This is a genomic window from Massilia sp. TWR1-2-2, assembly GCF_049897565.1.
Lineage (GTDB): Bacteria > Pseudomonadota > Gammaproteobacteria > Burkholderiales > Burkholderiaceae_D > JAFCUW01.
Window position 1 is genome coordinate 1 of record NZ_JAFCWM010000026.1, and the last position, 54,954, is coordinate 54,954.

Genomic DNA, 54,954 nt, shown 5'->3' on the forward strand with positions numbered 1-54,954 from the left:
GGGGTAGAATTCATATCGGGCAAGGTGGTGTTCGTGTTGTAAATTGTGTTTCTCGATAACTCACATTTTATCAATCACTTACGGCATTCTTGCCCTTTTTTATGCAAAATTCAGGCTAGGACTACTGCTCGTTCTTCATAATCCCCCTGACATTCGCCGCCAACAACGCCACCTGCAACGCAATCAGCGCATACGCCTCATCATGCCACCCCCAAAAAATCCACAGCAAATTACTGAGGATGAACATGCAGAAACCGAAGATCCGCCGATCCGGCCGCTTCGACCCAATCAGGTACGCCGCATACAGGGTCACCGCCATTGCCGGCCACTGCAACAGGTCGATCCAGTCCCCCATAACGCTCAGGCCGCCGACTTCCGCCGCGCCGGCGCATGCGTCTTGGCGGGCGCAGCAGCAGTTGACTTCGCCGCCGCGGCCTTCTTCGGCTTTGCCGCGGTAGCAGAAGCCGAAGCCGCAATCTTCTCAGTACCCTTGGCAGCCGCCTTGCGCGGTTTCGCAGCAGCCGGCGCTTCCTGCTCGTCGTTGGCCGCAGGCTTGCGCACCTTGCGTGGCGGTGGCGGCTCGTCATCATCCTCCGCTGCAACCTCAGCATCGTCCTCAGAAGACTCCGCCGCCGCCTTCCCCTTGCCCGACTTCTTCCCGCCAATACTCTGCTGCAGCAGCGCCACCAGGTCCACCACATTGCTCGACGATGGCCGCGCCGCTTCCTTGCCCGGCATGGTGATGGTCTTGGTTTCCTTCGCCTTGACCTTCTGCTCCACCAGCGCCAGCACGTCTTCGCGATAAGTGTCGTGATACTGCTCCGGCTTCCATTCCTCGCTCATGCCCTCGACTAGCGCCATCGCCATCTTCAGCTCCTTGTCGGATACTGCGGCGGTCTTCGAACTGGCGGTCGGAATTTTCAGCTCATCGGTCGTGCGGATCTCGTCGGCAAAGCGCAGCGTATTGAGCACGATAGTGTCGCCCACGCACACTAGCGCCGCCAAGTGCTGCTTGACGCGGATGACAACTGTCGCGATGCCGATCTTGCCGGCCGAGCGCAACGTCTCGCGCAGCAGCGCGTACACCTTGTCGCCGCCCTTGCCGGGCGCGAGATAGTACGGCTGCTCGTAGTACAGCAATGGAACGTCCTCGGCATCGACGAAGGCGAGAATGTCGATCGTGCCGGTCGCCTCTGGATTGGCGCGCCTCAGATCCTCGTCCGACAACACGACGTACTCGCCGGAGGTGTACTCGTAGCCCTTGACGATATCGTCCCACGTCACTTCCTTGTCGTTGCCCTTGTTGTAACGCTTGAAGCCTACGGGCGAAAAATCGCGGCGATCCAGCATGGTCAGGTCAAGTCCATGAGTTTGTACTGCCGGGTACATCTCGACCGGGATGTGGACCAGTCCAAAACTGATCGCCCCTTTCCACATGCTGCGTGCCATACCGATTCCCCTCGATGAATGAAGCCTACTCGCCAACCGTGCCGGTCACCGGCAACACAATCCCGGTGATGTAGCTCGAGCAGACCGATGAAGCCAGAAACACATACGCCGGCGACAGCTCTTCGGGCTGCGCCGGCCGGTGATAATCGGTGTCGGCGCCAAACTGCGCAATTTCCGACGCCGGCTTGTCGGCCGGATTGAGCGGCGTCCACACCGGCCCCGGCGCGATCGCATTGACCCGGATGCCCTTGTCGATCAGGTTCGCCGCCAGCGACATTGTGAACGCGTGAATGGCGCCCTTGGTGGTCGAATAGTCGAGCAGCATCTTGCTGCCCTTCAGTCCCGTCACCGACCCGGTATTGATGATCGATGCGCCGCGCTTCAGATACGGCAGCACCGCCTTCGCCATATGAAAGTAGCCATACACGTTGGTGCGCATCGTCTCGTCGAAGCGCTCTTCGGTCAGGTCGAGCAGCGACTCCGCATGCTCCTGGAACGCCGCGTTGTTGACCAGCACGTCGAGCCGCCCCCACCGCGCCACCACCTTGTCGACCGCCTCCTGGCAGAACGCCATGTCCTTGACGTCGCCGGCCACCGTCACGCAGCGCTGGCCCTCGGCTTCCACGCAGCGCTGGGTTTCGGCTGCATCCTCATGCTCGTTGAGGTACAGGATGGCGACGTCGGCGCCTTCGCGCGCGAACAGTACCGCCACCGCGCGCCCGATGCCCGAGTCGCCGCCGGTGACGATCGCTACCTGGCCCTGCAGCTTGCCGCTGCCCTTGTAGTGCTCGGCCATGAACTGGGGCCGTTGCGCCATTTCGGCCTCGATGCCCGGTTTGCTCAGGTGCTGCGACGCCATCGGCGGACCGGGATGAATCACCGGGCCGGTCTGCACCGCCTCCTTGCTTTCCTCGCCACGCTGCTGCGACGCATCCTTCTGGTCCTGCCGGCTCTGGATCGCCTTCTGCTTGTCAGCTACATCGTCCTGATTCGCCATGATGTTTCCTTCTCGTCATTTGTCACGTCCAGTATCTGGCGGCGCCCCCGCATCGCACCGTGCGCTCTCGCACACAGGGCGCCAATTCGCCTTTGTCTTTGCGGCCCATGTGCTTTATGGCAAACTACGGGCGGACACCGCGCCCGTCCGGGCCGAGCAATTACGAGGAGTACGTATGTCGCAGCAGGCTGATGCCAGCACCCAGCAGGTTGGACTGTTTCTGAACCCGGTCGCCCAGCGGCGCGTCGACTTTCAGGCCGCCAGCGGCGAACAGTTCGGCCGCCTGTTCCTTGCCGAAGATGCCGAACAGGCCGCACACATTCTTTCTCAGCAGCAGCAAATTGATCTGCTCGTCATCGACCTCGAGCATTTCGACCGCAGCCTTGACAAGGGCACCGTCGGCGCCCTCGTTAGACAGCGAAATGGCGCGCCGGTGCTGCTGGTGTGCGCATTTTCCACCGCCGGCTGGCTGGCCGAACTGATGTCCTGCGGTCCGCTCGACTATGTCATCGGCCCGGTCCCCGCCGATGAACTCAATCAGCACCTCGCTTCCCGGGCGCCGGTTGGCGCGTCCGGCGCCGACCAACTGCGCCGGCTGCTGGCGATGCGCTCGCACGTGCAGCAGGCAGTGCAGGGTGGCGACGACCAGCGCGCTCTCGCCGTCAGGATCTGCGCCGCGCTGTGCGCCTGGCCAGGCGTGGTGCACGCGGCAATGTTCGAAGCGAGCGCCGGCGAGCTCGCGCTCAGCGCCGAGCATTCGCCGTCCGGCCTCGACCTCGAACGCATCCTCGCCACGACCGACTCGCTGTCGCAGTCTCCGGTGCGCCACGTCTTCCCGGGCCTGCTGGCCGCCTTCACCGGCGAACTGGCGCTGCTCGACGCGCCCGAAAAGGCCGGCGACCCGCAACTGGCGCAGGCCCTGCTCGGCATCGGCGCCGGCATGGCGATCGGCGTGCCGATCCTGGCGACCGGTCCCGGCGCACCGCTCGGCGCCATCAGCCTGCTGTTTGCGCGCGCCCACGTGTTCACGTCCGACGAACTGGCCACGTTGTCGGACCTGGCGCAGCTGGCCGCCTTCGGCCTGCGCATGGACGAGATGAGCCGCGACGCCGAACAGCTCGTTGCTCGCCTGACGGGTCTGGCCACCAACGACGCGCTGACCGGCGTGGCCAACCGCCGCCGTGGCGAGGAGCTGCTCGAGCAGGAAGTCAAGCGCGCGCGCCGCTACCGCGCGCCGCTCGCATTGATCGCCTACGACATCGACCACTTCAAGGACATCAACGACCGCTACGGCCACCCGTGCGGCGACGCCGCGCTGCGCATCGTCGGCGAAACGACCCAGGCGGCACTGCGCGCGAGCGACCTGCTGGCGCGTTCCGGCGGCGACCAGTTCCAGATCGTCGCGGCGCACACCAACGCGATCGACGCCCTCAAGTTGGCCGAGAAAATCCGCGTTGCCATCGCCGGCACCGCCTTCCCGGGCTGCGACCGCCTCACCATCAGCCTCGCGGTGGCGCAACTCAATGACCAGGAAAGCGCCGACTCGCTGATGCTGCGGGTGAACGCGGCACTGGCGCGCGCCAAGCGCGCCGGACGCAACTGCGTGGAACTGGCGATGCGGTGAGCGGCATGCTGGGCTGGTTGAGGCAGTACCGGCGCGGCCTGCTCGCCGGCGACATCAGCGCCGGCATCGTCGTGGCGATGATGATGATCCCGCAGGCGATGGCGTACGCCATGGTGGCCGGCCTGCCGCCGGTCTTCGGCCTGTACGCCAGCATCCTGCCGCCGCTGCTGTACGCGCTGTTCGGCTCGAGCATGGCGCAGTCGGTCGGGCCGATGGCGATCATCTCGCTGATGACGGCGGCCGCGCTGGCGCCGCTGGCGGCGGCCGGCTCCGGCCTCTACATCGTGCTGGCCGCGCAGCTGGCGCTGTTGTCGGGCGTCGTGCTGCTCGTGTGCGGCCTGCTGCGTATCGGCTTTCTAGCCAATTTCTTCTCGCGTCCCGTCATGAGCGGCTTTACCATCGGCTCGGCCCTGGTGATCGCGTACGGCCAACTTCCTGCGCTGACCGGTGCCGACCTGCCCGCGCTGCACCCGCCAAGCGCGCTGCTCGGCATCGGCTCGCTGCTGCTGTTGCTGGCCGCGCGCAGCTGGCTGGCGCCATTGCTGCGTCGCCTCGGCATGCGTCCCGCCGCCGCCGATGTTGGCGCGCGCCTGGCGCCGATGGCAGTGGTGATCGGCGCCACTGTGCTGGTCGCCTCGCTCGGCCTCGACGTACGCACCACCGGCGCGGTGCCCACCGGCTTGCCGAGCCTGAACCTGGCGCTGTCGCACGCCCACTGGCGTTCCTTGCTGCAGCCGGCGCTGCTGATCGGCTTCATGATCTTCTTGATCAGCATGTCCGCGGCCCAGGCGCTCGCCCTGAAGCGCCAGGAAAAAGTACACAGCAACATGGAGCTGATCGGCCTGGGCGCAGCCAACATCGGCAGCGCGCTGACGGGCGGCTTTCCGGTCACCGGCAGCATGTCGCGCTCCGCTGTCAATTTCGCCGCCGGCGCCAACACGCCGCTGGCCAGCATCATCACCGCGCTGCTGCTCGCGCTCGCGCTGATCGCACCCACCGGCTGGCTGGCGCTGATCCCGCTGCCGGCGCTGGCCGCCACCATCATCGTCGCCGTCCTCACCATGCTCGAACTGTCGACGCTGCGCGTGGCGATGCGCTACGACCGCGGCGACGCGCTCGCGCTGGTGGCCACAGCCGCCGGCGTGCTGGCGTTGGGCGTGGAGGCGGGCGTCGTCATCGGCGTGGTGCTGTCGATGGGCACCCTGATCTGGCGCGCCAGCCGCCCCCACATCGCGGTGTTGGGCCGCATCGCCGGCACCGAACACTTTCGCAATATCGAGCGCTACCCGGCAGGCACCGCACCCGACGTCCTCATGCTGCGCATCGACGCCGGTCTTTTCTTCGGCAACGTCGAAGCCGTCAACTCCCGCGTCGAGGACGAACTGGCGCAGCGGCCGTCCACGCGGCACCTGGTGCTGGTGCTGTCGGCCGTGAATGCGATCGACACGTCCGCGCTGTTTGGCCTGGCCGAACTTAATCAGATGCTGCGCGGGCGCGGCATCGGATTACACCTGGCCGAGGTCAAAGGCCCGGTGATGGACCGCCTGAAGGCGAGCGACCTGCTGTCGACCCTCAACGGCAAGGTGTACTTAAGTACCGTCATGGCCTGGGACGAGCTGACCGGAAAAGCGTGACTTCGTGACGCTGACACCAGCACTTCAGTGCACCGCCACGGTGCGCGCGGCAGTGCATGGCCGCACTCCAGGAACTTGGTAGCTGGGGGTTCGCTCATCGCTGCGCCAGGCCGGTGCGGGCCGCTTGGCACGCATCCTGCTAACCCTTGGGTCATGCCAGACTGCCCACGCTCCGACCATCCCACCACCGCCTGGCGCGCCAGCTTGCTGCTGCGCTTCGCCAACGATGCCGGCGTCACCCGCCTGATCGAACGCGCGCACAGCGGACCGCTGCGCGTGCAAAAGCCGTTGTATCCGGAAGGCTCGCGCATCTGCCACGCCATCGTCATCCATCCGCCCGGCGGCGTGGTCGGCGGCGATTGCCTCGAACTCGCTGCCGACGCCGGCGCCGGCAGTCACGCCTTCCTCACCACGCCGGTCGCGTCGAAGTGGTATCGCGCCAACGGCCGCGTGTCGCGCCAGGACGTGCGCATTCGCGCCTGCGCCGGCGTCGCCTTCGAGTGGATGCCGCAGGAGACCATATTTTTCGACGACGCGAACGTGGTGCTCGATCACGATGTCCAACTGGAGGAAGGCGCGCGCTACATCGGCGGCGAGATCCTGTGCTTCGGTCGGCGCGCATCGGGTGAGTCGTTCCGCCGCGGCGTGATCCGCCAGCGCACCCAGGTTCGCAGCGCCGGTAAGCTGGTGTGGTGGGAGCAGGGCGCGATCGACGCCGGCGGCATCAACAGCCGTTTCGGGCTGCACGGCGCCTCGGTCTGCGCAACCCTCATCGCCGTCGGCCCGCCGATGCCCGCGCCCCTGTTGGCCAGCATGCGCGCCATCGACCCGGCTCTGGCGCTTAGCCAGGTCAAGTCGGTGTGCGTGGCGCGCTACCTGGGCGACGACAGCGAAGCGGCGCGCGGCGCCATTTTCAAAGTATGGCAGGCGCTGCGTCCGCACCTGCTTGGCTGCGATGCGCCGCTGCCGCGCATCTGGAACACATAAAAGGACTGGCATATGGACCTGACTCCACCCGAAAAAGACAAGCTGCTGATCTTTACCGCGGGCCTGCTGGCCGAACGGCGCCTGGCGCGCGGCCTCAAACTCAATTATCCCGAAGCGGTGGCTCTCATCAGCGCCGCCATCCTTGAGGGCGCGCGCGACGTCAAGACGGTCGCCCAGCTGATGTCCGAGGGCGCCACGATCCTGACGCGCGGCGATGTCATGGACGGCATCGCCGAAATGATCCCCGACATCCAGGTCGAGGCCACCTTCCCGGATGGCAGCAAGCTCGTTACCGTCCACAACCCGATTCCCTGAGGGCGCCATGATCCCCGGCCAATACCTGCTTGAATCCGACGACATCGAGATCAACGTCGGCCGCCGCACGGTCACGCTGGTGGTGGCCAACAACGGCGACCGGCCGATCCAGGTCGGCTCGCACTTCCATTTTTTCGAGGTCAACACGGCCCTGCTGTTCGACCGCGCCGATGCGCGCGGCATGCGCCTCAATATCGCCGCCGGCACCGCGGTGCGCTTCGAGCCGGGCCAGCAGCGCACCGTCGAACTGGTCGACCTGGCCGGCGCGCGCCACGTCTACGGCTTCAATGGCCTGGTGATGGGGGCGCTCGAATGACTACCATCACACGCCAGGCCTACGCCGAAATGTACGGACCCACCACGGGCGAGCGCATCCGTCTTGCCGACACCGACCTGTTCATCGAGATCGAACAGGACTTCGCTCTATATGGCGAGGAGGTCAAGTTCGGCGGCGGCAAAGTGATCCGCGACGGCATGGGCCAGTCGCAGCGCAGTCATGCCGACGTGATGGACACCGTCATCACGAATGCCGTCATCGTCGACCACTGGGGCATCGTCAAGGCCGACATCGGCATCAAGAACGGCTTGATCGCCGCCATCGGCCGCGCCGGCAATCCGGACATCCAGCCGAACGTGACGATGGCGATCGGCGCGGCCACCGAGATCATCGCCGGCGAAGGCTCCATCGTCACCGCCGGCGGCGTCGACACCCACATCCACTTTATCTGCCCGCAGCAGATCGAGGAAGCGCTGATGAGCGCGGTGACGACGATGATTGGCGGCGGCACCGGCCCGGCCACCGGCACCGCCGCCACCACCTGCACGCCGGGACCGTGGCACCTGCACGCCATGCTGGGCGCCGCCGATGCGTTTCCGATGAACCTGGGCTTTCTCGGCAAAGGCAACGTCAGCCTGCCGGTGCCGCTCGAAGAACAGGTGCGCGCCGGCGCCATCGGACTTAAACTCCACGAGGACTGGGGCAGCACGCCGGCTGCGATCGACAACTGCCTGGCGGTGGCCGACCGCATGGACGTGCAGGTGGCGCTGCATTCCGACACGCTCAACGAGGCCGGCTTCCTCGAGTCCACGCTGGCCGCGTTCAAGGACCGCACCATCCACACCTTCCACACCGAAGGCGCCGGCGGTGGCCACGCGCCCGACATCATCGCCGCGGTCGGCCAGTCCAACGTGCTGCCGTCGTCGACCAACCCGACCCGACCTTTCACCGTCAATACGCTCGACGAGCACCTCGACATGCTGATGGTGTGCCACCACCTCGACCCGGCCATCGCCGAGGACGTCGCGTTCGCCGAGTCGCGCATCCGCCGCGAAACCATCGCCGCCGAGGACATCCTGCACGACATCGGCGCCATTTCCATGATGTCCTCGGACTCGCAGGCGATGGGCAGGGTCGGCGAAACGATCATGCGCACATGGCAGACCGCGCACAAGATGAAGCAGCAGCGCGGCGCGCTGGCGCCCGACAGCGCCCGCAACGACAACTTTCGCGTCAAGCGCTACATCGCCAAGTACACCATCAACCCGGCCATCACGCACGGCGTGTCGCACATCGTCGGCTCGCTCGAAGTGGGCAAGATCGCCGACATCTTGCTGTGGAAGCCGGCCTTCTTCGGCGTCAAGCCTTCCTTGATCGTCAAGGGCGGCATGATCGCCGCCGCCCGGATGGGCGACCCGAACGCATCGATCCCGACGCCGCAGCCGGTGCACTACCGGATGATGTTCGGCGCCTTCGGTGGCGGCCTGAAAAAATCGTTCACGTTTGTCTCGCAGGCCGCGTTCGACGCCGACATCGGCCGCCAGCTCGGACTGCAAAAGACGCTGATTCCCGTGCGCGCCATGCGCCATCTGCGCAAGGCCCACATGGTCCACAACGGCGCCACGCCGCACATGGAAGTCGATCCCGAAACCTACGAAGTGCGCGCCGACGGCCAGCTGCGGGTGTGCGAAGCTGCCGCCGTGCTGCCGATGGCGCAGCGCTATTTCCTGTTCTGAGAGAGCGAACCATGCTGACCCTGCACACCAAAGTCACCAGCGCCGCCAACCTGTGCGGCCGGCTCGTGCTGCTGTACGACCAGCGCGAAAAGTGCCGACTGCGCGCGCGCCTCGACTCCGGCGAGGATGTGGCCATCTTCACCGTGCGCGGCACCGTGCTGCGCGGCGGCGACCTGCTGACCGGCGCCGACGACCGCAGGGTCGAAGTCGTCGCCGCGCTCGAGCCGACCTACGCGGTGCGCTGCGACAGCGCATTCGTGCTGGCGCGCTGCGCCTTCCACCTCGGGAACCGCCATACCCAGGTGCAGATCGGCGAGGGCATGCTGACCATCCGCGCCGACCCGGTGCTGCGCGAAATGGTCGAAGGGCTCGGCGCCAGCGTCGAGGAGCAGGTCGCCGCCTTCGAGCCGGAGCAGGGCGCCTACGCCGGCTCCGGTCACCGTCACGACGACCATTTTCTGGCGCCCGTACCCGCGCGCCAGAAGATCCATCGGCCGGGCGACCAGGCGCTCGCATGAACGCCGGCGCCTTGTTGCACCTGCTGCAGTTTGCCAGCCCGGCGCTGCCGAACGGCGGCTACAGCTACTCGCAAGGGCTGGAAACGGCAATCGACGGGGGCACGGTAACCGATGCCGCCTCGGCGCGCGACTGGATCGCCGGCTGCCTGCTCGGCGTCATCGCCACGTGGGATGCGCCGCTGCTGTGGCGCCTGTTGAAAGCCGTCGACGCCGGCGACGACGCCGAAGTGGCCCTGTGGAGCGAGCGCTTCATCGCCTCGCGCGACAGCCCCGAGTTCCGCGCCGAGACTATCCAGATGGGCTATTCGCTGACCAGGCTGGTGGCCGAACTTGGCTTGGCCGACGTCTCGAAGCTGGGCGCTGAAGTTAGCCGGCCCACCGCGTTTGCCTGCGCCGTGTCGGCGCTTGGCATTCCGCACCGCGAGGCGCTGCTGGCGATGCTGTTCTCGTGGGCCGAGAACCAGGTGCTGGTGTGCGTAAAGTCCGTGCCGCTGGGGCAGATGGCCGGCCAGCGCCTGCTGCTGTCGCTGGCCCCCGATCTTGAAGAGGCGGCGCAGCGCGCCTGTACGCTGACCGATGGTGAGATGCCGAACTGGGCGCCTGGCTACTCCATGCTGTCGATGCGGCACGAAGTGCAGCATGGACGGCTTTACCGCTCATGAAAAGAAGAGGAACACGATGAGTTCAAATCCACTGCGGGTCGGCATCGGCGGGCCGGTCGGCTCCGGCAAGACGGCGCTGTGCGAGATGCTGTGCAATGGCATGCGCGACGACTACGACATGGCCGTCATCACCGACGACATCTACACGCGCGAGGATATGGACATCCTGGTGCGCGCCAACGCGCTGGCGCCCGAGCGCCTGATGGGAGTGGAAACCGGCGGCTGCCCGCATACCGCAATTCGCGAGGATGCCTCGATCAATCTCGAAGCGATCGCCCGCATGCAGGCCGATTTTCCGGACCTGGACCTGATCCTGATCGAGTCAGGCGGCGACAACCTGGCGGCCACCTTCAGCCCCGAACTGTCTGACCTGACCTTGTACGTGATCGACGTCGCCGGCGGCGAGAAGATCCCGCGCAAGGGTGGGCCAGGCATCACCCGTTCCGACCTCCTGATCATCAACAAGACCGACCTGGCGCCGCATGTCGGCGCCGACCTGGCCGTAATGGCGCGCGCCGCCGCGGCGCAACGTGGCGCGCGGCCGTTCGTGTTCACCAATTTACGCAGCGGCGAAGGCGTCGACAAGGTGATGGCGTTCATCCGCGAACAGGGTCTGTTCGACGCGGTGTATTAGCGGACCGTGTCGGCGCTGACGCGCGGCGGCGCCAGCACGATCGGCGCTTCCAGTTCCGGATGCAGGCCATGGTGGCCCTGGTAGACGGCGGCGATGGCGGCCATGTCGCGTGGCTGGTCGCCGGTCAGCTCCAGTGTGTCGACCACCGACAGCACCTTGTTCGGGTAGTCGATGTAGACCAGCAGCAGCGGCACGCCGGCGGTGAGCGCCAGGTGATAAAAGCCGCTGCGCCAGTGCGGGCGGTGGCCGCGCGTGCCTTCGGGCGCGAGGGCGATCCAGCACCATGGCGCCGCTTTCATCGTCGCCGCCAGGCGCTGGGTGGCGCCGGTGGAGGCGCCGCGTTCGACCGGCATGCCGCCCCAGGCGCGCATCGGCACGCCGAGAATCCCCTTGAACAGCGACTCCTTGCCGAGCCAGCGAAACGGCAGTCCGACCGCCCATTTGGCCAGCAGGCCGACCGGAAAATCCCAGTTCGACGTGTGCGGATACACGACGACGACGCCGTGCGGACCCGGCAGCGGCTTGTAGCGCACGTTCCAGCCGATCAGCTGCAGCAGGCGCAGCGACACGCGCTGCCCCCTGGTGGGAAGTGCTGCCGGACGCAGCGCGTATTGGTCCATCGTGCCTCCATCGGCCTGCTGAACAGACTCTCTTGTGTATTGCTAGCGCGCGAAAAAAGATTCCGCGTGGCATTTTATAGCGCCCGCCGAGACGCCGCAAGTAGCCGCGCGGGTCTGGGGTCTGACCCTGTGCGGTCAGACCCCGGTGTAGCGGCCAGCAACGGGTTAATAGTATGATTCGCTGACCAAACCGACAGGACCTGTATGGACATCACGATTTACCACAATGCCCGCTGCGGCACGTCGCGCAACACGCTGGCGCTGATCCGCAACACCGGCATCGAGCCGACCGTCATCGATTACCTGGCCAAGCCGCCGTCGCACGCGCTGCTCAAGGCGATGATCGCTGCCGCCGGCCTCACCGTGCGTGGTGCCATTCGCCGCAAGGAAGCCGCCTACGCCGAACGTGGCCTGGACAACCCGGCGCTCGATGACGACGCCCTGATCGACGCCATGCTGGCGCACCCTATCGTGATCGAGCGCCCGTTCGTCGTCACCACGCAAGGCGTGCGCCTGTGCCGGCCGTCCGAGCTGGTGCTCGACATCCTGCCGCTGCCGCAGCGCGGCGCCTTCAGCAAGGAAGACGGCGAGGCGCTCATCGACGCCAGCGGTCAGCGCATCGCCCGATAAGAGCGCCGCTGGCCGCGCCACAGCCGCCAGAGCATCCAGCCGATGGTGGCGATGCCGAACGCCGACGGCAGCAGCTGCGACCATGGCTGGCCGAAGCGGATCAGGTTTCCGCTGGCCGCCGACAGCATGCCGAACAGCGAGGCGACCGTCTTGTAGACGTGCTCGTAGCGCCACAGCGTCGCATGCCAGTGGGCCGGGAACCACCAGCGGCAGGTGTCGTAGGCGATCACCATCGCCAGCGCGCCCAGCGACGAATACACCACCGCGCTCGAGCCATCGGCCCTGGCGGCGACAATGACGATGGGCGCCAGCGCGAACGCGAGGGTGGCGGCGCACGCCGTCATTGCGGCGTCGACCAGCGCCGGGCCGCGCTCCTTGGTGTGCACCGCGCGCCAGCCGCCGACGAACTGGTAAAGCACCAGCACGGTCAGGATGGCGAACACGGGGATGAAGCGAAACAGCAGGTTGCCGGCTACCGCCGAGCCGCACAGGCCGAGCGTGAGCCAGGCGAAGCGACGGCCCAGCTGGCGGTGCCGCATCGTTCCTTTGGCGCCGGCCAGAATGATAAAGCCGACCGCCATCGCGGCGATGCCGCAGCCGACGTGGATGAATACATTGAGCAGGTGCGTGGGTTGCATTGATGTTCCTTGGGTTCGACAGGTGCAGCCGATTGTAGGGACGCGAACCTTTGGCTTACCCAAAGGTTGAAACCGATATACTCGCCAGATGCACATACTGATCATCGAAGACGACCTGGATCTCGGCGCCGCGCTGCAGCAGGCGCTCAAGACTGAAGGCATCAGCAGCGAATGGCTGCGCCGCTTGGCCGACGCGCCGCACGCGTTCGCCGACGACGACTACGACTGCGCGCTGCTCGACGTGTCGCTGCCCGACGGCAGTGGCCTCGACCTACTGGCGCGCTGGCGCCGTGCCGGTGTCGCGCTGCCGGTCATGATAATCACCGCACGCTCGGGCCTGGACGACCGCCTGGCGGGACTCGACGGCGGCGCCGACGACTTCATCATCAAGCCGTTCGCCACCGCCGAACTGGTGGCGCGCCTGCGCGCCGTGCTGCGCCGCTACGCGCGCCAGGCCGGCGAATGCTGGAGCATCGGCGCGCTCGAAATCGAGCCGCGTCGCTACCTGGCCCGCCTCGACGGCCGCGAACTGGATCTGTCGCCGCGCGAATTTCACCTGATGCTTGAACTGGCGCGCGTGCCCGGCACGGTGGTGCCGAAAGGCGTGCTGGCGCAGCGGCTCGAGCCGCTGGGCGACGCCGTCGACTTCAGCGCGCTGGAAGTACACGTGTCGAATTTGCGCCGCAAGATCGGCGCGGAGCGCATCCGCACCGTGCGCGGCATCGGCTACATGCTGGCCGCATGAGGGCGCAACCGACCCTGGTGCGGCGCGTGGTGCTGGCCCTGATGCTGGCGTTCGGACTGATTTTCGCGCTCAATCTGGCCGTCATCTACCGGCAGGTGACCGATCTGGGCCGCCTCGACGCCCGCCTGCGCGCGCGCGCCGAGCGCCTGCTGGTGTCGCTCGACGGCGCCAGCTCGGCCGGCGAGGCGCGCATGCTGGCCGCTGCGGCAAGCGGCATGCTGAACCAGTCCGCGGGTGACGCGCCCGCACTGGCGAACCCGCGCGCCCAGCGTTCGGCCAGTGTGCTGATGGTGCTGTCGGACGCCGCCGGCACGCCGCTGTATCGCTCCGCCGGCCCATCGTGGACGCCGCCGATTGCCGGCCGGGCCGCCGACGTCGCCGCCGATGGCCGCAGCTGGCGTGCCTACCGCGCCGCTTCGCCACGCTGGTCGGTGGCGCTGGCCGAGGAAAAATTCGCTCCCGCCGCGCTGCTGCTGCGGATCAGCCGGGACATGGGCTTTTACCTGCTGGTGTCGTTCGTGCTCGTCCTGGGCGCGATATGGCTGGCAGTGTCGAGCGGATTGCGGCCGCTGCGTCAGTTATCCCAGACGATCGCCGCGCGTGGCGCCGACGACCTGCAGCCGCTTGGCGTGAGCGCCGTACATGCCGAGCTGACGCCGCTCACCTCGAGCATCGACCGCCTGCTGGCGCAACTGCGCAGCAAGATGGAAACCGAGCGCGGTTTCGTGCAGGACGCCGCGCACGAACTGCGCACGCCGCTGGCGGTGATTTCCGCGCAGGCGCACGTGCTGGCAACAGCGCCGGCCGGCGAGCAGCGCGCCTGCGCCGAGCGCGCCATGGATCGCGCGATCGGCCGCGCTTCGCGCCTGATCCGCCAGTTGCTGGCACTGGCGCAAGCCGACAGCGCGCCGGCCGCAGCGGCGGCCGCGACCGACGTAGCCCAGCTGGTGCGCCAGGAGCTGGCCTCGCTGGCGCCGGCGGCGATGCGCCGCGGCGTCGACCTGTCGCTCGAATCGCCCGACACGCTGCTCCATCAGCTCGACGCGCACGCGCTGCAGTCCATTTTGCACAACCTGGTGTCGAACGCGATCGAGTACGTCGGCAGCGGCGGCCAGGTGCTGGTCGAACTGCGCGAGTGGGAAGGGGCGCTGAGGTTAAGCGTGTCCGACGACGGTCCCGGCATCGCGCCGGAGGAACAGCTGCACATATTCGAGCGCTTCCGCCGCGGCGCGGGGCAGCAGTCGGTGGGCTCGGGCCTTGGCCTGGCCATCGTGCGGCAGGCCGCCGCGCGCATGAACGGCACCGTGCGTCTCGGGCCTGGCCTGGGCGGCAAGGGCTGCGGTTTCGTTGCCGACTTGCCGTCGGCAGAAAGGAGTTAGCATGCAACGCATTCAGATCAATCCACCCAGCGGGCCGATCGAACTTGAAGTGGGCCTCATCGGCGCCGCACGCCCGATCAGCTGGACGAACTGCAACGCCAGGCGCCGCACGCCGAACTGCTGGTGCTCGAGGAGTGCCGCCACATCCCCATGAAGAACGGCCCGACGAAGTGCGGGCCGCTGTGGTCGACTTTATGTCAAACGGGGTCAGACCTGGGTCTGACCCCGGTGTTGCGGGCGATTAACCCTTCGACACCGTCAGCGCCTTTTTCATCATCAGGCAGCGCTGGTCTTCCTGGTGCGTCGTCAGCAGCGAGCGCCGGGTCGACGCCGACAGGTCCTTGTACTGCGCCACGGCCGTGTCGAGCCGCTTCACGCTGGCCGGCGTGCAGCTGGCCGGGATCATCGTCGCGTAGCTGCGCATGTAGACCGGGCCCGCTGCCTTGTCGATGGCCGGCAGCCGCGCCAGGCGCGTGGCGGCACTCGCTTCGCTCAGCGCAGTCTGCTCGACCGGGTACAGGCTGCCCATCGCCACGCGCACCTTGGAAAACGGCAGCGTGGTCTTCAGGTCCTCGATCTTGGCCAGCCATTCGGCCTTGATTTGCGGATCGGGACGGATCACGGTCGCGGCAAGCGCGGCGGCCTCGCCGCTGTCGGACTTGTCGCGCGCCTGCTCGGCGACGATCAGCTCGGCGCTGCCCGGATAGGCGAAGCGGTTGAGCCGGCCGATGATGTTCCAGCGCACGTCCTGGCTGATGTTCAGGCCTTCGACCGTCAGCGTGCCGTCAAGCAGCGCGGCGAGGCGGTCGAGCGCGTTCTTGCTGCTGGCCACGCCAACGTAATGGCCAAACCAGCTGCGCTGGAAGTTGCTGTCGCCCTTGTTCGCCTGCACCGCGGCCCACGCCTGTTCTTCCATCGCGTCACCGGTCGTGCGCACGTACGCCGGGTCGGCCTGCATCATCTCGATGTAGCGGCGCGACTGCGACATCATGCCGAGCACATTGGCCAGCAAGGTGTAATCCTTTTCCGTCGACGCATTCGCCAGCGCGGTCTTGATGAACTCGTTGAGCGGCAGGTGACCGTCGCGCACGCCATCCCACAGGCTCTGCCACAACATCGAGCGCAGCAGCGGCTCTTCCACCGACGCCAGGCTGGCCTGCGCGGTGGCGAACGAACGCTTGTCGAGCTGCACCTTGGCGAAACCCCAGTCCTGGTAGTTCGGATACACCAGGTCAGGGCAGGCGCTGCCGACCAGCCCAGGCACCTTGGTGCTGACGCCGGTGTAGGTGACCGGCACGTTCTTGCCGAGCACCATCTTGCCGCCTTCGACCTTGAAGGTGGCAACCTGGACGCGCTGCTGGCGCAAGGTCGGCAGGGCCGCGCTCGGCGCGCTTTGCTGCAAGGTGAAGCTGTTGATGTTGCCGTTCGCGCAGCTGTACCTGGCGGCGATCGTGTTGACGCCGGCGTTGTACAGCCACTGCTGGGTCCACTTGCCGAGGTCGCGCCCGGCCGCTTCGCCGAGGCTGCCGATGAAGTCGTCCAGCGTCGCATTCTTGAATGCGTACTTGACCAGGTAGTTATGCACGCCCTTGCGGAACACGTCTTCGCCGAGCAGGTGGCGCAGCTGCATCAAGGTCGAGGCGCCCTTGGCGTAGGTGATCGAGTCGATGTTGTCGAACGCGTTCGCGGTCGACGCCACCGGCACCTCGATCGGGTGGGTCGAGAACGACTGGTCGGTGAAGTAGGCGCCTTGCTTGGCGCCCGAGTAAAAACTCTGCCACGCGTTGTTGAATTCGGTCGACTCGGCCAGGCCCAGCGTGCCCATGAAGGACGCGAAGCTCTCGTTCAACCACAGGCCGTTCCACCATTTCATCGTCACCAGGTCGCCGAACCACTGGTGCGCCATCTCGTGCATGATGGTCGAGGCCAGGCCCTGGCGCTCGGCCGCCGTCATCTCGGCCTTGTGCAGGAAGCCGCGCTCGCCGAAGGTAACGGCGCCGGCGTTTTCCATCGCGCCGTACAGGAAGTCGGGCACCAGCAGCTGGTCGTATTTTTCAAACTGGTAAGCGATGCCGAAGTACTCGTCGAAGAACGCCAGGCCCTGCTTGGTGTAGCGGAACCAGTCGGCCGGCGTGACCTGCGCGGCCACCGACTGGCGCGCAAACAGGCGCATCGGATACTTGGCGCTGTTGTCTTCCCATACCTTGTACGGGCCGGCGTGCAGCGAGAAGTTGTACGCGCTCAGTTTCTTCGATGCCGGGAACGTCCAGCGCTTGCCGGCGGGATCCGCTTTGACCGCGCTCTCGCGCGTGGTGGAAACGACCACCCAGTCGGCCGGCGCCGTGACGTTGACCTGGAACGTCGCCTTCAGGTCCGGCTGGTCGAACAGCGCGAACATCTGGTGCGCGGCGGCCGGCTCGAAATGCGAATACGTGTAGACCTTGCCGTCGACCGGATCGACCATGCGGTGCAGGCCTTCGCCGTTGGTGCTGTGCAGCCGCTGGTACGTCACCGACACGGTGTTGCGGCCCTTGACCAGGTCCTGCGGCTGCAAGGTGATGAAGAACTGGTTGTATTGCGGCGTCATCGTCTTGCCGTTGACCACCAGCGCGCTGATCGTCGCCTTGTCCAGGTCGATGGTGAGCGGTGTCGACGTGTCGCTCAGGTCGAAACTGATCTTGCTGGTGCCGCTGAAGGTTTCCTTGCCCGTCAGCGCGAAGTCGAGCACGTAATCGACATTGGACACGCGGGCCGATCGGGCCGCCGCTTCCGCCTGGGTCAGGTAGGTGTTGTCGGCGCGGGGCGGCAAGTTGGCGGCAACGGCGCAGCCGCTGACGATGGCGGCGATGGCGACGGCGAGCAGGCGCGGAGCGAATGGTTTCACGAAGTATCCTAGAGAGGGGTGCAGCCCGGCAGAATAGCACGGCAATACTGGAAAGAAAATCTTGACTTGATATGTATATCAGCGTACTTTACCATTTGGTTAAATAAGCGTATTGACATGGACAGCGACCAACTCAGCATCACGTTCGCGGCGCTGGCCGACCCGACCCGGCGCGCCATCCTTGCGCGGCTGGCGCAGGGCGAGGTGTCGGTCACCGAACTGGCGGCGCCGTTTGCCATCAGCTTGCCGGCGGTCACCAAGCATCTGCACGTGCTGGAACGGGCCGGGCTGGTGTCGCGCAGCCGCCAGGCACAGTGGCGCCCATGCAAGCTGGAAGCGGCGCCGCTGCGCGAAGCGTGCGGCTGGATCGACGACTACCGCGAACACTGGCAAGCCGGCCTTGACCGGCGCGACACGTATCTTCAACAACTACAACAGGAGCCTGCAGATGATCAATCCTGACACCGATGTGGATTTCCATATCACCCGCACCTTCAACGCACCGCGCGAACTGGTCTTCAAGACCATGACCGAGACCGCGCACCTGCAGCACTGGTGGGGGCCGAAGGGCTGCCGCATCGCCGTGGCCAGGAACGAGCCGCAGCCAGGCGGGATCTTCCACTACTGCATGCAGTTCCCGGGCGGGATGACTATGTGGGGGCGCTTCGTCTACCGCGAGGTTGTCGCCCCGGAGCGGCTGGTCTACGTCAACGGCTTTGCTGACGCCGACGGCAACGCCGCGCCAAACCCGATGAGCCCGGATTGGCCGATGGAAATGCTGATCATGGTGACCTTGACGGAGCAGGGTGGCAAGACGGTGCTGAAGCTGGTGTCGACGCCCATCAATGCGACCGAGCTGGAGCGCGCCAACTTGCTGGCCGCGCATGCGTCGATGCAGGGCGGCTTTGGCGGCATGTACGACCAGTACGAGGAGTACCTGGCCAAGGTGGCGTGATCGCATAGGGGTACCCGCGCAGACGGGTACCCCTGCCACGTTCGCTCAGTGAGAACGATTTACGCAGCCAGCGCCGGATAGTCCGTATAGCCCTCGGGCCCGTCGCCATAAAACAGCTGCGGCCGCACTTCGTTGAACCCGGCGTTGTCCTTCAAGCGCCGCGGCAGGTCCGGATTGGCAATGAACAGCTGCCCAAACGCCACGGCATCGGCCTTGCCCGAACTCATCAGCTGCTCGGCACTCTCGCGCGTCATCTTTTCGTTCGCGATATACACGCCGCCGAATTCCTTCTTCAGCAGCGGGCCGATGCTGTCGTCGCCGATCGCTTCGCGCGCGCAGATGAACGCGATGCCGCGCCGCTTCAGTTCGCGCGCCACGTAGCCGAACGTTTCGGCCGGGCTCGAATCGCCCATGTCATGCGCGTCGGCGCGTGGCGCCAGGTGCATGCCGACCCGGTTCGCGCCCCACACGGCGATGCATGCATCGGTCACTTCGAGCATCAGGCGGGCGCGGTTCTCGACCGGGCCGCCATAGCTGTCGGTGCGCTGGTTGGTGCTGTCTTGCAGGAACTGGTCGAGCAGGTAACCGTTGGCGCCGTGGATCTCGACGCCGTCAAAGCCGGCCAGCTTGGCGTTCTCGGCACCGTTGCGGAAAGCGGCAACGACGCCGGCGATTTCCTCGGTTGCCAGCGCGCGGGGCACCGGATAGCCGCGCATCGGGCGCAGCAGGCTGACGTGGCCGTCGGCGGCGATCGCGCTCGGCGCAACCGGTGCATCGCCGCCCAGCAGCTCAGGATCGGAAATGCGGCCAACGTGCCACAGCTGCAAAAAGATCCGACCGCCAGCCTGGTGCACCGCATCGGTAACGATCTTCCAGCCCTCGACCTGCTCGTCCGACCAGATGCCTGGCGTGTCGGCGTAGCCGACGCCTTGCGCCGTGACCGAGGTCGCTTCGGACAGGATCAGGCCGGCGCTGGCGCGCTGCACGTAGTACTGCGCCATCAGCGCGTTCGGCACGCGGGCGCCGCCAATGGCGCGGGCGCGCGTCAGCGGCGCCATGATGATGCGGTTCGGCAGTTGCAGGTCGCCAATGGTGATCGGGTCAAATAATGTCGTCATGTAATGCTCCTAGAGTCCGTGTTGCATATGGTCGAGGAAAGCCTGGATGGTTTCCTCGTTGCGTTTATAAAAAATCCACTGGCCGACGCGGCGCGGTGTGACCAGCCCGGCGCGCTGCAGCGCGCCGAGGTGGGCCGACACGGTCGATTGCGACAGCCCGGTGCGCGCGTCGATCAGGCCGGCGCAGACGCCGATGTCGAGCGGGTGATCCTGGTGCGCGAAGTGCTTGTGCGGATATTTCAGCCAGCACAAAATCTGCCGCCGCACCGGGTTCGCCAGCGCCTTGTGAATTGCATCGATGTCCAGCTGCGTCTCCTTGTATCGGGTTTCTGCGAACCTAATATCGCCATATTACGATATATTCGGAAACTCTGCCGGATCTGACCCTCTGGGGTCAGATCCGGGTTTTGTTCGCGCACATCAGGCGAGAAAAAGCAAGGCCAGCGCAATCACCGCCGGCAGCGCTTGCATACACGGCGAACGCGCGCCCCACCGCCGCGTCCGGATGCAGCAGCCCCAGCACCAGCGCCGCCACCAGCAAGCCGTTGTAGCAACCCTGGTTCGACATCGCCGGCGCCATGATTTCGGCCTTCTCCGCGCTGAGTCCGAACACGCGCCGCCCGCGTGTCTTGAACAGTACCGTCTCGAGCGACACGAAATACACATGCAGCAGCGCGATCAGCGCAATCAGTACCTGGGCGGCAATGGCCAGCTTGCCTAGTAGCGGGCCGCGGTCGCCATCGCCCACAGCCGGGCGCCGAACTGATTCAGCGCCAGGCCGCCGAGCACCAGCATGCCGGCCGCCACTTTCCACCACTGCAGCGATTCGTCCAGCAGCAGCGTCGCGCTGAGCATGCCGACAATCGGCACCAGCAAGGTGAACGGCGCAATCGTCGCGGTCGCATATTTGCGCATCAGCATCGACCAGATGCCGAAGCCGAGGAGCGTGTTGGGGTAGGCCTGGAACAGCAGCGTCATCAATGTCTTGCCGCTGAACCGGTCGGCCGCCAGTTGCCAGGCGGCGCCGCCTTCGACGATCCACGACAGCGCCAGCAACGGCGGCGTGGCCAGCAGCGATGCCCACACCACCAGCGACAGTGCGCTGACCTGGCCCATCTTTTTGGTGGCAATGTTGGCTACCGCCCAGCAAACACCGGCCGTCACCACGCACGCAAAGCCGATCAGCGTGGCCTTGCCCTCGAGATGCACCGCCACCAGCGCCATGCCGCAAAACGCCACCAGTGCGCCCATCAGCTGCACCGCCTTCGGCCGCTCGCCGAGCAGCAACACCGCCAGTCCCATCGTGAAGAACGCCTGCAACTGGACCACCAGCGACGCCAGCCCGGCCGGCATGCCGAGCTTGAGGCCGGTGAATAACAATGAGAACTGGAAGGCAAACTGGAACATGCCGTAGATCGCCAGCAGCCGCCACGGCAGCTGCGGCCGCTTGACGAAGAACACCAGCGGCAACGCCGAAAACAGGAAGCGCAGCGCGGAGAAAAGAATCGGCGGCAAGTCTTGCAGGCCGACCTTCATCACCACGAAATTGACGCCCCAGATGATGACCACGCCGAGCGCGATGAAGATGTCGGTAACGGTCATCGTGTGCTTCATGCAGCATTCCTTGGCGGGCAACGTCGGGGTCGGGTTGTCGATTATGGACCACATCGGCCGTCGCTGCAGGCGGGCGCGGCGGTCAGGTTGACCGCCGCGCGCCGCCCATGCTAAGTTGACGTTCTTTTTTTCACCCCGGCACGGACGATGCTGCCAACATCGAGGAGTTCGCCATGAGCTGGTTCATTCTGTTTTTAGCCGGCCTGCTGGAGGTGGCCTGGGCCGTTGGCCTGAAGCAGAGCGCCGGCTTCACCCGGCTGTGGCCGTCGGTATTTACCGTCGTCGCGATGAGCGGCAGCGTGCTGCTGCTGGGACTGGCCTTGCGCCATTTGCCGCTCGGTACCGCCTACGCGGTCTGGACCGGCATCGGCACCGTCGGCACCGCGATCGTCGGCATGGCGGTGCTGGGCGAGCCGGCCGGCGCCTTGCGCCTGCTGTCGATCGCGCTGATCGTCGCAGGCATCGCCGGCCTGAAGCTCCTCACCCCTGGCTGAGCCGGCCTAGCGCGGCCGCGACCAGCGCTCGTAGATGCGCGCCAGTTCGCCATTTGCCTTCAGCCGGGCCAGCGCGCGCTCGATGACCGGCGCCAGCGCCGGATCGGCCTTGCGGCTGACCCAGAAATAGACGGGCTCTTGATTGAAGACCGCCGGCAGGATCCGCAACTTGTCCTCGAGTCGTCCGGCCTGGATGAAGTAGCGCAGGCTCAGTTCGTTCATATAGGTGTAACGGCCATGCCCGTGCAAGATCTTGCGCAGGTTGACGATGCTGTCGCCGGTGCTGTCGTCGACGGCGATGCCGAGCGCTTTGAGCTGCAGGATATAGGCCGAGCCGCGCGCGGTGTTGACGAGCGGCTTGAGGCGCACGAGGTCGTCAAAATTGTTGACCACCTGCAGGTCGTCGGCCGCCGCGGCGAGCTTGTGCTTGACGTCGTATAGCGGCACGCGCAAGCGGATCGCCACACTCTGTCGGCGCGGCGAGTCGAGCAGCCCGCAAGCTGCTGAGACACGCCCCGTTTGCAGGGCGTTCTCGATCACCAGCAACGAACGGCCGCGGTCGAATCCGCTAAATTTCAATTGCGGTTCGAGCCGTTCGATCGCCTCCAGGATCTCGGGGCACAGTCCGTGCGGCGGGCCGCCCTCGATCAGCCACTTCGGCGGAATGCTCTCTTGCGCCATGATCTGCACGGTCATCTGATCACGCGCGGCCGCATTGCTCGCCACCAGCAGGGCAAAGGCCAGCCATCGGGCGAGGCGCCCACGCTTGATGTCTCCGCTCATTTTTTCATTTTTAGTCGATGGTTGGATAACACAATTAGCGGATTGTCGCACGAAACATATATACAGAGTAACGTTTCTTATCGCCTCTGATTAAGTGAGGGCGGGAGGCAACCAGGGTCGCATCGGAGCCGCGGCCGGGTCGGGCGCGGCAGCCGCAACCGCACTTGAGCCATATCTGCGTTCGTTTGACGTGGATCGCCTGTGCCCATCGGCGCACGGCGAACATGAGGTATCCGCCTGCGAAGGCACGCCCGTCCTCCTGTACTGGAATAGCAATGAACGACTCCGCCGGCGCCGCTGCCTTTCACCAGCGCGGCGCGCGCCCCAGCCACCGCTTGTCGCTGGTGGTGCCGCTGTTTAACGAGGAAGAGAACCTCGCGGCGCTGGTCAGCCAGGTGGTCGCGGCGCTGGCCAGGTTCGCGTGGCCGTGGCAACTGATCCTGGTCGACGACGGCAGCAGCGACCGCACCGCCGAGCGCATCCGCGCCGCGGTAGCGGCCCATCCGGGCCGGGTTGCCGCGGTGATCCTGCGGCGCCGCTTCGGCCAGACCGCCGCCATGCAGGCCGGCATCGACATCGCCGACGGCAGCATCATCGCCACCATGGACGGCGACTTGCAGAACAATCCGGCCGACATTGGCCGCATGGTGCGCCGCCTGCTCGACGAAGACCTCGACCTGCTGGTCGGCTGGCGCCGCGCGCGCCAGGACAAGCTGTGGCTGCGCCGCATTCCGTCATGGTGCGCGAACCGCCTGATCGTCGCCGTCACCGGGGTCCGGCTGCACGACTATGGCTGCTCGCTCAAAATCTTCCGCGCCAGCGTCATCCGCCAGGTACGCCTGTACGGCGAAATGCACCGCTTCATCCCTACCTGGGTGTCGACCATCACCTCGCCGGCGCGCATCAAGGAAGAGCCGGTCAGCCATTTTCCACGCATGCACGGACACTCCAAGTACGGCCTGTCGCGTACCTTCAACGTCATCCTCGACTTGCTGTCGGTGTACTTCTTCACCCGCTTTCGCGCCAGTCCCGGCCATTTTTTCGGCCGCATCGGCCTGCTGTGCGCCGGCGCCGGCGGCGCCGCGCTGGCCCTGCTGGCGTGGCAAAAGCTGTGGGACGGCGAGGCGATCGCAAACCGCCCGCTGCTGATGCTGGCGGTGCTGTTGGCGGTAATCGGGGTGCAGTTCATCTGCACCGGCATCGTCACCGAGATGCTGGCGCGCACCTATTTCGAGTCCGGCCCCAACAAGACGTACGCGGTGCGCGAAGTGCTCGGCATGCCCGACGGGCCGGGCGGCTCCCGTCACCAGGGCGAGCCGGCCCGCCGCTCGATGGACCGGCGGTGAGAAAAGTGACCGCACTCGTTGGCACGCGCGCCGCGCGCGCCACCCGGCCGGCGGCCCGCAGCGCGCCGGTATCGCTCGCGCTGCCGGCGCTGCTGGTGCTGGCGGCCTGGCTGGCGTTCTTCAACCAGCTCAATGGCTTTCCGCTGTTCGACGTCGACGAGGGCGCCTTCGGCGAAGCGACCCGCGAGATGCTCGCGCGCGGCGATTACATCACGACTTACCTCAATGGCCAGCCGCGCTTCGACAAGCCGATCCTCGCATACTGGCTGCAGGCTTGGTCGGTGTTGCTGCTCGGTCCGCGCGAGTTCGCCTTCCGGCTGCCGTCGGTCCTGGCCGCCGTCGGATGGATGGTCGCCATCCTGTTTTTCACGCGCCAGCAGTCGGATCGCCGCACTGCCTATGTCGCCGCGCTGATCGCCACCACCAGCGTGGGCGTGGGCGTCATCGGCCGCGCCGCCACCGCCGACGCCTTGCTCAATCTGTTCCTTGCACTGGCGATGTTCGACATCTACCGCTACATGGAGCAGCCGCTCAGGCGCTACCGCCGCCGCGCGGTTCTATGGATTGCGCTTGGCGTGCTGACCAAGGGTCCGGTGGCGCTGCTCATTGCGTTCGGCGTCAGCGCCATTGCGTTCGCGCTGCACGGCAAGTTGCGCGACTGGCAGCAGGCCGTGCTCGACCCGGCCTGCTGGGGCATCCTGGTGGCGGTGGCCGCGCCCTGGTATGTGATCGAATACGTGCGCCAGGGCGACGCTTTCATCGCCGGCTTCTTCATGCGCCATAACGTCGAGCGCTTCATGGCGCCGCTGCAGGGCCACCGCGGCAATGCCTTGTACTACCTGCCGGCCGCGCTGCTGCTGCTGTTGCCGTACAGTGGCCTGTTCCTGCGCATCTTGCCCACCGTGCGCCAGCTGCGCGCCAGGCCGCTCGACACGTTCCTGTGGTGCTGGTTCCTGTTCGTGCTGGTGTTCTTTTCGCTGGCAGCGACCAAGCTGCCACATTCCCTGCTGTATGGCGTGACGCCCCTGTTCGTGCTGATGGCGATGCGGCGCGGCTTTCTGCAGTCGAGGTTGCTGGCGTTCGCCCCGCCGATCCTGCTGCTGGCCGCCGTGGTGGTGCTGCCGGCGGCGCTGCACCATGTCGGTGCCGGCATGCGCGACCCCTACCTGCGCGAAGCACTGACGCGCCGCGAGGCGTTCGGCGTCGTGTACCGGATGGCGACGCCGACATTGCTGCTCGCGTGCGTGGCGCTCGCTGTCGTGCCACGCTACCAGGTGTGGCAAAAGCTGTTGGCCAGCGGCGTGCTGTGCGCGGCCACGGTCAGCGGCCTGTTGCTGCCTGCACTGGGCGAACTGCAGCAGGGGCCGGTGAAGGAAGCGGCGCTGTTCGCGCGCGACGCCGGGCTGCTGGTGCGCACCTTGCACTTCAATGTGCCCAGTTCCAGCGTCTACCGCGGCAAGATTACCGAAAGTGCCACAACGCCGCGACCGGGCGAGGTATTGCTCACCCGTAGCAGCAATCTTGCCGAGCTGGGCGCGGTCGAAGTGCTGTACCGCAAGGGCGGCGTGCTGCTGGTCAGGCTTGCACCTTGACGCTGCCATGGGTCCGGATCTGCGCTCACCGTGGACGTGGCTGCCGCCGTCGCTGGCCTTGTTGCTGGTCATCGTGCTGGCCGCCAGCACCGCCAACAAGGCGGTGTTCGTGCTGCTCAACCATGCCGGCCATGCGCTGGGCGACCGGCTGTGGCTGCACCTGACGATGCTCGGCGACGGCGACGGCGCCGTCGCGCTGGCGCTGGTGGTGCCGGCGATCCGCCGCTCGCCGCGCATATTCTGGGCCGCGCTGATTGCCGCCGTGTTCGCCGCGCTGTGGGTGCAGGTGCTCAAGCAGGTCGTCAGCGTGCCGCGCCCGCTGGCCGTGCTGCCGCCGCAACTGTGCTTCCAGAGCGGGCCGGGGTTTCGCGCAGTGTCGTTCCCGTCCGGGCACGCCGCCGCCAGCTTCGCCATTGCCGGCATCTGGATCATGGCCTCGCCCGGCGCGGCGGCGCGGCGGGCGGCGCTGTTCGCGCTGGCCGTGCTGGTCAGCCTGTCGCGCGTGATGGTGGGGGTGCACTGGCCGCTCGACATCTTGTGGGGCATGCTCGGCGGCTGGCTGGGCGCCTGCTGCGGCCTGTCCTTGTACGCGCGCTACCAGTGGACAACGGTGGGGGCATCCGGCTTTCTGGCCGGCGCGCTGCTGCTGATGGTGGCCGCGGCGCTGCTGTTTAGCAACCACATGCGCATCCCCGAAGTGTTGCCGCTGCAGCGCGCCCTCGGCGCCATCTGCTTCGGCTGGGGCGCGCTCGAGATGTTTCTAATGCTGCCGCGCATCGAGCTGCGGCGGCAAACGAAAGGAGAACTCGATGGACCCTGAACTGATGTGGCTGGCCGTCGGCTTCGGCGGCCAGGGCCTGTTCATGCTGCGCCTCGTCATCCAGTGGCTGCACAGCGAACGCCAGCACAGAAGCGTGATCCCGGTGTCGTTCTGGTATTTCAGCCTCGCCGGCGCGGTCGTGTTGCTGGTCTATTCGGTGCACCGGGGCGACCCGGTGTTCATCGCCGGCCAGCTGCTCGGCGTGGCGATCTACCTGCGCAACCTGGTACTGATCCGCGCCGAGCAGGCCGCGCGCGACGCCGCGGCGTGAGCGGCGCGACCGGTTCGGTCAATCGCGCGCGAAGTGCGGATTGGGCTCGGTCAGGTAGTACCACTCCTGGTTGGCGCCTGCGTTGACGTCCGGGAACAGGATGCGTCCGTCCAGCTCGGACAACACCGGTGTGCCGTCGGCGCGCACGCCGATCTGCTCGCCTTTGCTGACCGGATCGAAGCTCGACCAGGTGCGCACGAACGCGTCGGCCGGATCGGCCTTGTCGTGCACCACCACCATCGACAGCGCTTCGACCTGGGCGGCCGGCACCGGCGCCGGCGCCGGCGCATCGATCACGTTCAGGAATGCCAGCGTGTTCATGATGGCGCGGTACGCCACGTCGGGCGCGGCCGGATCGTTGTGCTGGCCGCACTCGAGCGTGAGCGCATAGCCGCCGGTGGTGCGCATGTATTCGGTGGTGCCGACGCCATAGCGCAGCACCGTTTCCAGCTGCGACGCGTCGCTCATGCGGCGCTGCACGCCGTCGCCGTAGGTGCCGAGCCAGCCGTCGACGAAGCGGCGCACGCCGAGCCGGCGCGCCAGCGCGCGTTCCTTGTCGGCGTGCTTGAACGGCTGCAGCGGACCGTCGTTGTCGAGCGGCCCCATCATGACGAACGGCTCGCTGTCGGCGTTGAACGAGTGCAGGTCGAGCAGCACGTCGTGCTGCGCCAGCAGCGGGCACAGCCAGTTGGCGATCTGGTCTTCGAAGTCCTGCGGATTGTCGTTGGGGAACAGGTTGCGGTTCAGGTTGCGGTCGCCCGAGCGGCGCACCAGCCGGTAGGCGAGGGGATTGGTCACCGGCACGAACGTCACGCTGCCGTTGGCGACGAGCAGCTTGCCGCTGTCGATCTCTTCCATCACGCGCAGGATCGCCTTGGTGCCGCACGTTTCGTTGCCATGGACGGCGCCGGTGATGATCAGGCGCGGACCTTTGCCCAGTCCGGTGTAGTTGATCGATTTGAACTGCAGGTCGCGTGCGGTGGTCATTGCTGGGCTATCCCTCAAAATTGGCTGACGACATTTTATCGGGAAACACTGGCGCGTGCGGAAACTGCATGGCATGATTTGCGCTTCCCACTTGCCCGGCCGCGCATGACCGATCTTCGACCTTCCCCGCGGGTGTACGGCCTGGACACCTTGCGCGCGCTCGCGGTCAGCTTCGTCGTGCTGCACCATTACACGCTGTTCGTCGGCTCCGACGACACCTTCGGCTGGGTCGGCAGGATCGGCTGGGTCGGCGTCGACCTGTTTTTCGCGCTGTCGGGCTACCTGATCGGCAACCAGATCTTCGCCGCGATGCGCACCCCGCAAGGCCTGTCGCTGGGCCGCTTCTATGCTCGCCGCCTGCTGCGCACGCTGCCCAATTTCTACGCCGTGCTGGCGCTGTACTACCTGTGGCCGGGCTTTCGCGCCGGCCAGCCCTTGCTGCCGGTCTGGGAGTTCCTCACCTTCACCCAGAACATCAATCTGCAGCCGGGCAGCGCGTTTTCGCACGCCTGGTCGCTTTGCATCGAAGAGCAGTTCTACCTGCTGCTGCCGGCCTGCGCGCTGACTATCGCCGCGCTCGGTGGACGACGGGGCAGCTCGCTGCGCTGGGCCTGGGGCGCCATCGCCTTCATCGTCATCGCCGGCATGCTGGTGCGCGGCGTGCTGTGGCAGGAGCTGGTCGACGGCGCCGCGCGCCCGCTCAATGACTACTACAAGTACATCTACTACTCGTCGCTGTGCCGGCTGGACGAACTGGTGGCCGGCGTCGCGCTGGCGCTGCTGAAGAACTATCATGCCGACCTGTGGCAGCGCCTCACCGCGCACGCGCACACCGCGCTTGCCGCCGGCATCGCGCTCACCGCGCTGACGTTCTACCTGTTCCTGGCCGATCACTACGGTTTTGCGATGACGGTGTTTGGCTATCCGATGCTGGCGCTCGGCTTCGCGCTGCTGATCGTGGCGGCGCTGGGCGACGGCGTACTGCGCCGAACCCGCATTCCCGGCGCCGGCAAGCTGGCGTTGTGGTCCTACGCGATCTACCTGACCCACAAGCAGGTCTGCATCCTGCTCGCCGAACCGCTCGCCGCGCGCGGGTTCGACGCCGATTCGGCGGTGGCGATCGGCGTGTCGATGCTGTTGTCGGTGCTGTCGGGATGGGTGCTGTTCCGGCTGGTCGAGACGCCGTTCATGATGCTGCGCGACCGCTACCTGCCGTCCAACCTGCGCGCGCCGGCCGCGCTTAGTGCGCAGCCTCGATGACGTCGAACGCCGACGGCATCGAACCCAAAAATCCCAGCACGGCGTTGGTGTCGTAGCCGCTGTCCTCGATCACCTTGCGCAGGTTCGGCATCGCGTCGGGCGTCTGCGGGCTTCGGTAGGCGTTCACCAGTAGCGCGACCAGGTCGGTCGGGCTGCCGCACGAGCGGCGCATGCGCGTTTCGATTACCGCCAGCAGCGCGCGCTGCATGCGCGGCGTCGGATGGGTGATGTGGGCAAAGATCAAAGGAGTATTGGTGATCGACTCGCACAGCGAGCGTTCGATCTGCTCCGGCTTGACGTCCGAAGCGATGTCGAAATAGGCACGGTTCCAGCGCGTGCGCGCGTACTGGTGCCCCGGCGGGAACGAGTCGACGGTGTCGAATCCGCATACGCGGCTGACGTAGGCAAGCGCCTGGAGGAGGGTGGGGATCAGCATGGTGCGTAGTGTAGCCGAATGCGCGGCGCCGCGTCCGGGGTCTGACCCTGTCACGTCGCGTATCAGGACCCGAAGGTGCCGGCCCTGAAGTCTTCGACCGCCTGGCGCAGTTCGTCCTGCGTGTTCATCACGAACGGCCCGTACTGCGCGATCGGCTCGCCCAGCGGACGTCCGGCGATCAGCAGCACCCGGCTCGCTTCGGCTGCCTTGATCCGCACGCCCTCGGCGCCGGCAGGATTGGTCAGGATCGCCAGCCGCGTGCGCGCCACGCCCTTGCCTTCGACCGTCACTTCACCGCGGAACACGTACAGGAACGCGTTGTGCCCCGGCGGCAGCTGCTGCTCGAAGGTGGCGCCGGCCGCCAGTTCGATGTCGAGATAGTACGGCTCGGTGCCGTCGCGCTGCACCGCGCCTTCGACGCCGTGGCTGCGGCCGGCGATCACCTGTACCGTCGCGCCACTGTCGGTGCCAAAACGCGGAATCTCCTGGTTCGGAATGTCGCGGTACCAGGGCGCGCTCATCTTGTCCCTGGCCGGCAGGTTAAGCCACAGCTGAAAACCTTCCATCATGCCTTCGCTCTGCTCCGGCATTTCGGAGTGGATCACGCCGCGTCCCGCCGTCATCCACTGCACGCCGCCGTTGGTGATCAGGCCTTCGTGACCGGCGCTGTCCCTGTGCCGCATGCTGCCCGTGATCATGTACGAGATGGTCTCGAAACCGCGGTGCGGGTGCTCGGGAAAGCCGGCGATGTAGTCGCCCGGCTTCTCGCTGCCGAACGCGTCGAGCATCAGGAACGGATCGAGCCGCCGCTGCAGCGTCTGCGTCAGCACGCGGTTGATCTTCACGCCGGCGCCGTCCATCACGAACTGGCCATTGACCAGGCGCTCGACGCTGCGCGCCGTTGCTACCCTTGCTGCCGTCAACTGCTTTGTCATCATGTTCCGCTGGTTGATTATCCTGGTTCCGGCGCCTGTGCCTGGGCTTACGCCAGTGCTGCTTCGATGTCGGCGTCGGCTTGTGCCTGCGCCTTCGCTACTGCTTCCGGACCCATGCCCAGGCCTTCCGAGTACACGAACGTGACGTCGGTCAGGCCGAGGAAGCCGAGGAACGTCGTCAGGTGCGGCACCTGCGAATCGCTGGCGCCGTTGCGGTGGATGCCGCCGCGTGGCAGCGTCACGTAGACCTTCTTGTTCTTCAACAGGCCTTCAGGGCCGGTCGCGGTGTAGCGGAACGTGACGTTGGCGCGGGCAATCGCGTCGAACCAGCTTTTCAGCTGGACGCTGATGCCGAAGTTGTACATCGGCGCGCCAATCACGATGACGTCCGCAGCCTGGACCTGGGCGATCAGGGCATCGTCGAGGGCCACGCGCGCTGCCTGCTCGGCAGTGCGCTGGTCGGCCGGCGTGAACAGCGCGCCCAGGGCTGCCTGGTCGATCATCGGGTGCGGCTGCGCACCCAGGTCGCGCACAACGACGACGGCGCCCGCATTGTCGGCGACCAGGCCGGCGACGATCTTGTCGTTCAGGCGGTTCGATTCGGATCCGGTGACCTTGGCGCTGGAATTAATTTGCAAAATGTTCATGTGGAGCTCCTTCGTGTTGTGTGGTTGAACTGCAATGAAGTTCACTTTAACAGTTCCAAAATCAGTCCGGAAGGCGCTAGAATGGATAACATTGTTCTTCTGATGGGATAATCGAATGGGGATGGATCTGGAACCGAATGACTTGCTGCTGTTCGCGCGTATCGTCGAAAGCGGCAGCTTCAGCAAGGCAGCGCAGCGCGTCGACCTGCCAAAATCGACAGTGTCGCGCCGCATCGCGCTGCTCGAAGCCAAGCTCGGCGAGCGGCTGCTGCAGCGGACCACGCGCAAGCTGGTGCTCACCGAGTTTGGCGAGTTCCTGCTCGAACACGCGCGCAAGGTGGTCGAGGAAGTCGAGGCGGCCGGCGCGCTGGTGCAGCACCGCCAGCAGGAGCCGAGCGGCAAGCTGCGCGTGTCGATGCCGTCCGACTTCGCCAACCTGGGACTGACGCGCGTGATGACCGAGTTCCTGAAGCGCTATCCGGCCATCACATTGGAGCTCGATCTGTCGCCGCGCCGGGTCGACCTGGTGGCCGAGAACTTCGACGTCGCCATCCGCATGGGCGACCTGCCGGACGACTCGTCGCTGGCGGCGCGACGGGTGGCGCTCGAGAAGGTGGGCCTGTATGCGTCGCCGTCGTATATCGCCCTGCGCGGTCTGCCCGAGTCGCCCGACGACCTGCTCAAGCACGACCTTCTGTGCCTCCTGAGCCGCAACGGCGGCGCCCAGCCCTGGGTGCTCACGCGCGGCAAAACGCAGTGGTCGCGCGAGCTGCCGGCCCGCATGACCGCCAACTCGCCCGATCTGCTGGCGCGCATTGCCTGCACCGGCGCCGGCATCGCGGCCAGCTCCGATTTGTTCGCCACGCCGTTTCTGGAGAAAGGGGAACTGGTGCGGGTGCTGCCGGAGTGGGACCTGCCGATCGTCACGGGGTGGGCGGTGTTCCCCGGCCGGCGCCTGATGCCGGCCAAGACGCGCGCCTTCCTCGACATGATGGAAGTGATGTGCTGCGAGGAGGCCGGCAAGCGCGCCTAGCCATCACAGGCTGGGTCAGGCGGGCCGGTTGCCCATCGTCTCGCCGAGGCGAATGCCGCGCTCCGGCGCCCACGCCTGGTTGAAGTCGATCGTGCCTTGCTTGAACAGCATGACGATCGTGGAGCCGAGCAGGAAGCGCCCCATCTCTTCGCCTTTTTTCAGCACGATGTCCTGGTCGCTGTAATCGTACTCGGTCACTTTGCCGAGGCGCTGCGGGTTGACCACGCCGTGCCACACCGTTTCCATGCTGCCGACGATGGTCGCGCCCACCAGCGTCATCACGAACGCCCCATGGTCGGGCGACTCGAACACGCAGACGACGCGCTCGTTGCGGGCGAACAGGCCCGGAATGCCGCGCGCGGTGGTCGGGTTCACCGAGAACAGCGCGCCGGGCACGTAGATCATCCGCGTTAGCCGGCCGTCGCACGGCATGTGCAGTCGGTGGTAGTCCTTCGGGCTCAGATACAGGTTGGCGAAGCTGCCGTGTTGGAAGTGCGCCGCCAGGCTGGTGTCGCCGCCGACCAGTTCCGCGGTGCTGAACTTGTGGCCCTTGGCCTGGAAGATCTGGTGGTCGTCGATCTGGCCGAACTGGCTGATGGCGCCGTCGACCGGGCAGATGAAATCGGCCTGCGCCAGCGGGCGCACGCCGGGCTTTAACGGCCGCGTGAAAAATTCGTTGAAGCTCGTGTAGCTGGCGATATCCGGGTTGACCGCTTCGTCCATGTTGACCTGGTACTTCTCGACGAACCAGCGGATCAGGTTGGTCGTCCAGACGCCGCCCTTGGCGCCGGCGATGCGGCCGGCGAAGGTGGTCAGGGCCTGCTTCGGCAGCAAATACTGCGGCAATACTTTAATGCGGTCGGACACGTTGAACCTCTTGCTTGGACGATTGTTGATTATAAACGCGTAGTGCGCCCCGTCAGCGATTTCGGCCGTGCGTCGCTTGCGCGAGCGGTGCGCCCGTCCTATGCTGGTTGGATGGAAGCCGGTCCAACCCAACTAGAAGAATTTGCCGCCGAGGCCAGAGAACGCTTCGCGCGGGTCGAAACACGCTTGGACCAAATGGTGACTAGAGCCGAATTCGCCGAAGCGATCGGCGCCGTGCGTGGTGAGATCGGTGCTCTTCGGGTTGAGCTGTACAAGGGTTTTACAGGCATGGTCAAATGGATTGTCGGCACTGCTGTGGTGTTCGGCGCCGCCGCCGTAACGGTGATCACCTTCGTGCTGAACTATGCCGCACCGCCGAGAATTCTGCCTGCGCCGTTAGTGCAGACTATCCCGGCACCACCGCCGCCACCACCGGTAATAATTCAAATACCGGCGTACCCGGCTCCTCCCGCACGACAATAGCGGAGGCATTTGTCACCGCTGCAGCTGTCCGACAAGCTTGGCCAGATATCGTTGCGCTCGACAGCGAAGTGCTGTCGAAGGGCACCGACCGCCCCAAACGCCACCAGCGCAATCGCCGCTGCAAAAAGCCTGCACGATCGCCGCGTTGACGCTGATCGACGGCATCGGCGTGCGCAATCTGGCTCGCCGCTGGCCTGCACGATGTGGATCTACGCCAGCTGCACGGCGGTGGACAGGCCGATGTACGCCCAGCTGGCCGCCTGCGGCGCTGCCACGAACGGCAGCGCCAGCGCCGCCATCGTGCCGGCGCCGACAGCCACCATCACGGTTGCCAGGAAGGTGTCGCTGCGCGACTTGACCAGCGCGTTCCAGCTCGCATGCAGCAGCGCGCCGACCAAGGCCGCGCTGACCACCAGTGAACTCATCCCCATTCCCGCGCAAAGGCGGCGCGAAATTCGAGCAGCCGCTCCAGGCGCTGTACGCCCTCGGCGCGGCCGGCCTCGGTTTGCATCTTGCCGGGCAGCGCAGCGAGCTTCGATTCGATATGGTCGAGCGCGAATGCGCGGTCGTCGCGCGTGCGCCGTTCGGCCAGCGGATCGTCAGGGTGTGCCAGCGCGCTGCCCATCTGGCCGGCGATGTAGAACAGGCGCGCCAGGCCCACCGCGCCGAGGGCGTCCAGGCGGTCGGCATCCTGGACGATTCTCGCTTCAATCGTGTCGGCCGCAATCGCCGCCGAAAAACTGTGCGCTTCGATCGCATGCGCCACCGCGGCCAGCCGGCCAGTCGGAAATCCGGCGGCGGCAAGTTCGGTGCTGGCCAACGCGGCCGACTGGCGCGACGCCGTTGCCCGCTGCGGATGATGTTTCGGCAGGTTGACCAGGTCGTGCAGGTAGCAGCCGGCCATCACCACCAGTCGATCGGCGCCCGGGTGCGCCGCCAGCAGCGACTGCGCGTTGCGCCAGACCCGGTGCAGGTGGTTGATGTCGTGCGCGCCGTCGCCGGCCGCACTATCGCTCGCCAGTGAGACCAGCGTCGCATGCCAGTCGTTCAATTCAGGATTGGTCAAAGGTGTTCTCTAAGGATGTCGTGATGGTGCGGCCGGCGCGCTGGGAGAGGGCGTCGGCCGCGCTGTTCTTGTGACGCGGGATCCATCGCAGCGTCACGCCGGGGAGCTGTGCGATCAGTGCCAGCGCGGCCTGCCGGCACGGCCGCAACGACGCCGCGGCGGATATGTCAGGCCCGGTGACGTCGTCGATGACGACCTTGCTGTCTCCGTAGATGGTCAGGCCGTTGGCGCCATGCGCGACGGCCGCTTCGAGCAGCGCCACCAGCGCGCGATATTCGGCCTCGCCGCTGTTGCCGTAGCCGGCCGCGCGTGAAATCTCGATCTGTTCGCCGCCAGGTCCCAGCAGCAGCGCGCCGATGCCGCAGTCGCCGGGATTCGGATGGGCCGAGCCGTCGAACCAGGCACGCCACGGAGTCGGGCGGCCGTTGTGGCGCGCCTGGCGCTTGGCTAGCGCCGCCGCGCGCAGCGCATCGCGCGCATCGGCGCGCGCGGCGGCGACAGCTTTCGCCGCTTCGCGCGAGGCCACCAGTTCGGCCAGCGACGCCGTACCGGCGGCCGCCTGCAGCGTCGCGCGCAGCGCCTCTTCCGGCGAACAGCCAGTGCGCCGCGTCAGCAGGCGGCTGGCGACAAGTTCTGTTTTGAATGCGGCGGTGGACAGGCGGGCGAAATCGGTCATTCCGGCAGCATAACCGGTTTGCCGAAGCTTGACATCGATAGGCAACTTTGCAACACTCGACTCGCCCCGATCGGTGGGCTTCCCTGGAGGATGTATGAGATTTATCGGTACCTTGGTGCGATTGTCCGCTATCGCCGTGATCTTGCAGCCGGCGTTCGCCGCGCCAGTCAAGGAGGTGCCGAAGGCGCCCAAGCGCTACACCATCGAGCAGTTCATGGCCACGACGTCGATCAGCGGCGCGTCGTTCAGCCGGGACGAGAAGCAGATCCTGTTCTCCAGCAACGAGAGCGGCATCTTCAACGCGTACACGATCCCGGCCGCCGGCGGCAAGCCGGTCGCGATGACGAAATCGACCATCGACAGCACCTACGCCGTCAGCTTTTTCTACAACGACGACCGCATCCTGTTTACGCGCGACAGCGGCGGCAACGAGAACAACCACCTGTTCGTTCGCGAACTGGACGGCGCCGAACGGGATCTCACGCCGGGCGATAAACTCAAGGCGTCATTCGCCGGTTGGCGCCCGGACGGCAATGCCTTCTACGTCACCACGAATGAACGCGACCCGCGCTTTTTCGATCTGTACCGGTACGACGCCAGGACCTACGCGCGCACGATGTTGTACAAGAACGAGAGCGGCATGAACGTATCGACCATGAGCCGCGACGAAAAGTGGCTGGCGCTGCAGAAGACCACCACCACGTCCGACAGCGACATCTACCTGCTCAACCTGGCGACGGGCGAATCGAAGCACATCACGCCGCACACCACGCCGGCCTCGTTCGGCGCGGCTACCTTCGATCCGCAGTCCAAACGCCTGTTCTTCACGACCAATGCGAGCGGCGAGTTTGCCGCCATCCGCACCTACGATATTGCCAGCGGCGCCACCGTCGATAGCGAGAAGGCCGACTGGGACCTGCTCGGCACCTCCTATTCGCGCGACGGCCGCTTCCGCACCAGTGTCGTCAACCAGGACGGCAGCATTGCGGTGCGGGTAGTCGAGGGTCCCGCCGAGAAAGCGGTAGCGCTGCCCAAGCTGCCCGGCGGCGAAATGCGCCAGACGACGTTCTCGCCGAGCAGCCGGCTGATGGCGTTCTACGTCAACGGCGACCGCTCGCCCAGCAACCTTTACGTGCACGATTTCCAGACTGGCCAGACCAGGCAGCTGACCAGTAGCCTGAACAAGGAGATCGACCCGGCCGACCTGGTCGAAGCCGAAGTGGTGCGCTTCACGTCGTTCGACGGCACCGTCGTCCCGTCCATCTACTATCGGCCGAAGAATGCATCGCCGGCGAACAAGGTGCCCGCCCTCGTGTGGGTGCACGGCGGCCCGGGTGGCCAGACCACGCGCGGCTACAGCGCGCAGATCCAGTACCTGGTCAATCATGGCTACGCCGTCCTTGGCATCAACAACCGCGGCAGCTCCGGCTACGGCAAGACCTTCTTCACCGCCGACGACCGCAAGCATGGGCGCGAGCCGCTGTGGGATTGCGTCGAGGCGAAGACCTTCCTGGCCAGCCTCGGTAACATCGACCCGCAGCGCATCGGCATTGTCGGGGGCAGCTATGGCGGCTACATGGTGCTGTCGGCGATGGCGTTCAGGCCCGAGGCGTTCAAGGTCGGCATCGATATTTTCGGCGTCAGCAACTGGATCCGCACGCTCGAAAGCATTCCGGCCTACTGGGAGACCCAGCGCAAGGCGCTTTACGACGAGATTGGCGACCCGGTGGCGGACCGTGCGATGCTGATGGCGACGTCGCCGCTGTTCCATGCGAAGGAAATTCGCCGGCCGCTGATGGTGATCCAGGGCGCCAACGACCCACGCGTGATCAAGCCCGAAAGCGATGAAATCGTCGACGCGGTAAAGAACAACAATGTACCGGTCGAGTACATCGTGTTCGCCGACGAAGGGCATGGTTTCAGCAAGAAGAAGAACCAGGCAGAGGCGAGTGCGCGGATGCTGGCTTTCCTCGACAAGTACCTGAAACCGTAGGGCCAAAGAAAAACGACCCGGCCGCGTGAGCGGTCGGGTCGTCAATTCAAGCTGCCGGCTTAGTAACGGCGCGGGTTATCCGGACGTTCGTCGCGGTCGTTGCGCACGCCATCGCCATCGCGGTCGGCGTCACGGCGGTCCGGCACGCCATCGCGGTCGGAGTCGCGGCGCCCGTAACGCTCGTAGCGGTCTGGCACACCATCGCGGTCGCGGTCGCGGCCATGCTCATAGCGGTCCGGGATGCCGTCGCGGTCACGATCGCGGCCGGGCGCGTTCCAGCGCGACGGCTCCATGAACCAGCGGCCGTCGCGCTGCACCCAGCTAGGCTGCGAGTATACGTAGCCTGGGCGTTCGGCGACCCAGATGCCCGAGGTCCACTCGTAGCGGTTGCCGCGCCAGTTCCAGTAGCCGGGCTGCCACAGGTAGCCGTCACGCGAGCGTGGAATGCGCTCGTATCGTGGGGCCGGCGGTGCGATGCGGATGTCGTCGTAGCGCGCTTGCGCCATCGGCTGCCAGCCGCCGCTGCTCAGGCGGTAACCGCCGTCATCGCGAACCCACTCGTGCGAGTCGTACTGATAGCCGTTGCGCTCCGGCTCCCAGTGGCCGCCCAGCCATACGTGGCGGCCGCCGTCCCAGTTCCAGTAGCCTGGCGCCCAGACGTAGCCGCGGCGCGCCGCCGGGGCCGACTCGAAGCGTGGCGGCGGCGGTGCCGAGTTGATGACCAGGTTAAAGCCGGTCTGCGCCATCGATGGCAACGGCATCCAGGCTGCGGCGCCGAGCGTGATCATTGTTGCGAGGGTCAGTGCGCGTTTCATGTTTATCTCCGTTTAAAACCTATGATTCAATATATCAAGCTGAACCGTAGTCACGAAGAAATGAAGCAGTTGCTTACAACTGAAACAGGTTGCGCGAACTGGGCCTAGATGCGGCTGCCGGTGGCGCTGCCTTCCTTCGCCAGCCGGCGTTCGTCTTCCAGCGAACGCTGTTTTTCGACGGCGCTCATGCGCTTGGCCGCCACCGTTACCACCGCCATCGTCGACGGCGTCGCGATCATCGCCTGCGGCGCGCTTGCCGCTGCCATCGACGCGTCAGAACCCGTGCCGCATGCGGCCACGGCGACACCGAGGGCGACGACGAATACCGCTTCGAAGTTTTTCAGGATGTTCATGGTAGTTCCTTTCAGGGGTGGCGTTTCGATGGAGTCACTGTAGCCATTGGGCCGGCGCGGCGCCATGCGATTGCGACGAGCCGCAGGATCGGCGGCGCGACCTGCAAAAATCGGCGACCAACGACGTAACGGACGCAGCCTTTTCGCCTCCCTCCAAACCGCCGGGGTCAGCAAACCGCCGGGGTCAGCAAACCGCCGGGGTCAACCGCCGGGGTCGGTCAACCGCCGGGGTCAGTGCCGACATTCGGACACGGTCTCAGCGCTATAAGGAACGTCGGCCAGCGATCAACCCCTGGGGTCAGGATCAACCTCCGGGGTCAGTGCCGACATTCGGACACGGTCGCAGCATTTACGGGCGGTGTGCTTGATTGAAGGTCGAGTTCGTGTCTGAATGTCGGCACTGACCCCGGCGATATGGATGAGGTAGGGGACTTGGCCTTTCTGGCACCCTCCGCTAGGGCTGTGCAGGCGGCGTGCGCAGGTGCATACGCGGCCGCTACAGACGGGAAACCAATGTCAGGCCTGATCCGCAGACTCTTCAACTCAGCCGCCGCGCGCCGCATCGCCTGGCGACGCGCGCGCAATATGCATGCCGGCACGCGACCGGCGCAGCGGCGTTCCCGGCCTGCGCCGGTGGCAGCTTTTGCTGGCGCGTTCGCTCGGCCGCGCGGCCCGGTCGCGGTGCGCTGGATCGCCGCGGCCGGCGTCGCCGCCACGCTCGGCGGCGCCATCCTGATCGCCAGCCATGCGCGCAGCCTGGCCGGCGCCGCCGGCTCGGCCGACGGCGCCGGCGCCGTCGTCGCCTTCCAGCCTGCGCTGCCCGGCGCCGTCTTCGACGTTCCGCAGCAGGGCGGCATCACGCTGGCGCCGCACGACCGTGGCGCGCTGCTGGTGGTGGCCGGCATGCGCAGCGCGCCGGCACTGCGCATCGATTTGTGCAGCCAGATGGTGGGCCAGGGCGCACGCCTGCTGCCGGTGCGGATCGGCTACGGCTTTGACGACGTCGCCCGTTGGGTCGCACGCAACGACGGCGCCGCCAGTCCGGTCACGCTGCGCAACATCGCCCTGCGCGGGCAGGGCGACAGCGATATGCCGCAGGTGCAGGTCAGCGGCAACGCGACCGCCGATTTCGATCAGCCCTTGCAACTGCGCTGGGACAGCCGCGCCGACACCGTCAGCTGGATCGGCGACGCCGCCGGCGGAAAAGTCGAGCAGGGCGCGCACAACCAGGTAGCGCTGCGCCGCGACGGCTGGCTGGTGTGGCGCGCCGACGCCGCCATGCATATCCAGCGGCGCGCCAGTTCGGCCTGCCCGCAGGCCGGCGAACTGCTGGTGCAGGTCGTGCGCGCGACGCCCGGACCGTCGGCCGCACGCGCGCTGGTGACCGCTTACCCGGCCAGCGGTGCGCCGGCCATTGCATGGCTTGCCGCCGGCAGCTACCGGGTGCCGGCCGATAGCGGGCGCACTCTTGAAGACCAGGCGCTGTTCCAGCAGCTGCTCCAACGCGGCATGCTGCGCCTCGGCGCCGCTGGCCTGGCCGAGCTGGTGCCGCCGGACCTGGCGGCGTGGCGCGCCGCGCCGTTGCCCGAGCGCGCCGGCCAGCTGGCAAGCTGGGACCACGTCAAGCTCGACCAGGCCGACATCCGCCTGCTCAAGCGGCTGTACCGCATGGCCGACGGCGACTACGTGCGCGATCAGGTGCGCGTGTTTAATGGCGAGCGGCGCCTGCTGGCCTGGCGCAGTGCATCCGGTTCCGTGCGCGGCCAGTGGCAGGCCAGCGTTGGCGGTGCGCCCGCATCGACCACGGCGGCGATGCCGGTGGCGTCGGCGCGCCTGTTTGCCGGTGTCGAGCTGGGATGGGCGCCGTGGACCCGCATCGCCGCCTGGCCCGAGGCCGGCCCCGCCGCGCGCCTGTCGCTGGCCTTGCCGCAGCCGGCGCGCGGCGGCGAAACATTGGCGCTGATGCTGGTCGGGCGCGCCGGCGCGGTGCAGGGCGCGCTGCTGCGCGGCGATCCGCAGGGCGCCTGCAGCGGGCGCGCCTGTCCATCGCGCGATGCCGCCCAAGTCGTCACCCTCGAACTACTGCCCGGCGCGCGCAGCGTGACCATTGAAGTCGCTCCGCTCGACATGGCGGTGCTGGCGATGCCCGGCGACCAGCAGTACCGCCACCTGCGCGTGGCCGGCGGCCGGCTCGACTGGCAGGCTCTGACGCCACGGGCGGCAGCGGCCCGCCCGGCCGCCGCTGCCCAAGTGGCGCTGGAAGACCGCAACGGCGCCCCGCTGTGGCAAGGCGGCGCGCCAACCCAGGCCGCTCTCGACGCCGGGCTGGCGCCGCTGCTCGGCATCCGCGCCGAGCACGACGGCAGCGTCGCCGGCATGCTCGGCCGGCTGCTGCCGTCGGCGGACGGCTCGCCGCACGCGGCCAGGCTGACACTCGACCTGGCCTTGCAGTCGGCCAGCCAGGGCGCGCTCGATTGCATCGGCATGCGCCGCGGCCAGTGGAACGGCAAGACGTGCAGCGGCGGTCGTGCGCCGCCTGCAGGACGCCGCGCCGGCATCGTCATCCTCGACACCGAAAACGGCGACGTGCTCGCCGCCGCCGGCGCCGGCGGCGCCGCCGTCACCGCCGCCAACTGGAACGAAGTGCGCAACTTCGACCGCACCGACCCGGCCCGCAGCCCGCTGCGCCTGCCGGCCTTCCAGCACGACGGCGGCGCCCACTCCAGTCCCGGCTCGACCTTCAAGGTGATCAGCGCGCTCGGCCTCGAGCAGGCCGCGCGTCGCGATCCGCAGGTCGAAGCCTTGCTGGCGGGCCTGCCGCTGCCGGCGATTAACCGCATGGCGCGCGAAAAAGGCTTCGCCTTCCAGACCGATTCGCCGAGCTACCCAACCGCTACCCGGCTGGCGCACATTACCAACTACAAGGATCAGCAGCTGGACCGGCGCGCCCAGGACGGGCGGCTCGGCCTGGCGCAGGCGCTGACGTACAGCCTCAATACCTGGTTCGCCTGGTCGGGCGAATTGAGCGATCGCAGCTTGTTTGGCCGCGCCGATGGCGGCGCGCCGGACCTGCAGCCGCTCGAAGTGGGCGCGCTCGACGCCGTGCGGCCGATCGTCGGCATGGCGCACCGGCTCGGTTTTGGCAACGCGCTGCGGCTCGATGGCGGCCTGCTGCCGCCCGACTACAGCTGGTCGGCGTGGGATGCGCTGCAGGCGAGCGCCTCGCAGATCGACCCGATCCACACCCGCCACGAGCTGCGCCAGATGTCGATCGGCCTGCGCATGCAGGTCACGCCGCTGCAGATGGCGCTCGCCGCCGGCGCGGTCGGGCAGGGCAGATTGATCTCCCCGCGCCTGCTGCTGTCGCTCGATGGCCGCCAGGCGGCGTCCCCCGCTATGGCGCCAGTCGGCGTACGGCTCGACCGAATCCGCGCCGGCATGAAGGGCGTGGTCGACGTCGGCACCGCCGCCGGCGCCTTCCGCGGCGTGCGCCTGCAGCCGCTGCGGCGTGGCCTATCCGGCAAGACCGGCACCTCGCCGACCGGCCCGCGCGGCGATGCCGCCACCGTCTGGTTCACCGGCTGGCTGGAGCCTGGCAGCCTGCCAGGGCAGACCCACCGGCTGGCGGTGGCCGCCTTCGTCAGCCACTCGGAAACGACCGGCGGCGAGCACGCCGCACCGATTGTCGCCGCGGCGCTGGCCCCGAGCCTGGCGCAGAATACGGAACAGAGGGGTAAATAGGCGTTTGAAACGCGCCTGCACCGGCGCAGTTGTATGGCATGATTTTGCTATGCCCGCGCTGCGGCGGGCCGCCATCGACACGACGAGGAAAGGTATGCGCCTGCCGGGAACCCGGTATCAAGAGCACGGGTGGGAACAAGTGCGCAAATTGCTGGGACAATGCTCCCTGCCGGCGCTCGCCCAGCAGATGCCGGCGCGCCTGCTCGACCCGGACGGCGCGCAAGAGGCGCTGGGCGACTACATTGACCTGGCCGCGGGCGCCTTGCGCGCCGCGCGCCGCTCTTCGCGCGCGACCGCGCCCGGCAACAGCTACGGCGAAAGCGTGCTCGAACTGGCGCTTGGCCTGCTGTTCGAACTGCAGGCGCGCCCCGCCGACTGGACCGCGTTCGCCGCCGCCGTCGCCAACGAGCATGCCAGGATCGGCACCTTCTGGGAGCAGGCGGGCGGCGAAGCGATCCTGCGCAAGAAGGTCAACGACATGTACGCCGTCCTGCGCGACAAGGTCGATGCCGACAACTACCAGGCCGCGTGCGGGCGTAGCTGCAGCCCCAACAAGATCTATGCATACCGCATGCTCGACACGGCGTACGGCGACATCGCCCGCATCTTCGAGGGCTGGCAGCAGCACGGCGAGCAGCTTGGCGCTATCCTCGGCCGGCCGGTTGACGCGGCCGCCTCGCCGATCGAAGTGCGCCAGCTTAAATCGATCGGGCTGTGCAAGGCCGATTGGGTGATCCGCTGGAGCGAATCGCGTGAACGCTTTACAGGCGCCGCCGGGCCGCTGCACACGCGCTCCAAGCGATTCGCCAGCCTGAAAAACAGTCCGGATAAAATAGGCGCGATGCTCGCTGAAATCGACGAATACGAGGAACTGTCGGCCAACCGCGACGGCGACTGGCAGCAGGACACGATCGAAGCTGCCGCCTGGCTGGACGACCTGGCGCGCGTGTTCGACGAGTCGGAGCAGGCAGCCAGCACGGAGCCGGACCGCATCCTGCCCGCCGGCGACGACGAGGCCAATGAGGAGCGCGATGCGGAACCGGACCAGGACGATTGCATCGCCCTGATCGCAGTCGGAGTTTCACTGCCCCCCCGCTTCATGCAGTTGGCGAAACTGGCGCAGGACCGCGGCAGCTGGAGCGTGCAGGCGATGGCCGCCGATTCGCTGCCGGTGCGCCTTGCCGTGTACCTCAAGATGCTGGGATCGCAGGACGACAGCTACCCGGCCGAATGGCTCGATCCGGCTACCGGTGAGCTGCCCACCATGCAGCAACTGGCCACGCTGGACCAGATATCGCTGCCGACGCTGCGCAAACGGCGCGACGCCGCCATTGCCGGCCTGCTGGCGGCGGCACAACCGTCAAGGAGAATGATTTGAATACGACCGATGGCCTCGAGCGCAAACTGCGCGAGCAACTGCTGCTGGCACGCCGCGTCGAAGGCGACCGCCTGATGCTGGCCGACGACGTGCTTGGCGCCGCGCTGGACGGCAGCCGCCCGCTCACCCCGAACGAGCGCGCCGCGCTGGCGCTGTCGCCGCTGACGATGCGTCGCCTGCGCCAGATGACGATCGAGCGCGCGGCGCAAGCATGGACCGGCAGCGCCGGCATGCTGCGCGCCGCCTCGGGCAGCGGTCCGCTGGGCGAACTGGCCACCGACGACGGCCACTGGGCGCTGCATTTCCTGCCGCAGGGGGCCAGCTGGCAGGTCATTCTCAAACTGGCGGCCGACGCGCCGTTCGCGCCGCAGCTGATGCGCGAACAGCCGATGCTGCGCGTCGTCGACGGTGCCGGCGCCATCATTTTGCAGGGGCAGCTCGATGCCGATGGCGAGTGCGAGAATGCCTGGCCGTTCGGCACCGCGCCGGCGCCGCACTTCCAGCAAGCCGGCGCCGCCTTCGCGGTGCAACCTGTCAAGGCGGAACGACGGTGAAGAGCATCTTCAAATGGCCTGAGCGCGCCGCCGCGGTCGACCCGTCGGCGCTTGGCAAGGCTGTGGTGGCGATGCCGCTGCCCTCCGGCTGCGCCATACCGGCCGGCTGCGGCGCGGTCATCATCGACCGCGGCGGGCGCCCGCGCCGCGCGCCCGAAGGCAGCCGCCTGGCGCTTGGCGAAGGCGAAACCGCTTTCGCCTTCCATCCCGGTCCGTACGCTGCCGACCTGGTGCCGTTCGCCGCCGCGCCCGAAATTGGCCTGCGCGTCGCTTTCGCCGTCGACAGCCCCGATCCGCGCGTGGCGCAGCAGCGCTTCGACCTGTTCCTCGCCAGCGAGGCTGAAGGCGCGCTGGCACTCGGTTCGCTCGCCATGTCGATCGAGGCGGCGCTGCAGCGCGAACTGGCGCAGGGCAATCTCGACCTGCCGCCGTGCACGTCGCTGGCCGAATGGAACACCTTCCGCGCCGGCTTCAACCAGTTGCTGTACCTGCGCTTTGGCGTGACGGTCGAAGAATGCATACCGGTCGACCTGGGCGACGCAGTCGATTTCGCCCAGGTTCTGCTGGCGCGCGCGGTCGCCGAGGAGCCCGCGCTGATCGCCATGGCTGCGCCGGCGCCTGCACCCGCGCCATTGTCGGACGCGCGCGCGCTGCGCCGCCTGTTCCTGGAACTGCCGTGCGTGATGTGCGCCTTCCGCGCGGCGGTGCTGCCGCAGGGCCAGCAGCTGTTTCGCCGCCACCAGGACCTGCTGCGCCGCCTTGACCTGGTCAGCTTGTCCGTGGGGACGATGCCGGCGCTCGCACTGGCCGCGCCCGGCGTGCCGCTCGGGCCGCAGCAGCAAGAACGCAGGATCGGCCACAGCCGCCGCGCCGTCGAGTCGCTCGACGAGGCCTGGGCAATGCTGTCGCGCCTTCAGGTGGCGCAGGCCGCGCAGCTCGATGTGTTGTTCGGCGACGCCGAACGCATCATCGCCAATCTTGAATACGACACTGGCGAACGACGCCTGGCGCAAGCTGAAAGCGAGGCGCCATGATCGCTTTGCCCGACACAGCCTTTTGCCTCAGCATGCTGGCCGACGGCTCGCTGGTGACGGTGACGGCCACGCGCCGCGCGCGCGCCAACCGCGCCGACGTCAAGTGCAGCGCGGCCGGCGCGCCGGCGCTGGCCGAGCGCATGCTGCAGGTGGTGCGCCTGGCGCGCCACACCGAGCCGCGCTTCGACAGCCGCGACCAGGTCGTCGTCAGCATCGACCGCGCGCCGCCGGCCAGTGAACGCGACTGGGAACTGGCCGTCGTGCTGGCCGACCGCATGGTGCGCGGCGTCTTCCAGCCGGCCGCGCCGGTGCTGGCCAACGGCTGGTCCGACGCCTGGCAGCTGGGCCGCATCGCCGGCCACGACGTGGCCGGCGCGCCCGATCACGCGCTGCTGGGCGGACCGGAAGGACTGGCCCACCTCGGCATGCTGACCGGCCAGCCCGACCCGGCGGCCAGCGTGTCTTCGGCGCGCGCCTGGTTCCCGCTGCACAGCGGCGGCATCAACGACAGCTTGTGCTGGGTCGAGGTCAGCGTGTATCCGCTGGCGCGCGCGGACGGCGACGAGGAGGACGCGATCGCGGTGCCAGGCCTCGACCTGACGCAGCAGCTGGCGGTGCGCCGCGCGCTGGCCGGCGCGCGCCACTTCGACGCCCGCGGCCTTGGCCGCTGGAGGAGCGTGGTGCGCTTCGGTCAGCCGCGCTTCCAGGGCAACTCGTTCGAACTGGCGCTCGTCATGGCCGACCGCATCGCGCGCGGGCGCGAATTCCTGCCGCGCGGGCGCGTCATCGCCACCGGCTGTTCGGCCGCGTGGCACGCCGGCCGGGTCGACGCGGTCGACGGCTGCGAGCCGAAGTGCGCGTTGATGCTGCGCGCCGCGGTGGCGGGCGACCGCATCGTGCTGCCGGCGGCGTGGGAAAGCGCGCTGCCGGCCGGCTTCGCGCAAGCGGTGCTCGAGAAGGGCGCCAGCCTCGCCTGCGTCGAGCGCATCGGCATCATCTGAACCATGTAAAGCGCCTGCCCCTGCTAGAATCGAATCGGCCGGGGCACAAAAACGAACAAAAGCTGTGCCGATTGAATAACCAGGAGTTGGAATATGTTCCAGATGTTTGGATTTGGTGGCGTCACATGCCCGCGCTGTGAGCACAAGAATGCCGACGAATCGGGCTACTGCGCCCAGTGCGGCCTGACGCTCGGCGCGCCGCGCAACGAACCGGTGCTGCGCGAGAACCGCTGGATTCCCGCTCCCAACGAGTTCGCGGTGTTCTTCGGCGTGCGCCAGCTCTCCGGCCTGTTCGTCAAGACGCTGCGCGTGCCGGCCACCACCCGCGCGTATATCCTGCAGGGCGACAAGGCGACCGAAGTGCCGCAGGGCGAATACGAGATCGAAGGATTTTTCTCGCGCCTCAATCACCTGCTGCGCAACCAGCACGCCGAAATCCTGATTACCCGCAGCGCCGCGCTGCCGGTGCAGTTCGAGTTCGACGACCTGCAAACGGCCGAACACCTGACCATTTCGGCCGGCTTCACCGTCAACGTGCGCATCGAGCAGGTGCCGGCCTTTGCGCGCCACTTCATGACCTTGCCGGGCACCGTCACCACCGAGCACCTGCGCGAGCTGCTGGCGCCGTCGGTGCGCCAGCTGGCCGCCGAATTCGTCGCCGGGCAGTCGCTGCGCGACATGGCGCGCAATCCTGAACTGCGCGCCCAGCTCGACGAACGCCTGCAGGGCGCTCTGAAGATGCGCCTGGCCCAGTACGGCCTGGCGGTGGAGCAGGTCGACACGCTGGCGCTGCGCCATGAAAAATTTGATGCTCACCGCGAGCGCATCGGCACGCTGTGGCTGGTGGCCGACCAGCGCAACGTGCAGCTCGAACACGCCAAGCAGCTCGACCAGCTGTACGACGACGCCGAGTGGCAGCGCATGCGCCGCGAGGAACAGGAAGGGCGCATCCGCTACCGCCAGGCCGAACTGCGCCATGACGAGACGATCGAACGCGCCGAACTGTCGCTGCAAAGCTCGGAGCGCGTGCAGGCGATCCGCGCGCGCGAAATCGACCTGTACGGACGCATCGTCGATTCGAAGAACCGCAAGGAAGCGCTCGACCGCGGCGCCGGCGACGTGCTGGCCGAACTCGAACACGAGCTGGCCAAGAAGGATGCGGCGCGCGGCGACGAGTCGGCCGAGTGGGCGCACCTGCGCCACATCGCCCGGATCCGCATGCGCACCGAACTCGAAATCTCGCAGCAGCAGTCGGCCGAAGCGCGCCAGCTGGCGCAGCAGCGCTTTTCGCACCAGCTGCTGCAGCAGCAGATCGCCAACAAGGTCGCCCAGGCGATGCTGATCGAAGACGAAACGCGCAAGCGCGCCGAGCTGGCGCGCCTGCACGGCGTCGGCCAGGCAGCGGCAAAGCGCCAGTCGGACATCGAAGCGGAACAACACACCAACAAGTGGCAGGCGCTCGCGCTGGTCAATGCCGCGCACAAGCGCGAGGCGGAGCGGATGCAGGAGTGGGAAGACCAGGTCGCGCTCGAACGCCAGCGCGAGCTGCTGCGCGGCGGCTCGCTGCTGGCGGAGGAAGCGAACCAGAAGCTCGAGGCGATGCGGCGCGAAGGCGCCCAGGCCGAATCGATCGCCCAGTACGAAAAACTGCTGCGCACCATCGACGCCGACGGCACTGCCTCGCGCCAGGCACAGCAACTGGCGCTGGAAGCGGAAGACGCGCGCCACAATCACAAGCGCCAGACGCAGGAAGCCGAATGGCAGCAGGACTTGCGGCGCCTGGAACTGGAGCGCGACGAGAAATTCGCGCACCTGGCCCATCAGGCCGACATGGCGCGTATCGAAATCGCTCGCGTCGAAACGATTGGCGCCATGAGCGACACGGCCAAGGTGGCGCTGGCGGCGGCGCCCAACGCGGCGGCGCTGGCCGACTATATGAAAACCCAGGTGCATGCCGGCATGAGCCCGCAGCAGCTCTCCGCGCTGGCCGGCGTGGCGAGCGCGACCAACAGCGTCAGCGCACAGGACGCCGCGCGCATGGCGCAGGAACACGGCCAGCAGGAACGCGCTCGCCGCGACGCCGAGGTCGACAAGGATCGGCGCCACCAGCTCGACATGCTGAACCTGCAAAATGACGTCAACAAGGCGGCGCTGGCGTCGCAGTCGGCGCTTGGCATCGGCGTGGCGCAAGCGACGCGTGCGCCGGCGGTACGCTATTGCGCCAACGGCCACGCGGCGCAACCGGGCGACCGCTTTTGCGCGACGTGCGGCGCGGCCCTTCAACCTTGACCGGAAAGATGCAGACAGCAAGAGACAAGATCCGCGAACTGCGGGCCCTGCATGAAGACGGGCTGTTAAGCCAGCAGGAATTCGACAGCCGCAAAAACGCCATCCTGGATGCGGAGTACGCGCCGCCGGGAGGCGTCAGTGCGTCGCCGCCGGTGCGGCAGGGGACCGAGATCGGCCTGATGGCCGGCCAGGAAATCGGCCCGCAAAACCGCCGCTACAAGCTCGAACGGCTGATCGCCCAGGGCGGCATGGGCCAGGTGTGGCAGGCGCTCGACCTGGCCACCCAGGCCGAACTCGGTCACAGCGCCTGCGTTGCGATCAAGATCCTGCCGCCGCAGCTGACCATGAGCCCTACGCACGCCAAGCTGCTGATCGAGGAAGCGACCCAGGCACGCCGGCTGGCGCACGAACACATCGTGCGCGTCTACGAGTGGGCGCAGGATCCGGCCACGGCGAGCTACTTCATCATCATGGAATGCCTGGAAGGCGAAGACCTCGACAGCCTGCTGGCGCGCGAAGGCCCGTTTACCCTCGAACGCGCGGCGCAGCTGCTGGCGCCGATCGCGGAGGCGCTGCTGTACGCGTGGGACAAGCACCGCCTGGTGCACCGCGATATCAAGCCTGGCAATGTGTTTGTCACCAAGAAGGGGGAAATCAAGCTGCTCGACTTCGGCATAGCCGCGCGCGCGCGTTCGAGCGCGAGCAGCATCGGCCTGGAGGCACCGGCCAATTCCGGCACCGCCGGCTACCGCGCGCCGGAAGCCGGCGCCCACCAGGGCGAGCCGTCGCGCGCGCTCGACGTGTTTGCGGTGGCGGTGATGATTTACCAGATGGTCGAAGGGCGCATGCCCTTCGACGGCGTCCGAACGGCGGCGCATCAACCGTCGCAGCCAGCCGCGCTGACCGGTTGGCAGTGGAAGGTGCTGCGAAACGGCTTTGCGCTCGATCCGGCGCAGCGTCCCGCCACGGTGGCCGAGTTGCTCGACCAGCTGATGCATGCAAAGGGGCCGACGCCGCAGGAGATCTCCGCGCGCGAGGCAGCCGAGCACGCGGAAGAAAAGCAACGCCAGCAGCAGCTGGACACCCAGCGCAAGGCCAACGCCGAAGCGGCCGCCGCGGCGCAGCTGATCCGCGACCGCCAGCGGCGCGAAAAAGAGAAGGCCGACCGCGCCGAGGCCGAAGTAGCCAAGCGCAAACGCAAGGATGCGCTGCGGCTGCAGCTGCTGGAAAGGCGCGCGGCCGACGCCGAAAAGGCGCGGCTCGAAAACGAGGAGCAGCAGCGCCAGGCACTGCAGGCCAAGGCCGCCGCCGCGTATCGCGCCGAGCAGCAGCGTGCACGCGCAGCAATCGCAGCGCGCACTGAAGCCGAACTGGCGGCGCTGCTGCCAAGTGCGAACAGTCCGGTGGCCGACGCAGAAGGCGTGCTGCGCGACCGCTATCGCGACGGCACGGGCACCGGGCCTGACCTGGTGCTGATTCCGACCGGGCGCTTTCAAATGGGTTCGCCCGAGCACGAGCGCAAGAAGGCGATGGAGGCCGGCTCGCAAAAGCAGTGGCTCGACCGCGAGACGCCGCAGCACTGGGTCGGCATCGAGCAGCCGATCGCGATGGGACGCTATCCTGTGACGGTGCGCCAGTGGCGCGAGTTCGTCGAAGCGACCGGCTGGCAGCCGCAGGGACAATTCAACTGGGCCGCGCCGGGGTTTGCTCAGGCCGACGATCATCCGGTGGTAGGGGTGAGCTGGCACGACGCGCAGCTGTACCTGCGCTGGCTGACGACGATGACCGGCCAGGTGTACCGGCTGCCGAACGAAGCGGAGTGGGAGTACGCCTGCCGCGCTGGCACCAAGACGGCGTTCTACTTCGGCGACACCATCAGCACCGACCTGGCCAACTACGACGGCAACTACAGCTACAACGGCAGTCCGAAGGGCGTCTACCGGCAGGGCACCAGCCGGGTCGGCGAGTTCCCGCCCAATCCGTGGGGGCTGTACGACATGCACGGCAATGTGTGGGAGTGGATGCAGGACGTGGTGCACGATAACTACGATGGCGCGCCGAACACCGGCCGCGCGTGGGAAGACGGCGGCGACCAGGTGCGCCGCATTCTGCGCGGCGGCTCGTGGCTGTACAACCCACGCTACCTGCGCTCGGCGCTGCGCAACGGGTTCTCGGCGGCGCTCGGTAACGACATTGTCGGCTTCCGCGTGGCGCGCAACCTGATTTAGAACGCTGAATAAGACCTCTTACTCGCTCTACGAGCAACAAGCCGTACACTGCGATTCCGATCGCCCGCTATCGGCTAAAAGCGGATTTTCGTAAACCGGTAGCAACACCAGGAATAGAGCGTCCACTGTTGACGGTACAGCTCACTGATCAGAGGTGGCAGGGGATCCCGCCCGTACGGGAAGTCATTTCTGCCAGTGGCAGAAATGACGGATCTGGGATTAGTGGCGTAATTTAGCGGTAACGATCACCGGAAGGAAAACATGGCCATTTCGACTCTCTTCAAAGCGCACGACAAGGATCTTGGCGGCGGCTTTTTCGTGCGCCGCGTGCTGCCGGCCGCTGCCAAACAGGCGGTCGGACCGTTCCTGTTCTTCGACCATTTCGGTCCGGTCGATGCGCCGCCGGACGCCAACCACGACGTGCGGCCGCACCCGCACATCGGCCTGGCCACCGTCACGTATCTGTACGAGGGCGCCATCCTCCACCGCGACAGTCTCGGCTCGGTGCAGCGCATCGAGCCTGGCGCGATCAACTGGATGACGGCCGGCAGCGGCATCGTCCACTCCGAACGGGTGCCCCCCGACCTGGTTGGCAAGCCGCGCCGCAGCCACGGCCTGCAGCTGTGGGCTGCGCTGCCGCGCGAGCATGAAGAGGTCGACCCGGCCTTCATCCACACGCCGGCCGACGCCATTCCGGTGGCGTCGTTTGCCGGCGGCGACGCGCGCGTGCTGATCGGCAGCGCCTTCGGCCTGACGTCACCCGTGGCGACCTACATGGAGACGTTGTATCTGGATATCCGGCTCGACGCCGGCGCCGAACTGATCCTTGCCGATCTGCCGGAAGAGGCCGCCATCTACCCGGTCAGCGGCGAACTGACGATCGACGGCGAGCCTTTGGCGCCGGGCACCATGGCCTACCTGGAACCGGGCACCGGTGCGTCCATCCGCGCCGCGACGGGAGTACAATTTGTCGTGATTGGCGGCGCGCCGCTCGACGGTCATCGCTTTGTGTTCTGGAATTTTGTGTCGTCGAGCAAGGAGCGCCTGGTGCAGGCGGCGCAGGACTGGGAACAGCAGCGCTACGCAGCCGTGCCGGGCGAAACCGAATGGATTCCGCTGCCACGGCCGCTGCGCTGATTCATCGCCAACGCGCAGTGCTACTCGACTGGCTATGCTGGAAAGGAAGCATCGTGAAAATCCCTGAAGGAATCAAGATCCCGCTGATCGTCTTTTCGCTCGAAGCGGCGCTGCTGGCCGGCGCCGGCCTGGTCTTCCTGGTGCTGATAGCGCACTAGTGCATCAGGCTTTTTTCTTGCGCGCGGTACGCTTCGACGTGGCGAGCACTGGCTCTTTGCGCTCGATGTAGCGCTGCGCCGGAATGCGCTTGACCGATTCGCCGATGACGTCGAGCGCGGCGTCGTCCTGATGCTTGAAGCGCACGCACGCCTTGCCCATGTCCAGCTTCTTCTTGCCGGACGCGGCCCAGGCGTCGCGGAACCATTGCACGTCGCCGTTTTCCTCGTCGCCGATGCAGCCGTCGTACAGGCCCATCAAATATGCCGACACGTAATTTTTCTGCGACGCGATGGCGGCGAACGGCAGCGGCATTTTTGGATTGCAGTGGTAGCCGGCCGGATACACGCTGTGCGGGATCGAGTAGCCGATCATGCCGAACGCCATCGACTCGGCATAGCTGTCATCGAGATTGTCGAGGATGACTTTGCGCACCGCCTCGATGGTGGCGCGGCGCTCTTCAGGCAGTTCGGCGAGGTAGGCGTCAACAGTGGTGGCGCTCGATGGCATTCGGTATTGCTTCGGGGAGGGGGCGAACGCTGATTCTATGTGTCATGCGTGCAATACGCAATCACGGTATTACGCGGTATGCATGTCCTGCGACAGGGCCTGTTGCAACTGGCCGGCGCGGCTGCGGATAATCCAGCATTCCGGATACGGATCGCTGGCAAAGCGGGTGTGGCGCGGGAACTGGCACAGCTTTTCCAGCGTCGAAGCCGGCGTCAGTGCCGTTTCCACGCCGGTGACCGGATCGAGGTGCCAGAAACCGTCATGCTGGTGAAACAGCAGCGGCATCACAGCGGCGCGCGGTTCGCGCGGAAACGCCGGCAGCGGGAAGCCCGGATGGCGGCCCGGCTCGAGGAAATAGAAACACTCGGCAAACTCGCCCTGGTCGATGCGGTGCAGGATCACGCCGTGCGGCGGCAGCGCCGTCACGGCGAGCACGACGATGCCCTTGATGCTCGCCGACAGCTCGATGCGCATGCCCAAGCGCAGCGGCACCGGCTTGTTCTTGCCTGGCCACACGCCGTCGAGCAGCACGCCATAGCGCGACACGTCTTCGATTTCAAATCCGCGGCTGCCGCGGCGGATGACGGCGTGGCGGCCCGACAGGCGGCGCGTCAGGCCGCTGCGGTCCTGGCCGTCGTCGCCGAAGTGGGCCAGCAGCACGTCGCTTTCCGGATCGTATTGTTCCCAGCGGCCCAGGACGCATTCGCCGAGCGCAAACAGGCGCACCTGGCGCTGGGCGCCGGCTTCCGGCGCCGCGTTGACCAGGCAGGCGCTGCTGCTCGGATGCGGGTGCGGTTCAGCCTGCGCCGGCGCGTCGATCTCGATCAGGTCTTCGTCCCACGCAATGGTCGAAAAGCCCATGTCGACCTTGCCAGCGCCGTCGAGGTTCAGGTGCGTGATCGACGCATTGCGCGCGGTCACGTCAATATCGAGGCGGCCGCCGCCGGTGTGGGCGTTGACCTTGGCGATCGAAGCGTCGTCCGCCATCACACGCACGTTTTTGTGGGTCGACAGGAATGTCTGGTGAATTTCGGTCAGGGTGGCGTCTGCCCGGGGCACCAGGATGACCATCGTGCAGGCCCAGCGGCTCGCGGCGCGGCCGTCGGCTTCGCTGTCTAGCTCGACATCGATCTGGTATTGGCCGTGCTCTTTTTCGCGCGAGGAGAATTCGATGAACACCGGTCGCCAGTCGCCGCGCAGGGTGCGCGCGAACGAGTGGCGCGAGCCGCCCTGGGCGATCAGCGCCGAACGCAGCTGCATTTTTACCAGCGGCGCGGCGCCGGCCGGCATGCCGCGCAACTCCACCTTGATTGCCTGGCGCCCGCCGGCCGCACGCGGATCGAAGCCGCTGACGTGCAGGTGAGGGCGCTGCAGCATCGGCGCAACTTGCGGTTGCATCGCGTGGGCGTGGCTATCCGCCGGCCCGCTCGGTGCGGGACGGGCGCTGCGCCGCCCACTGATCAAGTCGAAACTTGTCGGCTGCGGCGCTCGCTGCGCATGTCCACTGGCGCAAGATGTGGCCCCGTCCATCACCCATAACGTGCAGTGTGGATGGTCGGGGTTGCTACATTTTTTCATCGTATGGTTGGAGTAACGAATATCCGAAAGCTTACGCCAGTTTATATTTATTCCGGCAATGCAATTGCTGCAGAGTGTAACATTTTTGCCGCAAGGAATCTAAATTGTTCGTAGGTCAAGCATATGTGTCGTCGGCGACATCTTGATCGGCAATCGGGCGCAATACAATGGCGGTCAGATTGTCGATGTGCAACGCCGGCGGCGGCCGAGTCGTCATTTCGTCGAACAGCCGGTCGGCCATCGCGCGCGCGTTGTTGTCGCGCGCCAGCAGCGCCGGCCAGCGGCTGATCCACAGGTGCGGCTGCGCGCACGCCCAGAAGCCGTCCGTCGCTAATATATACACCGCGTCCGGCCGCAGGGTGATCGCGCGGCGGTCGGGCAGTTGGCGCAGGAAAGGCGGCAGCGTGTGCGTGGAAAGTTCGAACAGCTCGTCGCTCAGCCGGGCAGGATCGGCGAACGCGTTGCCAAGGATGAAAGCTTGCGCGATTTGCGAGCGGTGCTCGCCATGCACCTGCTGCCACCATTCTTTCTGGTCGAGCACGCCGGCCATCGCAAACGCAGTCGCCGGCACATGGTCGACCGTCATCGGCAACACGCGCTCCGCGCTAACTTCATACAGGCGCGAATCGCCGACGTGGTACAGCAGCGGCGCCTGGCCGGGTGCAATTTCCAGCAGCGTGAGCGTGGTGCCGGGGCGCTTGGCAGCGTCGCCGCCGGCAAACTCCACCTGCAGCCGCGCGTGCAGGGCGTCCAGATGGGCGGCAAGTGCCGCGATATCGGTGCAGGGAGGGATCGTCAGCAGGCCGGCAACGACGGCTTCGGCCGCCTCGCGTCCGTGGCCGTGGCCGCCCATGCCGTCGAGCACTGCCAGCCGGACATGCCCGCCGCGCCAGCCGGCAACCTTTTCTTGCTGTGGTTGCTGATCGCGCATGAAGGCGGCGCGGCCGTCGCCGTCGATCATCAGGAAATTATCCTGGTTCTCCAGGTGCAGGGCCGGGTTGGCGCCGGCGCTGGTGCGCGCCGCGATATCGAGGTAAGGGCCGAACTGCAGGCGGTCGAGCTTTGGATTCATCGG

At 66.8% G+C, this 54,954-nt stretch carries 56 protein-coding genes; 31 read left to right on the forward strand and 25 right to left on the reverse strand.

Features of this window, described 5'->3' with window-relative positions; genetic code table 11:
- Positions 1-121 precede the first annotated feature (121 nt).
- The 3 genes from ACP7DD_RS20705 to ACP7DD_RS20715 are packed head-to-tail and all read right to left on the reverse strand — an operon-like array spanning position 122 to position 2,446.
- Entirely contained in the window at positions 122-355 is a 234-nt protein-coding gene (locus ACP7DD_RS20705) for a hypothetical protein (RefSeq protein WP_426176726.1), read from the reverse strand.
- A gap of 5 nt (positions 356-360) precedes the next feature.
- Entirely contained in the window at positions 361-1,449 is a 1,089-nt protein-coding gene (locus ACP7DD_RS20710) for a Ku protein (RefSeq protein ID WP_426176727.1), read from the reverse strand.
- A gap of 25 nt (positions 1,450-1,474) precedes the next feature.
- Positions 1,475-2,446, reverse strand: coding sequence for an SDR family oxidoreductase (locus ACP7DD_RS20715; RefSeq protein WP_426176728.1), 972 nt, complete (start codon positions 2,444-2,446; stop codon positions 1,475-1,477).
- A gap of 175 nt (positions 2,447-2,621) precedes the next feature.
- Between ACP7DD_RS20715 and ACP7DD_RS20720 the strand changes: the two genes are divergently transcribed.
- From ACP7DD_RS20720 to ureG, 9 genes are all read left to right on the forward strand, one after another.
- Complete coding sequence (locus ACP7DD_RS20720) at positions 2,622-4,070, forward strand: diguanylate cyclase (protein ID WP_426176729.1); 1,449 nt, start codon at positions 2,622-2,624, stop codon at positions 4,068-4,070.
- 5 nt (positions 4,071-4,075) lie between these two features.
- A complete protein-coding gene (locus ACP7DD_RS20725; RefSeq protein WP_426176730.1) occupies positions 4,076-5,704 on the forward strand; it encodes a SulP family inorganic anion transporter in 1,629 nt (542 codons plus the stop codon).
- A 153-nt stretch (positions 5,705-5,857) separates the two neighbouring features.
- Entirely contained in the window at positions 5,858-6,691 is an 834-nt protein-coding gene (locus ACP7DD_RS20730; protein WP_426176731.1) for an urease accessory protein UreD, read from the forward strand.
- Between the two features lie 12 nt (positions 6,692-6,703).
- Positions 6,704-7,006, forward strand: a complete 303-nt coding sequence (gene ureA, locus ACP7DD_RS20735) for an urease subunit gamma (protein WP_426176732.1) — start codon at positions 6,704-6,706, stop codon at positions 7,004-7,006.
- 7 nt (positions 7,007-7,013) lie between these two features.
- The gene (locus ACP7DD_RS20740; RefSeq protein ID WP_426176733.1) at positions 7,014-7,322 is read left to right on the forward strand and encodes an urease subunit beta; all 309 of its coding nucleotides are present in this window, start codon (positions 7,014-7,016) and stop codon (positions 7,320-7,322) included.
- Positions 7,319-9,019 carry an urease subunit alpha gene (gene ureC / locus ACP7DD_RS20745; protein ID WP_426176734.1) on the forward strand — a complete coding sequence of 567 codons (1,701 nt, stop codon included), beginning with the start codon at positions 7,319-7,321 and terminating at the stop codon, positions 9,017-9,019. Before ACP7DD_RS20740 ends, ureC begins: the two co-directional genes overlap by 4 nt.
- A gap of 11 nt (positions 9,020-9,030) precedes the next feature.
- Positions 9,031-9,537: an urease accessory protein UreE gene (gene ureE / locus ACP7DD_RS20750; protein ID WP_426176735.1), complete on the forward strand. Its 507-nt coding sequence runs from the start codon at positions 9,031-9,033 to the stop codon at positions 9,535-9,537.
- Positions 9,534-10,199 carry an urease accessory protein UreF gene (locus tag ACP7DD_RS20755; protein WP_426176736.1) on the forward strand — a complete coding sequence of 222 codons (666 nt, stop codon included), beginning with the start codon at positions 9,534-9,536 and terminating at the stop codon, positions 10,197-10,199. Before ureE ends, ACP7DD_RS20755 begins: the two co-directional genes overlap by 4 nt.
- A gap of 16 nt (positions 10,200-10,215) precedes the next feature.
- Positions 10,216-10,833, forward strand: a complete 618-nt coding sequence (ureG, locus tag ACP7DD_RS20760; RefSeq protein ID WP_426176737.1) for an urease accessory protein UreG — start codon at positions 10,216-10,218, stop codon at positions 10,831-10,833.
- Here the strand turns inward: ureG and ACP7DD_RS20765 are convergent.
- Positions 10,830-11,453, reverse strand: coding sequence for a 1-acyl-sn-glycerol-3-phosphate acyltransferase (locus ACP7DD_RS20765; RefSeq protein ID WP_426176738.1), 624 nt, complete (start codon positions 11,451-11,453; stop codon positions 10,830-10,832). The two genes, ureG and ACP7DD_RS20765, sit on opposite strands and share 4 nt — an antisense overlap.
- Positions 11,454-11,657: 204 nt before the next feature.
- On the opposite strand from ACP7DD_RS20765, the gene arsC reads away from it, so the two are divergent.
- Positions 11,658-12,083: an arsenate reductase (glutaredoxin) gene (arsC, locus tag ACP7DD_RS20770; RefSeq protein ID WP_426176739.1), complete on the forward strand. Its 426-nt coding sequence runs from the start codon at positions 11,658-11,660 to the stop codon at positions 12,081-12,083.
- Here arsC and ACP7DD_RS20775 read toward each other — a convergent pair.
- Entirely contained in the window at positions 12,065-12,721 is a 657-nt protein-coding gene (locus ACP7DD_RS20775) for a hypothetical protein (protein ID WP_426176740.1), read from the reverse strand. The genes arsC and ACP7DD_RS20775 overlap by 19 nt on opposite strands.
- 88 nt (positions 12,722-12,809) lie before the next feature.
- Here ACP7DD_RS20775 and ACP7DD_RS20780 point away from each other — a divergent pair, with 88 nt between their 5' ends.
- Together ACP7DD_RS20780 and ACP7DD_RS20785 are read left to right on the forward strand one after the other, a co-directional pair.
- The gene (locus tag ACP7DD_RS20780; RefSeq protein ID WP_426176741.1) at positions 12,810-13,466 is read left to right on the forward strand and encodes a response regulator; all 657 of its coding nucleotides are present in this window, start codon (positions 12,810-12,812) and stop codon (positions 13,464-13,466) included.
- On the forward strand, positions 13,463-14,845 hold the full coding sequence (locus ACP7DD_RS20785) for a sensor histidine kinase (protein ID WP_426176742.1): 1,383 nt from the start codon (positions 13,463-13,465) through the stop codon (positions 14,843-14,845). The genes ACP7DD_RS20780 and ACP7DD_RS20785 overlap by 4 nt, the downstream gene beginning before the upstream one ends.
- 12 nt (positions 14,846-14,857) lie before the next feature.
- Here the strand turns inward: ACP7DD_RS20785 and ACP7DD_RS20790 are convergent, their stop codons facing one another.
- A complete protein-coding gene (locus ACP7DD_RS20790; RefSeq protein ID WP_426176743.1) occupies positions 14,858-14,989 on the reverse strand; it encodes a hypothetical protein in 132 nt (43 codons plus the stop codon).
- A gap of 97 nt (positions 14,990-15,086) precedes the next feature.
- The gene (gene pepN / locus ACP7DD_RS20795; RefSeq protein WP_426176744.1) at positions 15,087-17,729 is read right to left on the reverse strand and encodes an aminopeptidase N; all 2,643 of its coding nucleotides are present in this window, start codon (positions 17,727-17,729) and stop codon (positions 15,087-15,089) included.
- A gap of 117 nt (positions 17,730-17,846) precedes the next feature.
- Here pepN and ACP7DD_RS20800 point away from each other — a divergent pair, with 117 nt between their 5' ends.
- Together ACP7DD_RS20800 and ACP7DD_RS20805 are read left to right on the forward strand one after the other, a co-directional pair.
- Positions 17,847-18,191, forward strand: coding sequence for an ArsR/SmtB family transcription factor (locus ACP7DD_RS20800; protein ID WP_426176745.1), 345 nt, complete (start codon positions 17,847-17,849; stop codon positions 18,189-18,191).
- The gene (locus tag ACP7DD_RS20805; RefSeq protein ID WP_426176746.1) at positions 18,178-18,684 is read left to right on the forward strand and encodes an SRPBCC family protein; all 507 of its coding nucleotides are present in this window, start codon (positions 18,178-18,180) and stop codon (positions 18,682-18,684) included. Before ACP7DD_RS20800 ends, ACP7DD_RS20805 begins: the two co-directional genes overlap by 14 nt.
- Positions 18,685-18,743: 59 nt before the next feature.
- On the opposite strand, the gene ACP7DD_RS20810 is transcribed toward ACP7DD_RS20805, so the two are convergent.
- The 4 genes from ACP7DD_RS20810 to ACP7DD_RS20825 all read right to left on the reverse strand — a co-directional run bounded on the left by ACP7DD_RS20810 (position 18,744) and on the right by ACP7DD_RS20825 (position 21,404).
- Positions 18,744-19,802: an alkene reductase gene (locus ACP7DD_RS20810; protein WP_426176747.1), complete on the reverse strand. Its 1,059-nt coding sequence runs from the start codon at positions 19,800-19,802 to the stop codon at positions 18,744-18,746.
- 9 nt (positions 19,803-19,811) lie between these two features.
- The gene (locus tag ACP7DD_RS20815; RefSeq protein ID WP_426176792.1) at positions 19,812-20,108 is read right to left on the reverse strand and encodes an ArsR/SmtB family transcription factor; all 297 of its coding nucleotides are present in this window, start codon (positions 20,106-20,108) and stop codon (positions 19,812-19,814) included.
- 88 nt (positions 20,109-20,196) lie between these two features.
- Positions 20,197-20,550, reverse strand: coding sequence for a DUF1304 family protein (locus ACP7DD_RS20820; protein ID WP_426176748.1), 354 nt, complete (start codon positions 20,548-20,550; stop codon positions 20,197-20,199).
- Positions 20,520-21,404, reverse strand: a complete 885-nt coding sequence (locus ACP7DD_RS20825) for an EamA family transporter (RefSeq protein ID WP_426176793.1) — start codon at positions 21,402-21,404, stop codon at positions 20,520-20,522. The genes ACP7DD_RS20820 and ACP7DD_RS20825 overlap by 31 nt, the downstream gene beginning before the upstream one ends.
- A gap of 185 nt (positions 21,405-21,589) precedes the next feature.
- Between ACP7DD_RS20825 and sugE the strand changes: the two genes are divergently transcribed.
- Entirely contained in the window at positions 21,590-21,910 is a 321-nt protein-coding gene (sugE, locus tag ACP7DD_RS20830; protein ID WP_426176749.1) for a quaternary ammonium compound efflux SMR transporter SugE, read from the forward strand.
- A gap of 6 nt (positions 21,911-21,916) precedes the next feature.
- Here sugE and ACP7DD_RS20835 read toward each other — a convergent pair whose 3' ends face one another.
- Positions 21,917-22,693 (reverse strand): substrate-binding periplasmic protein, encoded by a 777-nt coding sequence (locus ACP7DD_RS20835; RefSeq protein ID WP_426176750.1) that lies wholly within the window; start codon positions 22,691-22,693, stop codon positions 21,917-21,919.
- A gap of 275 nt (positions 22,694-22,968) precedes the next feature.
- Here ACP7DD_RS20835 and ACP7DD_RS20840 point away from each other — a divergent pair, with 275 nt between their 5' ends.
- The 4 genes from ACP7DD_RS20840 to ACP7DD_RS20855 are packed head-to-tail and all read left to right on the forward strand — an operon-like array spanning position 22,969 to position 26,722.
- The gene (locus ACP7DD_RS20840) at positions 22,969-24,039 is read left to right on the forward strand and encodes a glycosyltransferase family 2 protein (protein ID WP_426176751.1); all 1,071 of its coding nucleotides are present in this window, start codon (positions 22,969-22,971) and stop codon (positions 24,037-24,039) included.
- 5 nt (positions 24,040-24,044) lie between these two features.
- Positions 24,045-25,631: an ArnT family glycosyltransferase gene (locus ACP7DD_RS20845; RefSeq protein ID WP_426176752.1), complete on the forward strand. Its 1,587-nt coding sequence runs from the start codon at positions 24,045-24,047 to the stop codon at positions 25,629-25,631.
- 7 nt (positions 25,632-25,638) lie between these two features.
- Entirely contained in the window at positions 25,639-26,451 is an 813-nt protein-coding gene (locus ACP7DD_RS20850; protein ID WP_426176753.1) for a phosphatase PAP2 family protein, read from the forward strand.
- Entirely contained in the window at positions 26,441-26,722 is a 282-nt protein-coding gene (locus tag ACP7DD_RS20855; RefSeq protein WP_426176754.1) for a lipid-A-disaccharide synthase N-terminal domain-containing protein, read from the forward strand. The genes ACP7DD_RS20850 and ACP7DD_RS20855 overlap by 11 nt, the downstream gene beginning before the upstream one ends.
- An 18-nt stretch (positions 26,723-26,740) precedes the next feature.
- Here ACP7DD_RS20855 and ACP7DD_RS20860 read toward each other — a convergent pair whose 3' ends face one another.
- Entirely contained in the window at positions 26,741-27,709 is a 969-nt protein-coding gene (locus tag ACP7DD_RS20860; protein ID WP_426176755.1) for a succinylglutamate desuccinylase, read from the reverse strand.
- A gap of 105 nt (positions 27,710-27,814) precedes the next feature.
- Between ACP7DD_RS20860 and ACP7DD_RS20865 the strand changes: the two genes are divergently transcribed.
- Entirely contained in the window at positions 27,815-28,969 is a 1,155-nt protein-coding gene (locus ACP7DD_RS20865) for an acyltransferase family protein (RefSeq protein ID WP_426176756.1), read from the forward strand.
- Here ACP7DD_RS20865 and ACP7DD_RS20870 read toward each other — a convergent pair.
- The 3 genes from ACP7DD_RS20870 to ACP7DD_RS20880 all read right to left on the reverse strand — a co-directional run bounded on the left by ACP7DD_RS20870 (position 28,950) and on the right by ACP7DD_RS20880 (position 30,987).
- Positions 28,950-29,405: a hypothetical protein gene (locus ACP7DD_RS20870; RefSeq protein WP_426176757.1), complete on the reverse strand. Its 456-nt coding sequence runs from the start codon at positions 29,403-29,405 to the stop codon at positions 28,950-28,952. The two genes, ACP7DD_RS20865 and ACP7DD_RS20870, sit on opposite strands and share 20 nt — an antisense overlap.
- 62 nt (positions 29,406-29,467) lie before the next feature.
- Positions 29,468-30,340: a pirin family protein gene (locus ACP7DD_RS20875; protein WP_426176758.1), complete on the reverse strand. Its 873-nt coding sequence runs from the start codon at positions 30,338-30,340 to the stop codon at positions 29,468-29,470.
- A gap of 47 nt (positions 30,341-30,387) precedes the next feature.
- Entirely contained in the window at positions 30,388-30,987 is a 600-nt protein-coding gene (locus ACP7DD_RS20880) for an FMN-dependent NADH-azoreductase (RefSeq protein ID WP_426176759.1), read from the reverse strand.
- 121 nt (positions 30,988-31,108) lie between these two features.
- Between ACP7DD_RS20880 and ACP7DD_RS20885 the strand changes: the two genes are divergently transcribed.
- Positions 31,109-32,020, forward strand: coding sequence for a LysR substrate-binding domain-containing protein (locus ACP7DD_RS20885; RefSeq protein WP_426176794.1), 912 nt, complete (start codon positions 31,109-31,111; stop codon positions 32,018-32,020).
- 15 nt (positions 32,021-32,035) lie between these two features.
- Here the strand turns inward: ACP7DD_RS20885 and asd are convergent, their stop codons facing one another.
- Positions 32,036-32,887, reverse strand: a complete 852-nt coding sequence (asd, locus tag ACP7DD_RS20890; RefSeq protein ID WP_426176760.1) for an archaetidylserine decarboxylase — start codon at positions 32,885-32,887, stop codon at positions 32,036-32,038.
- Positions 32,888-32,998: 111 nt separating this feature from the next.
- On the opposite strand from asd, the gene ACP7DD_RS20895 reads away from it, so the two are divergent.
- On the forward strand, positions 32,999-33,370 hold the full coding sequence (locus tag ACP7DD_RS20895) for a hypothetical protein (protein WP_426176761.1): 372 nt from the start codon (positions 32,999-33,001) through the stop codon (positions 33,368-33,370).
- 209 nt (positions 33,371-33,579) lie between these two features.
- On the opposite strand, the gene ACP7DD_RS20900 is transcribed toward ACP7DD_RS20895, so the two are convergent.
- Genes ACP7DD_RS20900 through ACP7DD_RS20910 form a run of 3 tightly spaced genes read right to left on the reverse strand, consistent with a single transcriptional unit; the run spans position 33,580 to position 35,112 of the window.
- Entirely contained in the window at positions 33,580-33,795 is a 216-nt protein-coding gene (locus ACP7DD_RS20900) for a hypothetical protein (RefSeq protein WP_426176762.1), read from the reverse strand.
- Complete coding sequence (locus tag ACP7DD_RS20905; RefSeq protein WP_426176763.1) at positions 33,792-34,436, reverse strand: HD domain-containing protein; 645 nt, start codon at positions 34,434-34,436, stop codon at positions 33,792-33,794. The genes ACP7DD_RS20900 and ACP7DD_RS20905 overlap by 4 nt, the downstream gene beginning before the upstream one ends.
- On the reverse strand, positions 34,423-35,112 hold the full coding sequence (locus ACP7DD_RS20910) for a ribonuclease HI family protein (protein ID WP_426176764.1): 690 nt from the start codon (positions 35,110-35,112) through the stop codon (positions 34,423-34,425). The genes ACP7DD_RS20905 and ACP7DD_RS20910 overlap by 14 nt, the downstream gene beginning before the upstream one ends.
- 94 nt (positions 35,113-35,206) lie before the next feature.
- Between ACP7DD_RS20910 and ACP7DD_RS20915 the strand changes: the two genes are divergently transcribed.
- A complete protein-coding gene (locus ACP7DD_RS20915) occupies positions 35,207-37,105 on the forward strand; it encodes an alpha/beta fold hydrolase (RefSeq protein ID WP_426176765.1) in 1,899 nt (632 codons plus the stop codon).
- 59 nt (positions 37,106-37,164) lie between these two features.
- Here the strand turns inward: ACP7DD_RS20915 and ACP7DD_RS20920 are convergent, their stop codons facing one another.
- Both ACP7DD_RS20920 and ACP7DD_RS20925 read right to left on the reverse strand, forming a co-directional pair.
- Entirely contained in the window at positions 37,165-37,920 is a 756-nt protein-coding gene (locus tag ACP7DD_RS20920; protein ID WP_426176766.1) for a hypothetical protein, read from the reverse strand.
- A gap of 104 nt (positions 37,921-38,024) precedes the next feature.
- Positions 38,025-38,273 (reverse strand): hypothetical protein, encoded by a 249-nt coding sequence (locus ACP7DD_RS20925; RefSeq protein ID WP_426176767.1) that lies wholly within the window; start codon positions 38,271-38,273, stop codon positions 38,025-38,027.
- A 633-nt stretch (positions 38,274-38,906) separates the two neighbouring features.
- Between ACP7DD_RS20925 and ACP7DD_RS20930 the strand changes: the two genes are divergently transcribed.
- The 8 genes from ACP7DD_RS20930 to ACP7DD_RS20965 all read left to right on the forward strand — a co-directional run bounded on the left by ACP7DD_RS20930 (position 38,907) and on the right by ACP7DD_RS20965 (position 51,635).
- Positions 38,907-42,014, forward strand: coding sequence for a penicillin-binding transpeptidase domain-containing protein (locus ACP7DD_RS20930; protein ID WP_426176768.1), 3,108 nt, complete (start codon positions 38,907-38,909; stop codon positions 42,012-42,014).
- Between the two features lie 139 nt (positions 42,015-42,153).
- Positions 42,154-43,392: a hypothetical protein gene (locus ACP7DD_RS20935; RefSeq protein ID WP_426176769.1), complete on the forward strand. Its 1,239-nt coding sequence runs from the start codon at positions 42,154-42,156 to the stop codon at positions 43,390-43,392.
- On the forward strand, positions 43,389-43,946 hold the full coding sequence (locus ACP7DD_RS20940; RefSeq protein ID WP_426176770.1) for a hypothetical protein: 558 nt from the start codon (positions 43,389-43,391) through the stop codon (positions 43,944-43,946). Before ACP7DD_RS20935 ends, ACP7DD_RS20940 begins: the two co-directional genes overlap by 4 nt.
- Positions 43,943-44,980 (forward strand): hypothetical protein, encoded by a 1,038-nt coding sequence (locus ACP7DD_RS20945; protein ID WP_426176771.1) that lies wholly within the window; start codon positions 43,943-43,945, stop codon positions 44,978-44,980. Before ACP7DD_RS20940 ends, ACP7DD_RS20945 begins: the two co-directional genes overlap by 4 nt.
- Positions 44,977-45,981, forward strand: a complete 1,005-nt coding sequence (locus ACP7DD_RS20950) for a hypothetical protein (protein WP_426176772.1) — start codon at positions 44,977-44,979, stop codon at positions 45,979-45,981. The genes ACP7DD_RS20945 and ACP7DD_RS20950 overlap by 4 nt, the downstream gene beginning before the upstream one ends.
- Before the next feature lie 93 nt (positions 45,982-46,074).
- Positions 46,075-48,270: an SPFH domain-containing protein gene (locus ACP7DD_RS20955; RefSeq protein ID WP_426176773.1), complete on the forward strand. Its 2,196-nt coding sequence runs from the start codon at positions 46,075-46,077 to the stop codon at positions 48,268-48,270.
- Positions 48,271-48,278: 8 nt separating this feature from the next.
- Entirely contained in the window at positions 48,279-50,498 is a 2,220-nt protein-coding gene (locus ACP7DD_RS20960) for a bifunctional serine/threonine-protein kinase/formylglycine-generating enzyme family protein (protein WP_426176774.1), read from the forward strand.
- 261 nt (positions 50,499-50,759) lie between these two features.
- Positions 50,760-51,635, forward strand: a complete 876-nt coding sequence (locus tag ACP7DD_RS20965) for a pirin family protein (protein ID WP_426176775.1) — start codon at positions 50,760-50,762, stop codon at positions 51,633-51,635.
- Positions 51,636-51,797: 162 nt separating this feature from the next.
- Here the strand turns inward: ACP7DD_RS20965 and ACP7DD_RS20970 are convergent, their stop codons facing one another.
- The 3 genes from ACP7DD_RS20970 to ACP7DD_RS20980 form a co-directional block, all read right to left on the reverse strand.
- Entirely contained in the window at positions 51,798-52,301 is a 504-nt protein-coding gene (locus ACP7DD_RS20970) for a DUF1801 domain-containing protein (RefSeq protein ID WP_426176776.1), read from the reverse strand.
- Positions 52,302-52,370: 69 nt separating this feature from the next.
- On the reverse strand, positions 52,371-53,699 hold the full coding sequence (locus ACP7DD_RS20975) for an FHA domain-containing protein (protein WP_426176777.1): 1,329 nt from the start codon (positions 53,697-53,699) through the stop codon (positions 52,371-52,373).
- Between the two features lie 295 nt (positions 53,700-53,994).
- The gene (locus tag ACP7DD_RS20980; protein ID WP_426176778.1) at positions 53,995-54,951 is read right to left on the reverse strand and encodes a PP2C family protein-serine/threonine phosphatase; all 957 of its coding nucleotides are present in this window, start codon (positions 54,949-54,951) and stop codon (positions 53,995-53,997) included.
- Positions 54,952-54,954: the final 3 nt, after the last annotated feature.

Coding starts and splice junctions, on each gene's coding strand:
- arsC (WP_426176739.1), top strand. CDS start 11,658: ATGGACATCACGATTTACCACAATGCCCGCTGCGGCACGTCGCGCAAC.
- ACP7DD_RS20850 (WP_426176753.1), top strand. CDS start 25,639: ATGGGTCCGGATCTGCGCTCACCGTGGACGTGGCTGCCGCCGTCGCTG.
- ACP7DD_RS20800 (WP_426176745.1), top strand. CDS start 17,847: ATGGACAGCGACCAACTCAGCATCACGTTCGCGGCGCTGGCCGACCCG.
- ACP7DD_RS20840 (WP_426176751.1), top strand. CDS start 22,969: ATGAACGACTCCGCCGGCGCCGCTGCCTTTCACCAGCGCGGCGCGCGC.
- ACP7DD_RS20980 (WP_426176778.1), bottom strand. CDS start 54,951: ATGAATCCAAAGCTCGACCGCCTGCAGTTCGGCCCTTACCTCGATATC.
- ACP7DD_RS20960 (WP_426176774.1), top strand. CDS start 48,279: ATGCAGACAGCAAGAGACAAGATCCGCGAACTGCGGGCCCTGCATGAA.
- sugE (WP_426176749.1), top strand. CDS start 21,590: ATGAGCTGGTTCATTCTGTTTTTAGCCGGCCTGCTGGAGGTGGCCTGG.
- ACP7DD_RS20855 (WP_426176754.1), top strand. CDS start 26,441: ATGGACCCTGAACTGATGTGGCTGGCCGTCGGCTTCGGCGGCCAGGGC.
- ACP7DD_RS20805 (WP_426176746.1), top strand. CDS start 18,178: ATGATCAATCCTGACACCGATGTGGATTTCCATATCACCCGCACCTTC.
- ACP7DD_RS20950 (WP_426176772.1), top strand. CDS start 44,977: ATGATCGCTTTGCCCGACACAGCCTTTTGCCTCAGCATGCTGGCCGAC.
- ureA (WP_426176732.1), top strand. CDS start 6,704: ATGGACCTGACTCCACCCGAAAAAGACAAGCTGCTGATCTTTACCGCG.
- ACP7DD_RS20765 (WP_426176738.1), bottom strand. CDS start 11,453: ATGGACCAATACGCGCTGCGTCCGGCAGCACTTCCCACCAGGGGGCAG.
- ACP7DD_RS20885 (WP_426176794.1), top strand. CDS start 31,109: ATGGATCTGGAACCGAATGACTTGCTGCTGTTCGCGCGTATCGTCGAA.
- ACP7DD_RS20730 (WP_426176731.1), top strand. CDS start 5,858: ATGCCAGACTGCCCACGCTCCGACCATCCCACCACCGCCTGGCGCGCC.
- ACP7DD_RS20740 (WP_426176733.1), top strand. CDS start 7,014: ATGATCCCCGGCCAATACCTGCTTGAATCCGACGACATCGAGATCAAC.
- ACP7DD_RS20895 (WP_426176761.1), top strand. CDS start 32,999: ATGGAAGCCGGTCCAACCCAACTAGAAGAATTTGCCGCCGAGGCCAGA.
- ACP7DD_RS20720 (WP_426176729.1), top strand. CDS start 2,622: ATGTCGCAGCAGGCTGATGCCAGCACCCAGCAGGTTGGACTGTTTCTG.
- ureC (WP_426176734.1), top strand. CDS start 7,319: ATGACTACCATCACACGCCAGGCCTACGCCGAAATGTACGGACCCACC.
- ACP7DD_RS20810 (WP_426176747.1), bottom strand. CDS start 19,802: ATGACGACATTATTTGACCCGATCACCATTGGCGACCTGCAACTGCCG.
- ACP7DD_RS20910 (WP_426176764.1), bottom strand. CDS start 35,112: ATGACCGATTTCGCCCGCCTGTCCACCGCCGCATTCAAAACAGAACTT.
- ACP7DD_RS20780 (WP_426176741.1), top strand. CDS start 12,810: ATGCACATACTGATCATCGAAGACGACCTGGATCTCGGCGCCGCGCTG.
- ACP7DD_RS20925 (WP_426176767.1), bottom strand. CDS start 38,273: ATGAACATCCTGAAAAACTTCGAAGCGGTATTCGTCGTCGCCCTCGGT.
- ACP7DD_RS20870 (WP_426176757.1), bottom strand. CDS start 29,405: ATGCTGATCCCCACCCTCCTCCAGGCGCTTGCCTACGTCAGCCGCGTA.
- ACP7DD_RS20880 (WP_426176759.1), bottom strand. CDS start 30,987: ATGAACATTTTGCAAATTAATTCCAGCGCCAAGGTCACCGGATCCGAA.
- ureG (WP_426176737.1), top strand. CDS start 10,216: ATGAGTTCAAATCCACTGCGGGTCGGCATCGGCGGGCCGGTCGGCTCC.
- ACP7DD_RS20920 (WP_426176766.1), bottom strand. CDS start 37,920: ATGAAACGCGCACTGACCCTCGCAACAATGATCACGCTCGGCGCCGCA.
- ACP7DD_RS20965 (WP_426176775.1), top strand. CDS start 50,760: ATGGCCATTTCGACTCTCTTCAAAGCGCACGACAAGGATCTTGGCGGC.
- ACP7DD_RS20705 (WP_426176726.1), bottom strand. CDS start 355: ATGGGGGACTGGATCGACCTGTTGCAGTGGCCGGCAATGGCGGTGACC.
- ACP7DD_RS20755 (WP_426176736.1), top strand. CDS start 9,534: ATGAACGCCGGCGCCTTGTTGCACCTGCTGCAGTTTGCCAGCCCGGCG.
- ACP7DD_RS20715 (WP_426176728.1), bottom strand. CDS start 2,446: ATGGCGAATCAGGACGATGTAGCTGACAAGCAGAAGGCGATCCAGAGC.
- ACP7DD_RS20865 (WP_426176756.1), top strand. CDS start 27,815: ATGACCGATCTTCGACCTTCCCCGCGGGTGTACGGCCTGGACACCTTG.
- ACP7DD_RS20710 (WP_426176727.1), bottom strand. CDS start 1,449: ATGGCACGCAGCATGTGGAAAGGGGCGATCAGTTTTGGACTGGTCCAC.
- ACP7DD_RS20915 (WP_426176765.1), top strand. CDS start 35,207: ATGAGATTTATCGGTACCTTGGTGCGATTGTCCGCTATCGCCGTGATC.
- ACP7DD_RS20785 (WP_426176742.1), top strand. CDS start 13,463: ATGAGGGCGCAACCGACCCTGGTGCGGCGCGTGGTGCTGGCCCTGATG.
- ACP7DD_RS20975 (WP_426176777.1), bottom strand. CDS start 53,699: ATGCAACCGCAAGTTGCGCCGATGCTGCAGCGCCCTCACCTGCACGTC.
- ACP7DD_RS20860 (WP_426176755.1), bottom strand. CDS start 27,709: ATGACCACCGCACGCGACCTGCAGTTCAAATCGATCAACTACACCGGA.
- ACP7DD_RS20725 (WP_426176730.1), top strand. CDS start 4,076: ATGCTGGGCTGGTTGAGGCAGTACCGGCGCGGCCTGCTCGCCGGCGAC.
- ACP7DD_RS20825 (WP_426176793.1), bottom strand. CDS start 21,404: ATGACCGTTACCGACATCTTCATCGCGCTCGGCGTGGTCATCATCTGG.
- ACP7DD_RS20875 (WP_426176758.1), bottom strand. CDS start 30,340: ATGACAAAGCAGTTGACGGCAGCAAGGGTAGCAACGGCGCGCAGCGTC.
- ACP7DD_RS20955 (WP_426176773.1), top strand. CDS start 46,075: ATGTTCCAGATGTTTGGATTTGGTGGCGTCACATGCCCGCGCTGTGAG.
- ACP7DD_RS20970 (WP_426176776.1), bottom strand. CDS start 52,301: ATGCCATCGAGCGCCACCACTGTTGACGCCTACCTCGCCGAACTGCCT.
- ACP7DD_RS20835 (WP_426176750.1), bottom strand. CDS start 22,693: ATGAGCGGAGACATCAAGCGTGGGCGCCTCGCCCGATGGCTGGCCTTT.
- ureE (WP_426176735.1), top strand. CDS start 9,031: ATGCTGACCCTGCACACCAAAGTCACCAGCGCCGCCAACCTGTGCGGC.
- ACP7DD_RS20900 (WP_426176762.1), bottom strand. CDS start 33,795: ATGAGTTCACTGGTGGTCAGCGCGGCCTTGGTCGGCGCGCTGCTGCAT.
- ACP7DD_RS20775 (WP_426176740.1), bottom strand. CDS start 12,721: ATGCAACCCACGCACCTGCTCAATGTATTCATCCACGTCGGCTGCGGC.